The organism is Photorhabdus kleinii, from assembly GCF_025384885.1.
GTDB classification, from domain to species: domain Bacteria; phylum Pseudomonadota; class Gammaproteobacteria; order Enterobacterales; family Enterobacteriaceae; genus Photorhabdus; species Photorhabdus kayaii.
The window spans coordinates 1-57,671 of sequence record NZ_JAJAFY010000022.1; the positions used below are offsets into that span (position 1 = coordinate 1).

Genomic DNA, 57,671 nt, shown 5'->3' on the forward strand with positions numbered 1-57,671 from the left:
GCCACTACCTGAGTTATTCACACTTTAGATCCCAATAAATTGAAAGTAAGTTACGTATGCATATCAGCGGGAGAATAGTATGAATTGCTGCTGGTCTTCATTGATTAGAATTCATGCCGACACAAGGCCGGCATTATTTTATTAATTGGTCATCGAATAGATAAAAACTTAAAAATTTACTTACTTGGCATTTAGCACTTCGTTTAATTTGCCTTCATCAAGCTGACGACAACGTTTCGCGACCACAATCGTTGCAACACCATTACCAATTAGATTCGTTAAAGCTCTGGCTTCTGACATGAAACGATCTATTCCCAGTATTAATGCCAGCCCTGCTAGTGGTAAATGCCCAACAGCAGAAATTGTCGCAGCTAATACAATAAACCCACTACCTGTTACGCCAGCAGCACCTTTAGAAGATAAAAGTAATACAACCAATAGCGTTATTTGATGCACAATATCCATATGAGTATTTGTTGCTTGAGCAATAAATACCGCAGCCATTGTCAGGTAAATGGAGGTACCATCCAGATTAAAGGAATATCCCGTCGGTATCACCAATCCAACAACAGATTTCTGGCATCCCGCTTTCTCCATTTTATCTAACATACGCGGCAATGCTGATTCAGAAGATGATGTTCCCAATACAATTAATAACTCTTCTTTAATGTAATTAATAAACCGGAATATACTAAATCCTGTCGCTTTTGCGATTGTCCCTAAAACAAATATGACAAAAAGAATACAGGTGATATAAAAGCAAACTATTAATTGTCCTAATTGTACCAACGTACCAATACCATATTTACCGATGGTAAATGCCATTGCACCAAAAGCGCCTAAAGGAGCCAATCGCATTATCATATTGATAATACCGAAAATAACATGCGAAAAACCATCAATAATATTAAAGATTGATTTCCCTTTCTCTCCTAAACGATGAAGCGCAAAACCAAATAACACAGCAAATAATAAGACCTGCAAAATATTACCACTGGCAAACGCCCCAATGACACTGGCCGGAATAACATCAAGTAAAAATGCTATTATCCCTTGTTCAGCAGCCTTCTCCGCATATAGGGATACCGCTTTAACATCTAACGTAGAGGGATCAATATTCATCCCAGCACCAGGCTGCATAACATTGACAACAATTAGCCCAATAATCAAAGCAATTGTGCTAACTATTTCAAAATACACCAGTGCAATAGCACCCGTTTTACCAACAGCTTTCATACTTTCCATACCTGCAATGCCGGTTACAACAGTACAGAAAATAACAGGAGCAATAACCATTTTGATTAATTTAACAAATCCATCACCCAATGGCTTCATTTCTGTACCAAGCTCTGGATAGAAATGCCCCAGAAGTATACCGATAGTTATTGCGAGCAAAACTTGAAAATAAAGACTCTTTAGTAAATTTTTCTTCACTTCTTAATTCCCTAATCCATAGTATAAATCAGATTCTATTTATTCTTATTAGAACGATGTAGTTTTTGTTAAATGTACTTTATACCTTTATTTAATAAAACATAAAGTAAATTTTCATCATTTTTTCACAAAAAATTAAAATTAACACACAATTTTTTAAGATACAGATCACATAAACACACAATCAATAACCTCACTAAGATGATTGAACCAATAATCATCTCACAAGTTATTTAAAACTTTCCATTTAAAAATATTATTTACTCGAAGAATGTTTATTTTTCAATCCATTAAGTATTACCATAAAAAAATTAACAAATTTTTGATACATGAACATTTTGAAAACGATGTAATCATAAAAAATTATTAACTATAATTGTACAGCTTGGTTGCTTTTTTATAATTTAAGCAACAATATACACGGCATGATATCAATACCTGAAAGAAAACAATTCTCATCATGAAATTAGACAACCCGTTAAATTACCATATGCAGATACCGGAAAATCCGCTCTCTTCTACCCCTGTGGTATTAATCCATGGGTTATTCGGTGATCTCAATAATCTTGGGGTTTTGGCTCGTGATTTGCAGCAATACTATCCCGTCATTCAAGTCGATGTACGCAATCATGGTCTATCTCCACGGGCAAACAACATGGATTACCACGATATGGCACAAGATGTTATTTCCCTGCTGGATCATCTGCAAATTCAGTCCACCCTTATTATTGGTCATTCAATGGGCGGTAAGATCGCGATGGCAATGACCGCATTAGCACCAGAGCGGATAGAAAAAATTGTTCTTATTGATATAGCCCCCGTTGCCTATCAGGTTCGCCGTCATGACCAAATTTTTACCGCACTGAACAAAGTGACAGAAGCCGGAGTGAAATCCCGTCAAGACGCTGCTAAGATTATGCGAGAAAATATTCAGGAAGAAGGTGTCATTCAGTTTTTACTAAAATCATTCCATCAGGGGGAATGGAAATTCAATTTACCGGCATTAATTAACCAGTATGAAAAGATCATCGGCTGGCAAGAAATCCCTACATGGCCTCGCCCGGCCCTGTTTATTCGTGGTGGCCTTTCCTCTTATATCCAGGAAGAGTACCGGAATGATATCACCAGACAATTTCCACAAGCCAAAGCTTGGATTATCGCTGGTTGCGATCACTGGGTTCACGCAGAAAAACCAGACGCAGTGTTAAAGGCAATTCATCGTTTTCTTAATACCAATACGGAATTAATGTAGGAAACCGATTAATTAGCGATAAAAATATCAAATTCACTGAACTTCGAAATCGCCGCGGCTATCAAGTGATCATCGCCCTCTCCACCGTTGATGACTGCATGGTAGCCCATCAGTTTTATCACATCATGGCCAGAACAACCGTCGATCCGATTGTCATTGCCAAATACTCTGGCAAAATCATTGCTTTCACCTAACTCAATCTGGTTATTATTACCGATGGTGACAACATAATCCTGACCGTTACCCGCATCAATCAGACTACCTTCGCCAAAGACAAATGCCTGGTCATCTCCTCCGCGGGCATAAATGTAGCCACCAAATCCAATGGCATCAATGTCATTATCATCAGCGAAATAATTCCCGGTAAAGAAATAATCTCAATTCAATTAAATTTATATTTTATATATCCAATTTACACAAGAATTAAAACTATTCTCAATCATCATATAGATGATTAATCCATTCAATAAATTAATGTTAAACTAGTAATACAACCAATTAATAAACACAATGGGATTAATAAAAATATAATGAAAAATCACCTTGCTATAATAGTTATCCAATAAAATATTTATACTATTTTCAATTCCAAAAAAAGATTCAAATCAATAAATATAGGACATAATGGGAGGTAAAATATCACCGGCCAATCCGATAATCATTACATCCTATATTTCCACAATACCTTTCATACCAGAAGAATGCCAGACTCACCACTTTTCCACTACGCTTTAAGTTTACACAGGATGGAAAGAATAGCAGCATCGCAGCGCTTCTATGGTGCTACATTATCAGCCTCTCAGCTTACTTATCAATTTTCGGTAATGGCCCCAATTTCACACCTTCTGGATAATATTTCCAGCCATCACGAATACGGATATTTTCATCCCAAGGTAGTTTATATTCACCGTTTGCTAAATCACGCACCCAAGTCAAATAATTAGCTCTCTCTCCTCCAGGTTTACCAACATAACCTCGACAACCAAGATTAAAAATACTGTTCTCTAACGCCCAGTTCTCACGAGCCTTATCCGCCAAACGCGGGAACAGTTCAGCAGTGACAATTTCCCACGGATTACGCTGCCCTTGCTGGATAATGTTACCGTCATAATTACAAATCGTACCTTCACCGAAATAATAAAAAACCTCATCGTAACCTGCCAGATTAACCGATACGGTATACATTAAGTTCTGCCAAGCATTAGTGCGGTTAGTCCAGATCCATTGGTCGTTGACTTGGGTAGAATAACCGGAAATGCGGATAAAAACGTTACAGCCTTTATAGGCAGCTTCACGCGCCAATTCTGGAAACATACCATCGTGACAAATACATACCGCCAGCTTTGAACCTTTAGGCCCCTCACAAACCGGCATACCCAAATTACCCGGCATCCAGGGTTCAATCGGCACCCAAGGCTGCAACTTGCGGTAATGCAATACAATCTCACCGTTGCTGTTAATAATTATCGCAGTGTTATAAGGTGGCTGCGACGGATCTTCATTATGTTCCATTACTGAAAACACACCCCAGATATCGTTGCGAATACAAGCTCGACGAAAACAGTCAACTTCTGGACCGTCCAGCGATAATAACATTTCATCATAAGTCCAGATCTTGGTATTTAATCCCTGAACGGAATATTCAGGAAATACAATAAAATCCAAGTCAGGATAACCGGTTTTAGTTGAATCGATTGTTTTACAGATCTGCTGCACTTGAACCTGAATATCTTCAGGCCCCTTAATAATAGGAACAGGATATTGAATAGCGGCAATTAATAACGCTTCATCCCACGCACTGACACTTCCGGTACTGCCCATAAAGACCTCTGAATGAATAGTAGTTATTAAAATTGAATGACAAGTTTCATCGTTATACAGACAAATAGAACGTTATCTTTACCCGTCGTTAAGCGATTTCACTAATGCATAATAGCGTCTCTTTTGTTCACAAAAATGCGATCTGTAACATTAAATAAGAAAATTAATAACTTTGTAGTAAAGAGTACCGCTATTAATATTAGGGTTAATTTGTCCTGAATAACTTTGCAAAATAGTCGAACACTTTGAAGGAACTCAATCCGGTTTAAGCGATATGAGGAGTTATAAAAAGATCCCAAACGATCTGTTTGGCCTTTACAACATGTTAACCATCAGCAATCAGTCACCATAGACCTTACCCATATTTGATTTTATGCTATATACTCGTGATATATAGCAATAATTAAAGAGGTGTGCCATGATATATTAAAGTAAAGTTTTTATGAGCAACCGAACTCAGAATGTGAGGTTACCCGCAGATATCCGTTTCCCTGATAATGTAAAAGAAGTTACTGTTAGGTCAAGAGGCAAGGAACGAATTATTGCGCCCATACAAAATACATGGGATAGTTTTTTCCTGTCTGATCAATCTGTAACTGACGATTTTTTACCTGAACGTCCTGATCAAGTAACAAGTGAAAGAGAATCTTTCGATGATTAAGTATCTGCTCGATACTAATATCGTGATTTTCGCGATAAAAAAGCGCCCTCAATCCATTCTGCCTAAATTCAATAAGAATACAGACCACATGGCTATTTCTACGATCACGTTGGCAAGACTGATTTTTGGGGTTGAAAAAAGTGGAAATCCTGAGAGAAATTTGGCAGTTATAGAAGATTTTATTTCTCGATTAACTATTCTTCCTTATGACGAACAAGCCGCATTTCACTATGGAAATATTCGTACATCACTAGAAAAAATCGGAAAACAGATCGGAGATAACAATCTGCATATTGCAGGGCATGCAAGAAGCAAGGGGTTGATAGTTGTTACCAATAACACAAAGGAATTCAATAGGGTCGATGGATTAAGAGTGGAAGATTGGACACTAGATTGACAACACTAAGCAAAATCTGCCCCTGTGATTAGCCGGGGCAAGATTTTATGAGAGTTTGTTATTACTTAGTTTTTAACGATTAACTTTCGCAATAGTAATCAAACAACATTTTAAACTTATATTATTTGTGACATTCCTATTTTGACATATAACCAAAATCAACATACTGACAATAAATTAACTCATTAATATGATCATAAAAAAACAATTAAACTTTATAATTAACTCTATTTAATAACAAAACCCTAAATCAAGGACAAATCATCAACCCTGCTTACCAATTCGTTAAGAAAAACCACCAACCTCAATGATAATAACCACAAAAATACTTAATATTATCAATAAATTATATGTCACAACATGATTTAACTAATAAAAAACTTTACATTTTTATACGTATAATGTATGAATATTTAAGATGGAATTGGGCAAATAGTGGGAGGAATCATGATCTTTTAATAAATAAAAGGCAATATCCGCTGCTTTTATTTCCTTCTTATTTATCCCATTCCAAATTGTTGCAATATAGATCTGTAGAACAATATGATTAATTATTGGCATACCATGTTGTTGTGTAATGCTTTAGCTTTTTCAATTGACATTATATGCAATGAATAAGGAAAATCACCATGTTGGCATCAAATTTATTTAATGGTTATATTGGCTCCAACCTATGTTACCACCTTGAGAAAGAAGGTATATTTGAATTATTCGGAAGCAACTCTTCATTCGATAAGTCTATTCTGAAAGAAAAAAATTTTGACAACCAAAAAATAAAAATAATTGAATCCCTTATTTCATTCTCAACAAAATTTGGTTTTTTTGTTGATTCTGATGAAGGGAAAATTAGCCTGACTCCATTAGGCATGGATATGAGGAAAAATGTTGGATTTTTCACTTGGTCTATAGGTGGCTATGGGAATTTCATGCGAAACTTTACAGACCTCAAAGATGAGAAAAATAATTCATTATATAGTCTGATTGATGGAGCTAACGTAGCGTTAGGATCTCGGCAAGCAAATCGTGAATACATGTGGAATACAATAATTAAGGAATTAAAAAGACTAAATATAAGTAAAATAGTAGATTTAGGTTGTGGTGCAGCTGGAGCTTTAATCGACATTTGTAAGATTTTTAACAAAGTAACGGGCTTAGGTATTGATATAAGCCATAAAGCTATTGAAGCGGCTGAAGTTAATATAAGAAATAATTCTATGGATGACAGAATTTGTGTGGTTAATCAGAACGTAATGGAAGCTACCGATGATGCTTCATTAATAGCCACATTCGAAACTGTTGATACAGTAATTTCCTTCATGATGCTGCATGATTTGTTTAACATCAAAGATCCTGTGGACGTTCTTCGAACATTACAAAAGACTTTTCCAAAAGCAAAAAGATTTCTCCTGGCAGATACCTTTATGTCAGATGAAAATACAATCACCAAAGAAACTCCCATATTTATTTATGGTTTTGAATTCGTGCATCACTTTATGAATATAAGGATTTACAAGAAAGAAGAGTACATAGATTTCTTCTCCAAAGCTGGTTTTGAAATTGAAAAAATTCAATATTTGAATGTTCCTAACACTTACCTTTTCACTCTGAAGTGAGGCTTATATGGATTTTTATAATTGCGCGCAAAATCTACCGGTAATGAAACCTGTCGTAGGTCATGAGAACAAGGTTCCCTTCTTTATAACTAAAGAAATGTTCGGGGGTGTACCTTTCGAGCTTGCAGGCGGCGATATATCAAAGTTAGTGAATAAACCTGTCGCCGCATTACACAAACATGAAGTTGATGAAATATATTTCCTAATTTCTCCTGAGCCAAACGAAGCTGTCATTGATGTAACAATAAATGGAGAAACAAAGACATACTCCTCTCCTAGTGTTATTCATGTACCAGCTGGAATAGAACATCAATTCATTACAAGAAAGGCTAGTAAGGGATGTTACTGCTTTGGCATATTATATGGTTCCAAGGAGGTTTGAAATGAATAAAAATATGGATTTCAACACCAGTGATACCCATATATCTCATCGACTACATTTGAACGAAAGTGATAGCAATAACTTACTTAATCTTAATCATGTTTTTTTAAATGAATTTAAAAAGATTAGTATCTATCCATATCCAGGCAATATAGATCTAAAAAACAAAATATCCTATCACTGTAGAGTTTCACCTGATATGGTGGTTTTAGGAAATGGTATAGATGAAATAATTCTTCTCTTAAGTTTAACTTTTTTAAAAAACAAAAAGACTATATTGACCAGTGAGGCCACATTTCCCGGTTATGAGACATCAGCAAAAATTGTCGGGGGAAATGTTATATACGTTCCTTTAAATGATATGAGATGTAGTATTGCTAATTATCAGAAAAATATTGCTAGCGATGTTATTCTTGCTTATTTATGCAACCCTCACAATCCGACTGGAAGTATAGTAAGCGTAAATGAAGTTATCAATTTCATTGAGATAATGAATGATAAAAGAGTTATCCCCATCATTGATGAGGCTTATATTCAATTTTTTGATGAAAATAAGAACTCTATTCTAAAATATATAGCTAATGGTGGAAGGGCTATTGTGTTGCGGACTTTTTCCAAAGCATATGGCCTTGCTGGATTACGGGTGGGTTTTGCGGTAGGCCCTAAAGATTTAATTCATGCTGTCTCCTTAACTGCTCTCGCCTTGCCATTTAGAATAAACCGTTTCGCTCAAAGGATGGCTTCTGAAGTTCTTGCCAGTGATATTTTATCCATCAATGTAAGAACAGTGAGAAAGTTAATATCCACTATTGAATTATCATTTAGTAAGTCTGAGGTGACATATATACCATCCTCTACTAACTTTGTATGTTTTAAACCCCCTATGGGAAATACTGATTTTCTTATAAAGGCAGAAAAATTTGGAGTTATGGTTCGTGATTGTGGTCTTTTTGGACTCCCAGGTTGGATACGAGCGTCAGTAAGCAATAAAAAAGATGTCGATTGCCTTTTATTTTTATTAGATATTACTTCTTGTGAAGAAAACCAATCTGGTGATGTGAATGAATAACAGAATTAACTTCAAATCATATCAGCAAGTTTTAATTACTGCCTTCCCTTTTATTTTGCTTATGCTTTCACAAAGCTTAAATAGCATTATTGATATGTTCATTGTAGGTAGGATCGGCATGAATGCCATCGCCGCTGTTGGTCTTTGCGGATTTATTTTCTCGATAATGACCAGTTGTGTAACTGGTATAACCATAAGCGTTCAAACTGTAGTTGGTAAGAGCATTGGTGCTGGAAAAATAAATCAAGGTATTAATGCGCTTCATAGTGCAATATTTGTTGCTATAGTTTTAGGTATATTAATCATAGGCTTAGGTTTTTTTATCCCAAAATTCATAACACTGTTTATTCATGATGAAGTTTTAGCTTCTAACTGTATAACTTACCTTCAAGCTCTAGTGTTAGGTGCTCCAGCTATAGGGATTGTCAGGGCTTTTCGAGGTTACTATGGCGGGATCGGTGAGAATAAAATGAGTGTATTAATAATCTTCTCTACTTATTTTTTTAATTTCTTAATAGGTTTTACACTCGTTTCCTTAGGGTATGGAATCAGAGGTGCTGGATTGGGAACATGTTGTGCTTTTTATATAGGTGCCTGCTTGTTTTATTTCAGTGGATATTTTATAGATTCTAAATATCGTTTTTTTAAAGTTACTAAAATTTTTGAACAGATCGGTGAGATATCAAAACTTTCTTTCTATGCAGGTATACAGCAACTCTTCTTTTCGGGTGGGTTTGCAGTCATGTTCATTATTGCTAGCCAAATGAATTCTTCCGCTTTGGCAGTGATAACAGTTCTCAATAATCTTATTCTGCTAAGCATCACACCGTTAATCGGAATGGGAATGGCTTCTGCGGTTTATGTGAGTCGATCTCTTGGAGCAAATAAATATAAGGATGCTAAATCGTGGGGTAATATTGCGGTAAAGTTAGGCTTTGGAATATTCACTATTCAACTCTTCATTTTGATAAATCCACATTACATTATGGGTTTATTCATAAAAGATAATTTTATAGTAAATAATTATATAGGATTGTTTAAAATAACGGTATTGTTTGTTTTTTCTGAGGTTTTTGCTCAAATATTAAAATTCTCTATGTTTGGAGCAGGTTTCAACCGGCAGTTGACAATGGTTACTGTGCCATTGCAGTGGTTTTTTTTCATACCGTTAGCTATTTATCTTTGTCTTTTCAAAAATCATGGCATTGAAATACTATGGTTTTCGTTTCTCGTGTATCGTTTAATTGAATCAATATTCATGCTGATTATTTGGTTAAAAGAAAGTTGGGTTCCTGCTAAGTTTCCTAAATCCGCTGACTGCTAAGGTGTGTATAAGATGAATTTGCTTATTATTGATTTTGAATCCTCTAATTCTAACCCTGTAAGTGAATGGTATAAAGATCACAATTGCTATTTAATTACCTCTATCGAATCATTAAGGCTAATGAGCAATGAAGTGATTTCATCGTTTAAGAAAGTTGTTGGTATTGAAAGTTTACATCCAGATAATGATGACCTTATTTTTTATCATGCAGAAAAGTTGAGAAAAGAAACGGTCTTTGATTACGTTATAGGGGTCAGAGAGTTTGACTTATTATCCGCTGCTTACATAAGAGATAAATGGGGTCTGTCAGGTGCAAGTGTCGAGGCAATAGAAGCATATAGAGACAAAGGTGTGATGAAAAAGATTTTGGAAAGAAATAATGTTTCCATCCCTAAGTTTTCATTGATAAAAAATGCTCTAGATGTTATCAAATTCATTGAGGAGCATGATTATCCCGTCATACTCAAACCACGAACTTCTAAACGTGCACGAGGCATTTCAATACTGAAAAATGACAATGATCTCCATAATTCTTTATATATTGGATTAAAGAAAAATTCCGAAGAGCTAATTAATATGATGGTCGAGGAATTTGTTGATAGCCCAATGTATCATGTTGATGGAGTTGTCTTAAATAATCAGATAAGATTTATTTGGCCTTCATTATATGTGTCAAATTGCATGGACTTTCAGGATGGAAACTATATTTCAAGTTGTTTGTTATTACCTGAGGATAAACTGTTTGATAGAATAATAAAATATGTAAGAAAATGTATTGGGGCACTTCCTTCACCTGTGAATTTTGCTTTTCATGCAGAAGTTTTCCTATGTTCTGACGGAAGTTTTAAATTATGCGAAATCGCTGCTCGTGCAGGCGGTGGGCCAGTAATGACTGCGATAGAAAATATATTTGGCATCAACCCACAAGAGATTGCATTTAATGCTTACATTGGTAATGTGTCAAATGAACAGCTTGACTCTATCAATATTAGGCCAAGCTCAATTTGCGGATGGATAATTATACCAAATAAATTAACCAACTCTTATATTTATAATATTCCTGAATCTTGCCCTTTCCCTCAAGTTACAAGCTATAAAACTTTTGCTAAGGATGGAGATTATTTTTCTGACGAGCGCCAAGTTATAGCTGAAATCACTATAACTTCATCAACTTCGAATGAAGTTAAAAACCTTATCGCCGAGATTATGGAATGGTTCTATAGCCAAATTAATTTTAAAGCAGTTAATTAAGTTGACCTGAGGTTTGTTTAAGAAGGGAACTAAGAGCCTATCCCAATAGGCGTAATTGTAAAGTGCGGTCAAAAGCTAATGCTTTTGTCTGAGCACTGCCCAAGTTCGCTCTTTATGGCAAAGAAGGGCAAATAAAATAGTCCTATTAGGATAGGCAGTAAGTGCCTGAGGCTTAATCAAAGTTTCTGCTCAAGAAAACAAAATCGTAGAAATCCTCAGGCATGTATAATCTAGAAGAACTTTACTGCAACATCGATGACTTTTGCCAACAATTTACCGAAAAAGCCGAGCTTGAATTTACATGATTCTGAAATTGCCGCCCTTAAGCAAATCTGCCGTTAATTAAGCAAATTTCCCCTTACCAATCGTGACATCAGTCCACGCCGTTGCGATAGCCGTTTTCGCCTGACTGTCCAGACTCTCAATAAAACCATTATCACCCACTGCCGGAGCAAAACTGCTCATTGCCTGGATCAAGGAATCCACAGCATTATCTGACAGTGCCGTAAATTCGCGATCCCCTGATGCGTTCTTATCACTCATCCGAGTCACCAATTTAGCGCGATTGCCATTAAAGTAATCATTAAAGATGACAGAACCCACCGATTCAAATCTCCCTTGAGCCGTGTTGTCCTGAGTATGGCGATTCACTGACAGCACCAGATCATACCCGCTACGCTGGAACCACAAATTTTGCCAGTCAACACCGTTAAACAAGATCATATCTTCTGCGTTAATATCGCTCACTCGGTTATCAATCACTTCTTCGCTGACCACAAAGCTATCCACACCTGCACCGCCCCGGAAATGGTTCTGATACCCGCCTAACACCAGCAGATCCTGACCTTCACCGCCATCAAACTGGCTGAACTTCGAAATCGCTGCGGCTATCAGATGATCATCACCTTCTCCACCGTTGATTACCGCATGGTAGCCCATCAGCTTAATCGCATCATTGCCGGAATAACCATCAATCCGGTTGTCATTACCAAATACTCTGGCAAAGTCGTCGCCTCCTCCCAGTTCGGCCTGATTATTATTGCCGATGATCACCGTATAATCCTGACCTTCCCCAGTATCCACCCGATTATAGTTGCCGGAGGTGACAACGTAATCCTGCCCGTTACCCGCATCAATAAAACCGCCTTCACCAAAGACAAATGTCTGGTCATTGCCTTCCCCCATAAAGACATGGTTAATACGCCCGGCCACCACTGCGGTATCATCCCCCTTACCGCCAAACATCCAGTTTTCACGCCCCATCAGGACGCCTAAGTCATTACCTTCACCACCTGAAAAAATATTGGAGGTACCTAGCGAGTAATAGACATCACTACCACGACCACCCCAGAAGTTGTTGTTATCTCCCAGATAAGCGCCAAGATCTTTATCGTCACCGCCCCAGTTGAAGTTATAGTTCCCCAACGATACGTGGATATCGCCATCCCCTTGCAGATGACCGCTGCTACGCAGGAAATCAAACGTTTTTTCTTCCATATTAAGCAGATCTGTCGTCAGGTTTTCTTTCAGGTTAGCCACTAACGATTTCATCTCTCGTTGCTTCTTTTCGCTAAACATCGTTGCAAACAGATTAGGTAAGTTCAGCGCATTAAAACCAAATGCAGGCTTTGATTTATTATTGGTCTGAGCATTTTCTCCATTGATACTCACCGAAGATCCTGATTCCTGACTCTCATCAGGCGCTTTCTCTTTCAGGCCATGACTCTCCACAAATGACCTGACACCTTCCTCGCCCATATCAATGCCCGCCTCCAGGCTATCAAGTAACTTTTCTGGATTGGTGAAAACTTGTAGTTGACTACCACTAAATTCCCCAATCACTTCCAGCATCTCTTGCAGAATTGCCTCACCATCAATCGCTTTGCCTGTACAGGAAATAATTTTCCCCTCTGCGGTGTAGTTCACGCCAAAAATATCCGCTAAGGTGGTATCTGCATTTACACTCGCTAATCGGCCAATCAGTTTATTCTTAAGCTGACGCGGTAAGCCCTGTGGATTATAGGTAAAGGTGGTCTTCGCCATGCCGGTTGCCGAATATTGCTGCGTCATCAAGCCAAACAGCGAACCCAAGTTAGTATCCAGAATCGACTGGATATGGTCTCCGAACATCAGGTTCCAGTTACCGGTTGTCACCTGGATATCGGCGCCACGCCCACCTACAGCAAAGTTGAAAGCCAGTTTTTGATTGGCCTGACGGAATTGTTCTATACGACTTATTTTGCCCATACCAGTGCCCTTGCCATGTTCGCCTAGCCACTGATTAAACTTCTTGTTCAATGTCAATTCAGCATCATACTTCAAACCACGGCTGCTACGCTCATGTTGAGAATCCAGATCAGTCAATGTGTTGTAGTCCACGCTGCTGGTTTGGTCCAAACCGGACATATCCTCTACAAACTTCTTCGCACCGGCGATGGTCCACTGCTGGTCTTGTGCCGCTAACCAATCCTGATCCTCACTGGAACCCGCGACACCTTGCAGTACATCGGTAATACGCGCCACACCATCAAACGGATTAACCAACGGCGGCGTTGGGATGGATTTATCCATCATCACAATCAGGTCATTACTGCGGCCTTGGTTGAAGCTGACATTACGATTACCGATAAACATTTGCGCCCCTTCAAGCGCTTGATAACCTGCAATATCGAAGCTCTGTTTACTGTCGCCATTACCGATGTGCACCATCACATTGTTATCACCGAAGGCCAGTGATTTAAAACCACCGGTACCCACTTTGATACCAACGTTCGAGGTTCCCCAATTGAGTGCGGTAAACTCCCCATCTCCCACATTCACCTGGATATTACCGGAGTAACTGAGCTGATTATTCGCTTTCTCATTGGAATCAATTTGAATCGTATTTTTACGTTTGTTTGGTTTAACAAATTGTTCAACGTTACCCGCGATCGCTCCTTTAATAACAGTATCAGCTTCGGTATGTCCTACCCTAGAGAAGTTAATATCACTTTCGGCAATACCACGGCGAACTAGCTCGGTATGCGTGATCAACTCATTTTGGTTATTCCAACTCAATACGATTTTATTATCAGGCAAATTGTTAACCCATTGGTTATGTTGATCACGGGTAAATTTGCGTCCACTGGCATCAACAGCCACTTCACTACTGCGAGCGGAAACATCGCTGCGAATGCCTTGTTTATCCAACACTGTGATAAAGCGACGAGCAAAGCCATCCCGTTTGTCATCACTTATCAAAGAACAGCCCACAATACTGATGTGATCAGGTTTGTGAGTTATGCTGTTACCCTGATTAACGTTCTGATAAAACCGCGTTAATCTGGTCGCCAGTTCATCAGCAGCGTAACCACTCAGACGAATGTTATTCTGCTCCAACGTATCACGACCATGACCGACAATCTGCCAACGTAACTTACCGGATAATCTGGCAAGATCACCATAAACCACACGATATTTGCCCTTAGAATTAAGTTGAACCACTACGCTAGAATCTGAGTGTTTACCCGCCAGATTAGCCGCGGCTTTGGCAACGACCGGATCATCCTCCATTTGGATAATAATCTGACCATCAAAGCGAGTTTCACGACCATCAGCTTGTGGCGTCACCTTCTCTATTTGCCAGTCACCGAGTAGCCTGCTCGTTTTCTTATCTTGATGAGTATCGTCGATGATAGTAGGTTCTGACTTCTTATTCTTACTCGATAACTCATCTAACTCCTCCACTGTAGGGCGGCTTTGTGGTTTCACCCTGGCATGTTTCTGATAGAATTCCCCAGTTTCTTGGAAAGCGTTATCCAGCGCCCGACTTACCCACACTTTGCCTTCTTCACCGGCAATATCCAACAGATCCCGATAATTGGCAGTGTAGCTATTTAGTAACTGCTTACGTTGTTCATCACCGGTTACCTGTAGTGCCCGATAAACCGCCAGACTTTCGTTGACAGAATGACCACCATCAAATACCAGAAACGCCAGCGTGTTGAGATAGCTCTGTCTGGCCGAGAAAGTAGGCTGTTCACTAGCAATATAGTTATTGAGGTGAACCATGATATTGGTCGAGCCAGAAGCCCCCGTTACCACAGAATGACCTTGCGCTAACGCATTATACTCAAATCTCGTTTCCCATCCGGGGACCAAAATTCGACCCGTAGCAACCTTTCTGCCATACAAAAAGTCATCATGCTTGTTATTAGCAGGCTGGTAGGGTAACGCAGTACCATAATCGTTAGTCTGCTTTTCGGTTATTTCAACTTCATACGTGACATCAGCCCCGCTAGTCAGTTGACTACTGGTCGAACGGGCTTTGGTGATAACATCTTCATAGAAACGATCCCCTTTAACCTTCCACTCTGCACGATCCATCCCCATTCCTGGGGTAATTGCCATTTTTACTGCCAGAAATGGCACCTTAATCACAGCAAAACCATCATCAACCTGAGTCATCATGACGTTGAAATTGGCAAAAGTCGGTTCATCCAGAAACGTCGTCAATTCAGGCACCCGACTAAACCAGGGACGAAAGTCCTTGTTAATGGCCCTAGCGAACCCCGTCATCTTTTTAGCAATAATCTTCTCACGCTCGGCTACATCAGGATAAAAACCTGCTATCCACTGTTCAAATTTCTCTACCAGAAATTGTCCTGTCTGCCTGGAAATGGTCATGGCATCCTGTGGCGCTGTTTTCACCAATTCATGGGCCAATTCAGAATCAAAATGGCGGCCAAACAGGTTGTCAATATATTGCCCCGTCGTCTTTTCTTTGCCGGCATCAGCCAGTAACTGCTGAGCTAACGTGTGTAATTCAGGATGTGTCTGCAACTGGGTAGCCGCATCCTCAAATAGCTTAATGGTTTCCTGTCGGGTTACTTGTCCGCTAAACCAAAGGTTTTTGGCCCGTTCAATTAGTGGCATACCTTCAGGAATAGCTTCTTGTTGCAATCGGCTAATGAAAACGATCAGGCTTTCACCTTCAGTTTTAGGCGCTTCCCGTTCCGCCGCAGAGTTAATCTGAGTCAATGGCTTGATTTGTAAATCAGTAAGACGATTAATCTCGCTTTGTGCGATATCACCTTTCAGACCTACCACACGCCCGAATCCATCAAAGGATACATATTGATCAAACAGTGCAACATGGTCAGGCGCTAAGCTAACCCCTAAAATCCCGGCTGATTCAGCTCTTTTTGCCTGAAGGTAAGCAACCAATTCCCCCATCTCAAAACGCAGGCTTTTGACTAATCGACCACGCTTGGTAAATTCATTGGGATCATGCTGTTGCCAATGAGCAAGCGCTTGCTCAAGCTGCAACACATGCTGCTCATTAGGTTGTTCGACCGTATTGTTGAAAGCCTCACGTACTGCCACCAGCGCCTTACTGGGCCGATCGGTATTTATCTGACCAAGATATCTTTTTGTCGAATCAATAAACCGTTTGTCACCTTGATTCAGCAAGAAAGGCTCAAACTCTCTCAGGATGGAAGAATGAGATTTAAGGCTATCTCCACCAGCCGTTTGCCCCAATCCTTGCAAATTGATACCCGAAATTACAGGTGCTTTTTTGGTTAACTTTCCAGGTTGATTCGAAATAGGTTCCACAACCCTATCGGATGACGTTCCGGTAAGCAGGGAAATGATCGAAGCACCAACATTTTCTGCGCGAATACTCCTGTTGATCTGTAGCCGATTAATCGCCTGTTGCGCACTACTCAATGCCGCCAAATCTGTGGCTGTTAGCGTTAGATCTTCACTGTTCCAGCCATTAGCTTCCGTTTTGGATTCAGGATTGATATGACTTTTCGGTTTCGCTACGTCGATTGGTGTATACGCTTTTCCAGACAAGCCACTGCCGGTCGCCCCGCTACGATCGGGTTTTGCATCACCAGCCTGTTTCGCACCTTTCGCATCAGCCTGTACCTGAGCGACTTTATTTTTCGCCACCGAACTATCATGTTCACCGCGTTGTTTCGCTTCTTCATACACGGCATAGGCATCACTTTCCGCTTTTGCTGCCCGCAGGCGTTGTAAATCTGCTTCTTTCTGTCTTGATTTCGCTTTTGTACGCGCATCCTCAATATTGTCGTCTGCGTTCTTTATATTCTGATAACCTTGCTCTAAACCTGCTTCTGATTTGCCAATTGCATTTTTTACTTGTTGTTGGTTATCAATAAGGCGCGGCTGTAAACCCGCTAATTTTTTCTGTGAAATAAATTTGGTGTCATCTAATTTCTCCTGAGTACGGTCCAAATATCCCGCAGCAAACCGGTCACGCCACTCATCACCCGATTGACCAGCGTAATTCCCATAGCCATTAAGCGCATCCAGACGTTGAGTCATGGAGAACAGTTCCTTCATTACTGCTCGCTCTTCTCCACTTATTGCATCACGCTGTACTTGTCCATTGGTCTTCAGCGCATTTTGATCCGTTGATTCCAATTGGAATTGTGATTTTGAAATTGTTTTAAGTTGGTCATCCCTTTCTTGTTCCAGAATACGGCGATTCTCCTCCGCTTTCTCTTTATCACTTAACGCATTTTGCGCAGCGCTGCCCTGTTCTGCATGTTTAATAACAGCATCAGCTTGCGATGATGATTCACTCTGAGTCGAATCAACCTTGTCTCCAATATGCAAGGCATTCTGGATAGCCTCAGTATCAGGAGTCTCCACCTGAGTTACCGTGCCACTTAATTTATCACGCAGATCCGAATCAACTTCATCAATGGCATTCATCTGGAAACCATCAATGGCAGAAACTTCGGTTAAATTAATCGCCCCTCGGCCTTTATGGGTTCCAGAAGTATTCGCCTCATTACCGTGAATCAGATAGTTAATTGCGTGGCTACCTTCCACATTTAACACAGTTTGTTTAATACTTTTAAACAGTAAGGGGAGGTTATTACTTTGCGTGTTGCTTTCTGCAATAGAAAGCGTGTAGAAATCACCATTACCCACCTTAATCGCCACATTATTACGTGCATAAGAGGCGTTAATCCCCAGGCCATCACCAACATGAATATTGGCATTGCTTTTACCTTTCATGATCGCAACATTAAGACCCTGCCCGACTTTAGTATTAACGTTATATTCACCCCACACTGCGTTAACGGAAACACCATCACCCACGTTGGTATTGACATTAAAATCGCCATGCGTCGCGGTGACACTTAAACCATTCCCCACCGTGGTCGTGATATTGGCTTTGCCTTTTGCCGCAGTAACCTGCATACCGTCACCCACTTTGGTGACAATATTTCCTTCACTCCACAAGGTATTAAAGCTGTCACCATTACCGACCTGAGTCACAATGTTGGCATCCGCTTTGGCAAGCACGACATTGCGCCCATCACCGACCTTGGTAATCACATTAGCTTTGCCCCAAGCGCCGGTATAATCATCACCTTGCCCCACATGGGTGATGATATTGGCATCACCCTGAACAACCGTGACTTGCTGATTATTACCCACTTTGGTAATAATGTTTGCTTTACCTTTCGCGAAGTTATAACGGTCACCATCACCAACCTGCGTTAGAATATTAGCATCCCCCCAAACAGCATTAACGCCGATACCACCCCCCACTTTGGTAATGATATTGGCTTTCCCTTTGGCGAACCCCACCGTCACGCCATGACCAACATGGGTCATGATGTTACCCACATCGGAAATAAGTAAACCGACTGTTGTCCCGTCCCCTACCTTCGTTAGAATATTGCCCTTACCGAATAGCACGGCAACAGTAGTTGATGATCCCTTATGAGTGATGACATTCGCCTCCGCCGCCGCAACCACCCCCATAAAATCATCGCCCACTTTGGTGACAATATTCGCCTCTCCTAACGCTAAAACGCCGGTTAAGCCATTGCCGGAATGAGTCATGATATTGGCTTGACCAAACATTGCCGCCAATGTTGTACCATCACCAACCCTGGTCATTACATTCAGCTCGCCGGCAAACAAGCCAATACTGGTGCCATTACCTACATGCGAATAGATATTGGCCTCACCAATCATCAAACCGAGCGCCAAATCATTGCCCGCTTTCGTCAGGATATTGCCCTGCCCGATCATCGCGGCAAAGGTTGAGCCATTACCAATATGGGTCATCACATTGGCCTCACCGATCATTGCTGCCAGCGTCATGCCGTTACCCACTTTGGTGGCGATATTGCCTTTAGCCAACATCAAGGCAACACTCATTTCATCACCAATGTGAGTAAACACATTGCCGGCGGCTATCATCAATGCCAACGCTTTACCATCCCCCACTTTGGTAAAAACATTCCCCAATCCCCCCATCAATCCCCATACATCACCGTTGCCAACATGAGTAAAGATATTGCCCACACCAATCATGGCCGCAATCGCCGTTCCATTACCCACTTTGGTAAAGACATTGCCTGCGGCTCCCATAACTCCCAGAGTCTGATTGCCACCGACATGAGTCAGCACATTACCTATGCCGAGCATGATACCCGTGGTGTCACCATTTTCGATTTTGGTCAAGATATTAGCGCCACCTAACATCACCCCCGTCGTACTTCCATTGCCAATGTGAGTAAACACATTGGCACCACCGCCCATCAGCGCAATAGCTTTACCTCTGCCCTTTTTCGTCAGAATATTGGCACCACCTAATGCAACCGCCGTGGTGCCTGATATTTTATCATCGCCGAGATGCGTGATAATGTTCGCGCCACCAAGCATACCGGCAACCAAATCACCGGCACCAAGCTTGGTCAGCACATTGGCGCCACCCACCAGTACCGAGGAGACCTTCCCCTTACCTGTTTGGGTCATCACATTAAAACCGCCGGCACCTAACCAATTAGCGTTGCCATTACCTATTTGGTCATGAGTGTTGTAACCCCCAAACATGATAACTCGGCTATCGCCATTACCTTGATGAATCGAAATATTACCCATTGCCAAAAGATAAGCCAGATATCGCCCATCACCGATTCGAACCAATACGTTCGCTGCACCGCCAGCGTAAACATCCATTTCTCCACGCTGGCTTTGATGAACCAATACGTTTGCCAGACCTGCACCACGGAACGTCAGATCGCCCTGTTCCCCCTTTTTCACGATGACATTAGCAGCACCCGCGCCTTCAAAATTGACATTACCACGTGTGACACTGGAGGTAATGACGTTGCCACCCCCCATGCCCTTGAAATCAATATCACCGGAGCTGTCACCTATGCCCGCAGATGATTTCACCAACTCCTGATAACTATATTCCTCAGTGTGTGCTAAGTGCTCAGAAACACGGCATACTGAATTCACTTTGTATTGCAGATTAGTTAGCGAATATCCGCCCATACCCATTGAGCGATAACCATTTTTGAATGAAAAATCTTCAGCAGCCAGATTACCGGTATGATCACCTGCTTTGTACCACGCACTGGCATAATATTGCAGCGCGCCGGTTTCAGGATTATTCGCCAATTCAACCATCACCACTTTGGTATATGACTCAACATACTTGGCATAAATATAAGTGTTCGGTTGACAGTTCGATTTCACCGCTGAAACATCTAATATCAAACCACCAGAATGGATTGCATACCCATGCATCTTGGCATCAATTAACGTGATATCTCCTGCTCGGGCATTGGTTCCACCGGCATAAGTCACCCACTGGTTCTCCTGCAAATCTTCTTCAACAGTATGTTGAATAATAACAGGGTGATGATGTTCGAAGACTAAATTAGAGAGACGGTAACCACCATTGATGCCTATATCAGTAAATCCATTGCTTGAAGAGATATTCTCCGTAGCAAGATTCTTAAGGTGATTTCCCTGTTTATACCAAGAAGTGGCGTAATAATTGAGCTTACCGGTTTCAGGATCATTTCGGAGTTGGACTTTGCTAATCTTAGTGTACATTTCATCGGCAAATGCAAAGAGGTAAGTGTTAGGCTCGATAGTTGATTTAATACCTGTTACTTGTTGGGATTGCTGAATCCAACTTCCTCCCATCGTCGCCGTTATTAATACAATCTCTTCAGCTTTAGCATATTCCAGAGTGCCATCACGAGAACCGCTATCTGCGTCGATTCTTGATATTTCATTGTAAGCACCGGCACCATCGAAAGTAATATCACCATGTGCGACATCAGAATAGATCCGGTTATAACCCCCTGCACCTTCAAATTCGATATTACCGTGCGTCTGTCCATATTGATCTTGACTTTGGCGCAAACGCTCAATACGGTTTGATGCCCCGGCGCCATGCAAAATAATATTGCCTTCTCTACCTTTACGTATAATGTGGTTATCAGCCCCGGCACCTGTGAAATTAATATTGCCACTTTCAACCAACGAACTGATACTATTCGCTGCTCCCCCACCGTCAAATTTCACATCACCGTGGCTTGTCTCATAGTGATCATACCAGGTACGGTCAATTTTATTACCGGCACCAGCGCCGGCAAAATTTAAATTACCTTGATTCGTTTCATGCCATAATTCGTTATAACCACCAACACCGTTAAAAGTCACATTACCGGATTGTCCTTTGCGATTCAGGCCATTATAAGCCGCTGCTCCTGAGAAATTGAGATCACCGTGGTCACCCTGATGATCCATAAAAACACCCCCTGCCGCACCAGTAAATGAAATATTACCATTACCACTTTTATCAATACCCGAATAACCCGCAGCGCCATGTACGGCCAGATTACCTTCCTTATCCACTACTTTTAAATATCCGGCGCTACCATCGACTACCTTGTTGCCAGAATCGGCATAAACTGTTGCTCCAATTGACCCGAGGATAATACGATCATCTCCCCCTTTGGCATAAATAACCCCTCCGACACCAATAGCAACAATATTATTGCCATCATCATCGTCGTAGTATTTTCCAGTAAAGAAATATTCTGTACTGCGGTTTGATGATTTTCCCATAAACAATCCCTTAATTTAAACTGAGGTTAAATAGAAAACCACTGCATCTGACAGATACAGAAGCGGTTTTGAGAATCTAGTTTTCCGCGGACAGAGCAAATCCACCGTTCTTCCCACGGTAAAAAAATATAATGACAGCCATCACTCAGGCATTATTTATAAAATTATGTCTAATTAGATAGATTATTCTAACTCTATTGAGTTATTACTCCATTGATTGTTTTCTTTCTAATCAACGAAATAATGAAAAAAAACGCCTTTGTTATAACTGATATCAGAAGTGATTTGTTCGAAATTTTTAAACATATTTCTTCCTCAACAAGAAATTTACTGACAAAGATTATAAAATATATAGTGAAGCAAAAACCCTAAGCTCAGAGACATAATGGACTTATATATCTACAAATACGGTTAAATGAATAAGCAGAATAAAATAATATAGAGCAAAAACTCAAAATCAATATTAATATATAAGAAAGTCTGTTTACCCCCCATATATTGCCCTATATCCCTACATTGATATTAACAATACAAATAAAATAGTGAAAAATAATATCAACTTACAGGTTAACTTTTTGTTTTTATTAGTATAATTAAAAAATTTTCATAAATAAAATTACTAAGGTTAAATTATTAACATTATTGCATCAGAAATGCAGGAAAATTTAACTTATTAGTCGAATCCGCCGCAATTAAGCGGCATACCCCTTTATTTACTTACCTGTTTTAATTACCTCTTTGTCGATAAAGTTAAAATCATTATATGAAATTCTACCAATTAGGATATCCTCTGATTCTTGATACCTATCAAGAGAAAGTAACTCAAAGATAAAATTCGTCAATAATGCATTCTGAATCACAACTTGGCTTTTTACTCAAGTCCTTTGAATATGAACTAATAAGGTTAGGAAAAAATTTATGTTAGCGTCGTTCATTAAGTATTTACTACTTAATCCCAAGAGAGTCACTATTGTCAACTACCCTTTTAAAAGGGTAATGAGCACAAACAATGTAAAAAGCTAAGAGCATATACCCTATGGATTTCAAGATGCATCGCGGCGGCAAGGGAGCGAATCCCCGGGAGCATAGAGAACGATGTGACCGGGGTGAGTGAGTGCAGCCAACAAAGAGGTAACTTGAAAGATAACGGGTATATACTTAACACAACAGGCGTAATCTATTTAGTCCAATCTTTATGTCACATCAAAAATATGACCAAAAACCATCATTTTTTTCATGCCGCTGTTCAGATTTTCTCTTTATTACAAAGACGAGTAAATCAAATAGTTTAACAGAACAGCTCTTAAGCATTAGGACAAATAATTATTGAACAACTGACAACAATGAGGATGCTGATAATTTCAACTATAATCTGCAATTATTGACCATTAATAATACCTATTTTTCAGCTAAAAATAGCTGATATCAGGCACAGCAGCGAGCACAGCAACAACCTCTACTTGATTTTTCAATAAATCATTTAAATAATCTTCATCTAAAATAGTATATATAGTTATATTCCTCTCTATTTAAAGTTTCATTATTAAATAGTAAAAATTCAATTAATAAACATACGCTTTTTGACGAGAAAAGCATTATATTCTATTATATGGCTGTCCACTTAAGACATAATCGAAAAAGCAACCATTCAGATAATGATTTAAATAGGAATTTAGGAGTTACTATGTCAAACATACGAAATAAATCCACTCTTATTACACCACAATTAACCCTGATGTGGGACAAAAGCAATGAACCTTGGGGTGCCAGAGATCATCAGTCAAGATTTATTTATGCTAACCCTGCTTTCTATCAACTACTCAACCTTCCTGAAGATTTCGATATTATCGGGCTTACCATGGGTGAATTACCCTCGCCTATCGCCGAATATGCAGAAGAAGTCCACCGTCAGGATCAAAAAGCCATCCAAACTATGCAACGCATCACTTCACTGGAAACACATCGGTTTGGAGAAAATAACGTCAAACAAAGCTATATTTGTGATAAATTTCCCCTTTATGATGAGAATAATGATTGCATTGGGATCTTCTTTCATATGTATCAACCTCAAAACTTTTCTGTTTCTTACTATTATGACAGAACATCGCCATCAAACCTGGAATTTACGCCACCAAATAATCTATTGACGCAAACCGAGTGGGAGGTGCTTTTTCTAACCCTGCGATCACAGGATGAAGAGAGCATCGGTGAAGAATTAACGATGAGCACAGAAGATGTTGTTAATCATATTCAGTCAATTTACCAGAAATTTAATTTACCACCACAGATAGAATTAGCAGATTTCTGTAAGAAGAATAACTATCATCTTTATATTCCTGAACGTTTTATTACTATTGGTAGTAAGGAATTGTAAATTTATAAAACATTAATTACACGGCAGGATCTCATTATGAGAAAATTTAATAGGATAAATATTTCATCTCAAGTCATTAATACCATGCAGCAAAGTAATGAACCTTGGGGGATCAAAGATAAAAAGTCGTGCTGGATTTTTGGCAACGAGGCATGTAAATCTCTTCAAAATTTTCAAAAATCATTTGATTATGAAGGACGGTATGACAATGAACTTCCTTGGGATGGTGCTGAATTTGCAAAAGAATTTGTTATTCACGATCAAAGTGTAATGGAGAAAGACATAAGAATATGTTCACTTGAAACACATATGTTTGGAAAAGATAAATTTCTATCATCTTATTTCTGTGAAAAATATCCATTCTATAATGATGAAAACGAATGTATCGGCATCATTGCCCATGCATGGAAAGCTCAGGATTTCTCATTTACCCGTCTATTTTATGGAAAACTACCATCATCTATTCTGTTCTCTCCACCAACTGATATATTTACGCAACGGGAATGGGATGTTATTTTCCTCATGTTACATAAGTATACCAGTAAGCAAATCGGTAGGATGTTAAATATCTCCTATCGTACGGTTGAAACCCATTTCTCACGAATATATAAACGAATTGGTGTTCATTCTAGCCGTCAATTAGAAGAATATTGCCGCACGAATGACTATGACCTCTACGTGCCAGAGAGATTTGTGAACCGGGAAAGCAGAATATTTCCTTAGGCCCCAAATCACAATAAGATTTTTATTATGAAGAAGAACTATGCAATATCACCTCAGATTAGGTAATGAACTGTAGGGAGGTAAAAGATAGTTCTTCATGCTTTATTTACGGCAATCCAGCAACAAAATAATTCACTCATAATATTAATAAATTATTTGATTGCAAGAAGCCTTACTACATAATTCATTGTTTTAAATATAATAAATAGGCAACCAAAACAATAAGTCAAATAACAAGCAACAATTCATTCTGCCATAACATATAACACTAGAAAATTCTTATGAAAAACATCAATTTTATCGCTATATCCCAGAAAGCGCTAGGGAATCTCAAAGTAGAACGTTTATTTAAGCTGAAAATTTTCAAGGAGTCTTTATGAAGAACTATACGATATCACCTCAAATTATCAACACGATGGCAATCAGCAATGAGCCGTGGGGAATAAAAGATAGTTCTTCAAATTTCATTTATGGTAACTCAGCAACAAAGAAATATATTCATAACTTTAAAGCATCATTTAATTATGATGGACTTTATGATCATGAACTCCCTTGGGACGGCGCTGAATTTGCTAAGGAATTTATTATTCAAGATAGTATGGTCATGGCAAAAGAACAGAGAATATGTTCAGTTGAAACACATATATTCGGACAAGATCAAATGTTATCATCTTACTTTTGTGAAAAATTGCCTTTTTATCATGAAGATGGAAATTGTATCGGCGTCATGTATCATTGTTGGGAAGCTAAAAGCTACTCATTAGCCAGCCTACATCAATATTATAAAAAACTACCGGCATCCATTATGCTTCAACCACCAAGCGATATTTTTACGCCGCGTGAATGGGATATCATCTTTTTCTTTTTACAAAAATACACCAGACAACAAATTAGACAGATATTAAATATTGCTTATCGTACCATTGAAACCTATATGGCCCAGATATATAACAAGATAGGGATTCATTCCAGCCAACAACTGGAAGAATATTGTTTAGCGAATAATTTTCATCATTATGTACCAGAAAAATTCTTATTGTCATAGCAATTTTATTATTAAACCATTTTGTTCCTGACAATAGTATTCAATCTGGACGTACCAGAATAAATAACGGTAGCCTTGATCTATTAATAAGGCTACCGCTGAAACAGCATTATTAACGCTATTATGGCAAAACGAATTAAAATAATTTTTCTCTCTTTTTCTTATTTAAAAATTTATTTACTTCGACATCGAGATAATAGCACCAGAAATTTACAAACAAGGGAGAATGTGAAAGGGTTGAGAGGGATGGTGAGCATGTGCATTTGCGGGTAACCTATCCGACAAATGATAAGTATATCAACAACCAATATTACCGGACTTAAAAACAACATATAATCTAATAAAGCCATTAGCGATATAAATCAAGCCTCCCATTAGTGAATTATTTAAAACACTATCCCTCTCACTTCATCGCTATTCGAAAGCATCCGGTCCTCTACGAAAGGTTTTCGTTATTGCATCCCAAAACGCGATCAATTCATCTTCGGTATATGGCGTTGCAGGTAACTGGTAATTCATTAACATAATAACAACACAGATTTTTTTATCATCCAATACCATATCATTTGCAATAAAATCAAATTGATAACGCGGATTATTATCAAGAGATTGCATACCTACTGCTAATAACTCTTCCCCATGAATCCCATTTATTTCTCTTTCCCTCTTTCTTATTACCTTGCCATAGTTAATAAACCAATCCCTTTCAATCGCACTAATACGTTCAAGTAAAGTGCCTTCCCCTTTAAAGTCATTAATAATTTCAAGACTGAATGTGAAATTATCATCCTGATTTCCTTGATAGACAAACTTTATATTTTCTTTTTCATTATTATAGTCGGCAACAAAGCCATCAGGGATACAGATTCCTACCTCTATCGGAATATCACTATCCTTTCTGCCACTGATTCTGGCAATTAGCCTTTGCATTTTGTCCAGAGTTTGAGAAAACATTTTATATTGGCTTTCATTCAATCCAGATTTTATATAAAGGTTTCTTGAATAACTATATTTATCATCTGATATCTCCATAAATTTCATTTCTATAATAAAAGCAACCTCATTATCATATAAATGGGCTTCTAATATTCTGGAAAAGCCGGGTTCACTGACACTATTATTTCTATCAAAAATCACACCATATAATTTTCCCTGGAGATGATAAACTTTCTTTAAAAAGGGCAGATCTTTCGGATCGGCAGTTTTAGTCGTCCTTAATTTTTGCTCTCTTATCTCTATGCGCTGTTCAAATGCGGATAGATGCATACGCTTGGTTTCTATTTTTGCATCATCAATAAATATCTCATTGTTGATGATGTTTTCAAATGCCAAGGGAATATCAATCAGATAACGCCCGATACAACGAGTCTGCATATTGGCTAATATCTCAGTTTTCATTCTCTTTTCCTTCTCTTTTCCTTTTTAGGTTAAAACGGGATAATAATGGGCAGAGAAATATCACTGCCACAGAATATAAGTGCCTATCTTTTTTCGCATCACGGTTGAGAGCTTCATGAAAAAACGGCGTACTGAGCAGCATGCCGTTGGCGTAGCGATTGACTAGTTCAGCGGCGATAATGAATTCACGTTGTAAACTTACTTCCATTATTCTCCCTATATCAGTACGTAAATCCTTCGGTAAACTGGAACTAGCTACTTTCAAAGGAGCACCTACCGCAAAAGCCGCTGCATAACATCATGCATAAACAGGATGAGCGATTTCTGATTTTTTCTATCTTCTTAACGGGTGCTTATAAAGATCAACTCTTTTTTTCAAAAAAATACGATTTTTTAATGTCCCCCATTGTCACCACCGATATAACAGCATGTTGAACAAAATATTTAAACTTCATGACAATAACATGACATTTATTGACATCAAGATAACCCCATAGCAACATGCCCTCTTCACTGAGAAAAGCATAATCATGGCTCTCACCCATATAGCCAAATGTTTTAATCGGAATATCTGTAGTGATATTTATCCTGACAGCTATTCTGTTAACAAAGACAGTTAACGATTACGCTATTTCCTCATTTACCTCCATGGGTGGTTATCATACTTAAGGGTGTAAGAATTGTTTACACGCGTAGACAATGCTGAGAAATAGGATTTCTCCGCCAGCGTCAAGTGTAGGACTTGATAAAAAATAAGGCACCGAAGTGATTAACATTCGGTGCCTATATTCAGCAAGATTGTCCGGCTATTATAAAAACCGTTAACCGGACAAATTGATTTTTAACTATTTTTATTTAAGTACAGCCTTTCATCCCACAATATCACTGGCATTACAGCGCCTCCGCCTCACAATTCATTGCCAACGCCCTGCTTAAGGTCTTAGCCAAAATAGTTTTATTTTCACTATCTTCCATCAAACTAAAATGATCCCCCGGAACCGAGGTTAACTGTAGCGAAGAGTCAGGAACTATCTGTTCCCAACCTAACGACGGTTCCATCGTTACGGACTGTAGCGCAACATCGGTAACAAATGGAATCTGTGGATAAGATTCCATTGCATAGAATTGATGTAGCGTTATCGCCAAGGATTTCGGTTCATAATCTTTGACCATTTGGACATAATTTCCCATCTGTACCCAACGTTTGGCAATTAAGTCAGGACGCAGATTTGATGGGTATAATTCTAGCTTCTGCGCTGCTGCAATAAATTGCACTAAACTCAGTTCGTCCATTTTCTGATGCAATGCGGCAATCTCTTGAGGATGCTCATCCACTGACTGCCTTGCCAATTCAGCAAGGAACTGAAGTTTAGGTTGATCGACTCGTGTCTTGAAACAGTGCGGAGCAGGTGTATCAATTAGCCCCAAGAAATTAACTGTCTCTCCGGCATGCAAAAGTTGCTGAGCAATGGCATAAGCCAGTATACCGCCAGAAGAGTAGCCGTATATCCGATACGGGCCTTCTGGTCGCACTGCTTTCATAAAGGTGATCATTCTGGTCGCCAGAGCTTCAATGGTCGACGCCTGTTCCTCATTGATAGACGGCCAAGGTAGCGCATAAATCGGGTAATCCGCCTGAATATGCTGAGCCAGCCCAAAAACATAGGAATAGTCATCCATGCCACTCGGCACGAAGAAGAGCGGCGGTTCGGTTCCATCCGGTCGCACCGGTATGGCGCTGTTTTGCAATTGAGACAGTGGATCTGAGGTGATCTCTGACACCAGTTCCGCTAGCACCGGGAATTGGAACAGATTATTCAATGAGCAAATCAACCCTCGTTCTGCGGCCAGATTGATCATCCGCATAGCGAGCAGCGAGTGTCCACCCAAGGTAAAGAAGTTGTCATGCCGGCCAATTCGCTCAACCCCCAGTAATTCACGCCAGACAGCCGCCAAGGCGATCTCTGTTTCGCCTTGTGGCGCTTCATAGATCTGACGGGCAAACGCGTTCTGATCAGGCACCGGCAATGCCCGGTGATCCAACTTGCCGTTCGGAGTCAACGGAAAGGCGTCCAGACGCACAAAGGCTGACGGCACCATATAGTCAGGCAATAAAGCTCTTAAATGACGATGTAATTGGCTAGCCAGCCCGTCATCCGCCTCAGATGCGACATAAGCCACCAGACGTTTATCCTGACCATCTCCCAGTGCTAATACAATCGCCTCACGCACATCAGGATACTCCATCAACCACGCTTCGATTTCACCCGGTTCAATGCGGAAACCCCGGATTTTAATCTGTTGATCATTACGACCAACGAAGACCAGATTGCCATCTGGCAGATAGCGGGCTAAATCCCCGGTTCGGTACATACGAGCACCCGGTTGATCGCTGAACGGATCCGTCAGGAAACGTTCAGTCGTCAAATCAGAGCGGTTGAGATAGCCACGCGCGACACCGGCACCACCAATGTATAATTCCCCCACTGCCCCAAATGGCACTGGCTGGCCGTGATTATCCAAGAGATAAATAGCTGTATTCGCTGTCGGACGCCCAATAGGGATCAGCATATCAGTATAGTCTGGCGGGCAACGCCAGCAGGTTGCACAGACGGTGATTTCTGTCGGGCCATAAGCATTAAACAGCGTTGCCCGACCACGTAATGCTTGCAACAACGCCGCACTGGGTGCTTCTCCGCCCAGTATCAAGGTGGGCTTTATCGTTATCGCCGGTAAATCGGCCCCATCCCGTAACAGAGCCGGGGTCAAACAGGCGTGTGTTACCTGCCGCTCTTCCAGATAACGCCACAGGCGCAGCGGGTCTTGACGAACGCTATCAACCGGAATGTCTAGGGTAGCTCCCCCACACAGTGCCGCCATGATTTCCCAGACACTGGCATCGAAACCAAATGAAGCAAATTGTAACATCCGGCTATTCGAGCGAATGTCAAATTGGGTGATTTTCTCCCAAATTAAATTGACCAAGCCATGATGTTCAACCATCACCCCTTTTGGTGTACCAGTGGAACCAGAAGTGTAAATCACATACGCCAGATGTCGTGAGGTTAGCGCCGGGACGTGCGGATTATTATCCGGCTGATCAGGCAGAACAGTCGGATCAAGTACCGTTAACGCCGTAAGCGCCTGTTCACCTAGCGCAGTACGGCCCACATTATCTGCCAGTACCACTGACAGTGCCGCATCCGTGAGCATATAAGCTAGCCGGTCACCCGGGTAGGCTGGATCTAAGGGAACATAAGCCCCACCCGCTTTGAGTACCGCCAGTAGCGCCACCACTCTTGACGGTGAACGCGTGACACAAATCGCCACCCGTTGATCGGGTTCCACTCCGAGTTCAATTAACTGATGAGCCAGTCGGTTAGCATATGCATTCAATTCTGCATAGCTGAGAGTCTGCTCTTCATAGACCAGTGCCATAGCCTCAGGATTTTTCGCCACTTGCTGTTCAAACAGATGATGAATACACAACGGGTCGGAATATGTCGTTTGCGGGCCATTGCCGACTTTCAGTAGCAGTTTCCTTTCTACTGCCGGTAAAATTTCCAACCGCTGAACCGGGGTTTCCGAGGCGTGCTCCAGTGCACCCACCAGACTTTCCAGCGCCTGTTGCATATAACCACACACCCGCTCGGCATCAAACGGCTGGACGATTTGCGCTGTCAGCCCCAGCGCATCACCAAAATCTTCTACTGACAGCGTAAACGGATAGTTAGTCCGCTCCTGTGCACCGAGAAATTCAACACCGCTCATGATCTCATTCGATTCCACCGAAGCTATATTGTGTCGGTAGTTCAGCAAGGTACTAAACAGAGGCGTTCCTCCCTGCACCCCGCTACAACGTTGAGCCAGTGCCAACGAGGCATATTCGTGTTCCAATAATCCCGCCAGCCGGTGATGTGCTACCTGTACGCTGTCTCGTACCGGGGTATCATCCATATCCAACCGTAGCGGCAAGGTATTGATAAACAGCCCCATGCCATTTTCAGCCCCTTCACCCGCCGCCATGCGCCCAAATAAGACGGTGCCAAATACCACCTGCTGCTGTCCGCTGGTACGTGATAACACCTGTGCCCAAGCCAAATGGCACAGCGCCGCCAGACTGACACCCAATCGCCGCGCCTGACCACGTAAACTGTTATTTAACTCAGGGGTCAGCATCCGGTGCGATTCGGTCATCTGCGAGCCATCATGGCGAACTTCCGCCAGCCCAAACGGTAACGTCGGTTCATCAACCTCAGCTAACATCTCGGTAAAGAAACGGGTATGTTCTTCCTGACTTATCCCTAGTCGGGACTGCGCCACCAGATTACGGAATGGTGCCGGGGCTGGCAGGTTGCCGTCCTGCCCGTCAAGGTACGCCTGAACTTCGTGGCTCATCACATCCAGCGCGGTATGGTCGCCAATCAAATGATGCATCAGTTGCAAAACAATCCAACGACTATCACTATCCTGTGCCACCACAAAGCGCAACAGCGGCGCCTGCCCCAAATCGAGACGATATTGACGTGGGTTAAACCGTTGCGCTAATTGTTCGCTGATCGGCCCGTCAGCCGGATCTAATGGCAATTCCATCACCGACAACGACACCTGACGGCAAACAACCTGCGCCGGAACGGATAACCCTTGCCAGATAAAGGCGGTCCGTAGGATGTCATGACGGTCAATCACCTGCTGAACCGCCGCCAGATAACGATCCAGCAGAGGCCGGTCAGCAAAAGCCATTTGACCTGCCAACAGATAGGGATCGCCTTCGTTTGCCAGCAAATGGTGGAACAGGATCCCGTCCTGTAACGGCGACAACGCATAGATATCCTGAATATTGGCTATCCCACCCGGTACCTGTTCGACGATGTGATCAATTTCAGATTGAGTGAGATCGATCAGCGGTAACATTTCTGGCGTTAACACCGTGGTGGCCGGTGTAATCATGTTGGCCGGCACTTTTTCGGTCTGATTCAGCCTCAATGTTTGCGCCAGTTCAGACAGTATCGGGGATTGGAACAGATCACGTACTGCCAGCGTTAAACCCAAATTACGCAAACGTTCAACCATCCGTACCGCAAGCAACGAATGGCCCCCCAAGGCAAAGAAGCTGTCGTACCGGCTGATCTGTTCAACGCCCAGTAATTCACGCCAGATAGCAGCCAATGCGGTTTCGGTTTCTCCTTGCGGTGCAGCGTAGATCTGGCGGGCAAAAGCATCCTCCCCCGGTGCGGGTAACGCCCGGCGATCCAGCTTGCCGTTAGGCGTCAACGGAAAAGCATCCAACCGCACAAAGGCCGCCGGTACCATGTAATCAGGTAACAACCCACTCAGATGTTCACGCAGACGGTTAACCAACCCGTCATCCGCTTCCGCCGCTACATAAGCCACCAGCCGTTTATCCTGTTCGTCGCCTAAGGCCAGTACCAGCGCTTCACGCACCCCGGAGTATTCTGTCAGCCGGGCTTCGATTTCTCCCGGTTCAATGCGGAAACCGCGGATTTTAATCTGCTGGTCGTTACGACCAACAAATACCAGATTGCCATCCGGCAAATAGCGAACTAAGTCCCCGGTTCGATACATCCGGGCATCAGCAATATGACTAAATGGATCTGCAAGGAAACGTTCGTCGGTCAGTTCAGGACGATTGAGATAGCCACGCGCCACACCGACACCACCAATATAGAGTTCACCCACTGCCCCTATCGGCACGGGCTGACCGAGGGCATCTAGCAGATAGAGACGGGTGTTGGCTGTCGGGCGCCCGATGGGAACTAACACATCGGTATAGTTTAGTGGGCAACGCCAACTGGTTGCACAAACGGTGATTTCCGTTGGACCATAAGCATTGAATACCGTGGCCTTATTGCGCAACGCTTTAAGCAACGCCACACTGGGCGCTTCACCGCCCAATATCAAGGTAGGTTTTACCGTTATCACCGGCAAATCAGCCCCATCCCGCAGCAAAGCCGGAGTCAAACAGGCGTGCGTTACTGACTGCTCTTGCAGATAATGCCAAAGGCGGTATGGGTCCTGGCGAACAGACTCATCAGGAATAACCAGAGCGGCACCACCGCATAGCGCCATCATCATTTCCCAGACACCCGCATCAAAACCAAATGAAGCAAACTGCAACATCCGGCTAGCGGGGAAAATGTCAAATCGAGCGATTTTATCCTGAATAAGGTTGACTAACCCACGATGCTCCACCATCACCCCTTTTGGCGTACCGGTCGAACCAGAGGTGTAAATCACATAAGCCAGATGACGGGAGGTCAATGTAGATAGTTGTGGGTTGTTATCCGATTGATCAGGCAATAAATGCGGATCAATCACTGTCTGCCCCACAAGCATTTGCTCATCTAAGGCTGAACGTCCAACACTATCTGCCAATAAAATAATCGGTTCAGCATCAGTCAAAATATGGGCCAGACGTTCGCCCGGATAGGCCGGGTCTAACGGCACGTAAGCGCCTCCCGCTTTTAACACCGCCAACAGCGCCACTATCCGCGCCGGTGAACTTGCTACGCAAATCGCCACCCGCTGATCCGGCACTACACCCAGCACAATAAGTTGGTGAGCCAAGCGGTTAGCATCAGCATTCAATTCCACATAACTAAAGGATTGGTTTTCATGTATCAGCACCGTGGCATCCGGGGCCTTTTCCACCTGCTGTTCAAACAGTTGATGAATGCACAACCGCTCAGGATATGCTGTTTCAGTGGCGTTCCAGGTTTTTAACAATAATGTGCGTTCAGTTGTCGGCAGAATTTCTAACTGCTGTACCGGCATATCGGGCGCCTGCTCAAGCGCCTCCACCAGACTTGCCAACGCCTGTTGCATATAGCCACATATCCGTTCTGGATCGAATGGTTGCACCACTTGAGCCGTCAGCCCTAGATCAGAGCCACTATCCTCTACCGACAACACAAATGGATAGTTGGTCCGCTCCTGTGCGCCAAGGAATTCGATGCCACTCACGATTTCATCTGGTGTGACCGGCTGGGTATTATGTCGGTAGTTCAACAGCGCATTAAAAAGTGGCGTTCCCCTGTCTACGCCACTGCAACGTTGCGCCAGCGCCAGTGAAGCGTGCTCATGTTCCAACAATCCCGCCAGTCGGCTATGTGCTGCGCGTACACTGTCCTGCACCGGGGTATCATCGATATCCAATCGCAACGGCAAGGTGTTAATAAATAGCCCCATGCCACTATCAGATCCTTCACCCGCCTGCATGCGTCCAAACAGCACCGTACCGAACACCACTTGCGTTTGCCCACTGGTACGCGATAGCACCTGTGCCCAAGCCAGATGGCATAGCGCCGCCACACTGACGCCCAACCGCCGCGCCTGACCACGTAAGCGCTCGTTCAGTCCCGCTGTCAGCATCCGATGAGATTCCGTCACCTGTGAACCGTCATGATGTGCTTCCGCCAACCCAAATGGCAGTGTCGGTTCACCCACTTCAGCCAGCATGTCGGTAAAGAAACGAGTATGCTCTGTCTGGCTGATACCCAAACGAGCCTGTGCCACTAAATGACGGAACGGGACCGGCGCAGGCAGGCTGTCTATTTGCCCGGTGTCTATTCGCCCGGAGAGAAAGACCTGAACTTCGCTGTTCATTACCTCTAACGTGGTATGGTCGCCAATGAGGTGATGCAACAATTGCAGCAAAATCCAACGACCATCGCGCTCCTGTGCCACAACGAAACGTAATAACGGTGCCTGATTCAGGTCAATACGATGCCGGCGCGGGTCAAAACGTTGAGCCAGTTGGTTACTGATCGGCCCATCAGCCGGGTCGAGCGTCAATTCCGTTACAGACAAAGGCACCTGACGGCAAATTACCTGAGCCGGCACAGACAACCCTTCCCAGATAAAGGCGGTACGCAAGATATCATGGCGGTCAATCACCTGTTGAACCGCAGCCAGATAGCGGTCAAGTAAGGGGCGATCAGCAAAAGCCTGTTGAGTAATCAGTAGATAGGGATCACCCTCATTTGCCAATAGATGGTGGAATAAAATGCCATCCTGTAACGGTGACAGCGCATAGATATCCTGAATATTGGCAATTCCACCCGGTACTTGTTCAACAATACGATCAATTTCAGCTTGAGTCAGATCAATCAGTGGCAACATTGCTGGCGTCAGCACAGTCGTACCCGCTGTAATACCGTTATCAGGCACGCTAATTTCACGATGCGGCGCTAAAGATTGGGCCAATACACTTAATGTCGGATGCTGGAATAACGTTTGTACCGACAGGCCCAACCCTATACGCCGTAAACGTTCGATCATCTTGACTGCCAACAGCGAGTGACCGCCCAAGGCAAAAAAACTGTCATGTCGGCCGACCTGTTCAACATTCAGTAATTCGCGCCAGATAGTGGCTAATGCTATCTCAATTTCCCCTTGTGGCGCTTGGTAAGCTTGGCGAGCAAAGGCATCCTCCCCCGGTGCTGGCAGCGACCGGCGATCCAGCTTACCGTTAGGGGTCAGCGGAAAGGCATCCAAACGCACAAAAGCCGCCGGTATCATATAGTCAGGCAAAATATCACTCAGGTACTCACGCAATCTGGCCGCCAGTCCGTCATCCGCTGGCACCACCACATAAGCCACCAGTCGTTTATCCTGCCCGTCACCCAACGTCAATACCAGCGCTTCACTTACCTCAGGGTGTTCAATCAATCGTGCTTCAATTTCTCCCGGCTCAATGCGGAAACCACGGATTTTAACCTGCTGGTCATTACGACCAACAAATACCAGATTGCCGTCCGGCAAGTAGCGGGCCAAATCCCCGGTACGGTACATTCGGGCATCCGCTTCATCACTAAACGGATCATTCAGGAAACGTTCAGCCGTCAATTCAGGGCGATTGAGATAGCCACGCGCTACCCCAACGCCACCAATATACAATTCTCCCACTGTGCCCAATGGGACTGGCTGGCCGTGTTCATCCAGCAGATAAAGGCGTTTGTTGGCGGTCGGGCTGCCGATGGGGATTAATCCTCCGGTATAATTTGACGGGCAATCCCAAGTGGTCGCACACACGGTGGTTTCCGTCGGCCCATAAGCGTTAAACACATCGGCCCGGCTGCACAATGCCTGAAATAACGCGGTACTCGGCGCTTCTCCTGCAAATATTAAGGTTGGTTTTATCGCTATCGCCGGTAAATCGGCGCCGTCGTGAAACATAGCCGGCGTCAAACAGGCATGGGTCACTGCCTGTTCTTCCAGGTAACGCCAAAGGCGCTGTGGATCTTGCCGCACAGTTTCTGTAGGAATAACCAGCATAGCCCCACAACTTAGTGTCATCATGATTTCCCAGACACTGGCATCGAACCCAAATGAGGCAAACTGCAACATTCGGCTGGTGGCACAAAAATCAAACTGGTTAATTTGTGTCAGTGTCAAATTAACCACGCTACGATGTTCAATCATCACGCCTTTTGGTCTGCCGGTTGAACCAGAAGTGTAAATCACATAAGCCAGATGCTGTGGGGCCAATCCAGAGACTTGCGGGTTATTATCTGGCTGCTCCGGCAAGGTATTCGGATCGAGCACCGTCAGCGTCGCCAGAATGTCTTCACTTAGTGCTGCCTGCCCGGCATTATCCGCCAGTAAAATAACCGGTGTCGCATCAGTGAGCATATAAGACAGACGTTCACCGGGATAGGCTGGATCTAACGGCACATAAGCTCCGCCCGCTTTCAGAACCGCCAACAACCCGATTATTCTCGCAAGTGAGCGTGTCACACAAATCGCTACCCGTTGATCCGGCGTTACGCCTAAAGCGATAAGCTGATGGGCTAGCCGGTTGGCGCGGACATTCAGTTCCGCATAGCTGAGCGTCTGGTTTTCATAGATTACCGCTATGGCGTCCGGGGTCTTCTCTACCTGTTGTTCAAACAACTGATGCACACATAGCTGAGTAGGATATGGTTCTTCGGTCGCATTCAAATTCTCTAGCAATAACTCCCGTTCAGCAGATGACAAAATATCGATAGCCGTGACCGGTTGCTGAGATTGGTTCACCATTGCCCGCAATATGGCCTGTAAATAACCAACCTGTCTTTCGATGGTTTCATGGTCGAACAGGGCGGAAGAGTAGTTCAGTTCTCCAACAATTTCGCCTGCCTTTTCCGTTAATTCCAGTTGCAGATCGAATTTCGCTATATCGTATCCTAGCTCGAATGATGCTACCGCCAATTCCGGTAATTGCCATTCCTCTGTTTCATTCTCCTGCCAGGCAAACATTACCTGGAACAGTGGCGTATGCTCCGGTCTGCGTGGCGGTTGAACAATTTCTACCACCTGCTCGAAAGGCAAGTCCTGATGATCCTGTGCTCCCAATGTCACCTGCTGCACACGCTGCAATAGGGTGACCACATCCGGCATATCGGATAAATCGATGCGCAACGCTAATGTGTTAACAAAGAAGCCAAGCAGTGGCTCAATTTCCCGCCGATTGCGGTTGACGCTCGGTATACCAATGACAACATCATCCTGCCCCGACAAGCGCGATAACAGCGCAGCCCAAGCGGTCAGCAAGGTCATAAACAGTGTAGTGCCGTGTTGCTGCCCCAGATTTTTTAGCGCCTGTACCAACGTGGCATCAATGTGCACCTCTACCCGACCGCCAGTAAATGATTGCTGGGAGGGACGTGGCCGATCTGTCGGCAGCTCAAGTAACACCGGCGCATCTGCCAGTGTACGGTGCCAGTAATCACTCTGTGCCTGTAACCCTTCACCAGAAAACACCTGCTGTTGCCATGCAGCATAATCAGGATATTGAATGGTCAATGGCGGTAACGGATCAGGCTGTTGGTTCAGACAAGCGGTATAAAGTGCATACAGTTCTGATTTAAGTATTCCTAAAGACCAACCATCGGAGATGATATGGTGCTGAGTCAGTAGAAATAGATAATCTTCTTCGGCCTGCTGGATCAACGCACAACGGATTAAGGGGCCACGGGCAAGATTAAACGGTTTTTTACCTTCTTGATCACACAAAAATTCAAGCTGTGTCTGCACATCAAGTGCTTTACGGAGATCATAATTTTTTATTGGCAGACCAAATTCCGCCGGTAACAGTTCTACCTGCGGCTGACCATCAACGGTGATAAAAACAGAACGGAGCACCTCGTGGCGAGCAAACAGACGATTCAGGGCCTGCTGCCAGGCAGAAAGATTTAGCCGTCCACGTAAACGCAGGGCTGTCGGAATATGGTAGGTATCACTAACCCCCTCAAATTGCGCCAGAAACCACAGACGCTGTTGACCAAACGATAAGGGTAAGACACTATCACGGGATATTGGCCTAATTTCAGGCAATTTATCACTGCCCATATTACGTTGTGCGCAGATCTTCTCGGTAAATGCACTCAGTGAGGGAGACATAAACAACGCGGCCAACGGCAAGTCGACACCGAAAACAGCTATCCGGTTCATCATCCGTACCGCCAACAGGGAATGTCCGCCCAAGGCAAAGAAATTGTCATATCGGCCGATCTGCTCAACGCCTAGTAATTCACACCAGATAGCCGCTACTGCGATTTCCATTTCCCCCTGTGGCGCGACATAAATTTGACGAGCAAAAGCATCCTCCCCCGGTGCCGGTAATGCCTGATGATCCAATTTACCGTTTGGCGTCAGCAGGAAGGCATCTAAACGTACAAAGGCTGCCGGCACCATATAATCAGGCAACATCGCGCTCAAATGAGTATGCAAACTGGCCGCCAGTCCACTATCCGCTTCGGCTACAACATAGGCAGCTAAACGTTTATCCTGCCCATCTCCCAAGGCCACGACCCGCGCTTCACGCACCATAGAGTGTTCTGCCAACCGAGCTTCAATTTCTCCCGGCTCAATGCGGAAACCACGGATTTTAATCTGCAGGTCGTTACGGCCAACAAACACCAGATTGCCGTCCGGTAAGTAACGCACCAAATCCCCGGTCCGGTACATCCTGGCATCGGCAGCATCACTAAATGGATCAGCTAGAAAACGTTCGTCGGTCAGATCTGGCTGATTGAGATAGCCACGGGCGACACCATCCCCACCAATATAGAGTTCCCCCACCGCGCCTAATGGAACTGGCTGGCCGTGGTTATCCAATAGATAAATACGCGTATTTGCTGTCGGGCGCCCAATGGGAACCAACACATCAGTATAGTGTGATGGACAACGCCAACTGGTGGCACAGACGGTAATTTCTGTCGGGCCATAGGCATTAAATAGAGTTGCTTGATGACTTAGTGCCCGCAGTAACACGGGGCCAGGGGCTTCACCGCCCAATATCAATGTCGGTTTTATTGTTATCGTTGGCAAATCGGCCCCTTCTCGCAACAAAGCAGGGGTCAAGCAGGCATGCGTCACCGATTGTTCTTCCAAATAATGCCAGAGGCGACGCGGGTCTTGACGAACAGTTTCGGCAGGAATAACCAAGCTGGCTCCACTGCCTAACGCCATCATGATTTCCCAGACACCCGCATCAAAACCAAATGAAGCAAACTGCAACATCCGGCTAGCGGGGCGAATGTCGAATCGGGTGATTTTATCCAGAATAAGATTGACCAGCCCACGATGTTCAATCATCACCCCTTTGGGCGTCCCGGTTGATCCAGAAGTGTAAATCACGTAGGCCAGATGGCGAGAGGTCAATGAAAGAACCTGCGGATTGCTGTCCGGCTGGTCAGGTAAGATATTCGGGTCTAGTACCGTCAGCCCCGCAAGCGTTTGCTCACCCAATGCAGCCCGCCCGGTACTATCCACCAGCACTATTGTCTTCGACCCCATGACCTTCAACCCCCTAGCCGGGGCTACATCGGTCAAGATATGCGACAATCGTTCTCCCGGATAAGCCGGGTCCAACGGCACATAGGCCCCGCCCGCTTTCAGCACCGCCAGCACCGCTATCACCCGCATCGGTGAATTTGCCATGCAAATCGCCACCGGTTGATCTGGCACGACACCCAAGGCAATCAGTTGATGAGCAAGCCGGTTAGCACTGGCATCCAGTTGTCCATAGCTGAGCGTTTGATTTTCATACACCAGTGCAGTAGCTTCTGGGGTTTTCTCCGCTTGCTGTTCAATTAACTGATGAATACAGAGTTGCTCAGGATACGGTGTTTCAGTCGCGTTCCACGTTTCCAGCAATAACGTGCGTTCCAATGCAGGCAAAACGTTTAGCGCCCGTACCGGCGTTTCCGGCGCCTGTTCAAGGGCACCCGCCAGACTTTCCAGCGCCTGTTGCATGTAACCGCATACTCGTTCTGAATCAAACGGTTGTACTACCTGAGCAGTCAGCCCCAGTGTATCGCCACTATCCTCCACCGACAGCACAAACGGGTAGTTGGTCCGCTCCTGTTCGCCGAGAAATTCAATACCTGGCACCATCTCATGCGGGACCATCGGTTGCTCATTATGCCGGTAATTCAACAGGGCACTAAAAAGCGGTGTGCCGCCCTGTACCCCACTGCAACGTTGAGCCAGCGCCAATGAAGCATGCTCATAATCCAGTAATCCGGCTAACCGGGTATGCGCCCCCCTGACGCTATTGTGTACCGGGGTATCATTGATATCCAGCCGCAACGGTAAGGTATTGATAAACAGCCCCATGCCGCTGTCGGCCCCTTCCCCGGCGGCCATACGCCCAAATAGCACGGTGCCGAACACGACTTTCTCTTGTCCGCTGGTACGCGACAGCACCTGTGCCCAAGCCAGATGGCACAGGGTTGCCAGACTGACACCTATACGTCTCGCTTGCGCACGCAGGCGGTCATTCAGCGTGGGAGACAGCATCCGGTGCGCCTGTATGACCTGAGAACCATCACGATGCACCTCAGTCAACCCAAACGGTAACGTCGGTTCATCCACTTCTGCCAACATGTCGGTAAAGAATCGGTGATGTTCTGTCTGGTCAACCCCTTGCCGAGCCTGAAACACCAGATTACGAAACGGTACCGGTGTCGGCAGGTTATCGCCCTGTCCGTCAAGATAGGCCCGAACTTCGAGGTTCATGACTTCCAGCGTGGTATGGTCGCCAATCAGGTGATGTTGTAATTGCAGTACGTACCAGCGGCCATCCTCTTCCTGTGCTATCACAAAGCGTAACAACGGGGCCTGACTTAGATCGAGACGGTATTGCCGTGGATCAAAACGTTGCGCCAATTGGTCACTGACCGGCCCGTCAGCCGGGTTCAGCGTCAGTTCAGTTACTGACAATGGGACCTGACGCCAAACCACCTGCGCCGGAACGGATAATCCTTGCCAGATAAAAGCGGTACGCAAAATATCATGACGGTCAACCACCTGTTGTACCGCAAATAAATAGCGGTCTAGCAAACCACGGTCAGCAAAGATCATTGGATAGGCCAGCAAGTAAGGATCACCTTCTTTCGCCAGTAGATGGTGAAACAAGATACCGTCCTGCAACGGTGACAGCGCATAAATATCCTGAATATTGACCACTCCACCCGGTACCTGCTCGACGATGTAATCAATATCAGACTGAGTCAAATTAATTAACGGCAACATCGCTGGCGTCAATTCAATGGTCGCCGGGGTAATGACATTTAGCGGCACTGTCACAATCTGATGCTGCCCCAATGTTTGGGCCAACTCCGCCAGTATTGGCAATTGAAACAGGTCGCGGGCAGCCAATGTCAACCCTAAATGGCGTAGCTGTTCAATCATGCGCACGCCAAGCAGTGAATGGCCGCCCAAGGCAAAGAAGCTGTCATACCGACTTATCTGCTCAATACCCAGTAACTCACGCCAGATAGTAGCCAATGCAATTTCCCGCTCCCCTTGCGGTGCGGCGTAAACCTGACGAGCAAAGGCGTCTTCCCCCGGTGCCGGTAACGCCCGACGATCCAGTTTGCCATTAGGAGTTAACGGGAATTCATCCAACCGCACAAAGGCCACCGGCACCATATAATCAGGCAACCGCGCACTTAGGTGTTCACGCAAGTGGGTAGGCAATTCGTTATCCGACTCTGCCAACACATAAGCAACTAACTGCTTGTCCTGCCCCTCACCTAACGCCAATACCACCGCTTCACGTACTGCAGAATACTCCACCAATCGGGCTTCAATTTCTCCCGGTTCAATTCGGAACCCGCGGATTTTCACCTGCTGATCGTTGCGGCCCAAAAATTCCAGATTGCCATCCGGCAGGTAGCGAGCTAAATCGCCGGTCCGGTACATCCGCGCATCCGGTGCATCACTAAATGGATCAACCAAAAAGCGTTCAGCGGTCAATTCAGGGCGATTCAGATAACCACAGGCCACCCCGTCGCCGCCAACATAAATCTCGCCCGTTTTCCCCAATGGCACGGGCTGGCCCTGCTCATCCAGTAAGTAAACCCGCGTATTGGCAATGGGTCGACCAATAGGAATGTTGGTTGTTCCTGGGGATAACGTTTCAATCCGGTATGTGGTGGTAAAGGTGGCGCCCTCGGTCGGCCCATAGGCATTCAATAACTGCTGAGGCGGGTTCTTGCGTAAAACCTGGGAAATCACATGGGAGTCAAGAATATCGCCGCCGATAATCAGGTTTTTCAACTGCGGCAAAACTGGGGACAACTCCGCCGCCAGCCGGTTAAACAGGCCGACGCTTAACCATAAAATATTAATTTGATAACGGTCTAATGCCTGTACAAATTCCGGCGGCGTCAACAAAGTGGTGTGGTCGATAACCACCAATGCCCCGCCATTGAGTAAAGGTGCCCACACTTCAAAAGTACTGGCATCGAAAGCCGGGTTAGCCGCGAAAGCAACCCGATCATTGGGTTCAATTTCAACATAGCCATTATTAATAACGAGTCGGACCACAGCGCGGTGAGGCACGATCACCCCTTTTGGGGCGCCAGTCGAGCCGGAGGTGTACATGATATATGCTGGCGCAGTACTGGAATAAAGTAAGTCAGGATTGAAACTCTCTTCCACCTTGTTCGCGCCTGTCTCATCAGAGAGACGAATTAGCGGAACATCCAGATCTGCCGGGATATCCGTTTGTGTGCTGGTGAGCAACAATTTGGCTAAGCAATCGTTTAGCAGCCAATTTTTTCTTTCGTCCGGTACACCGGGATCGATAGGGACATAAACCGCCCCCGCTTTGAGAATAGCCAATTGAGCCACAACTAATTCGATGGATCGCTCTAACAGGATTGCCACATGGTCATTCGGGCAAACCCCTTGTTTAATCAGTTGATGAGTCAGTCGGTTAGCGCGAGTATTCAACTCCGTATAACTTAGGGTCTTATCATTTGCGATTAGCGCCGTCGCTGTCGGGTTTTTTTCCACTTGTCGTTCAAACAACTGATGGATACCTAACTGGTCAGGATAGGCGGTTTCAGTGGCATTCCAGGTTTTCAACAGCAGTGTACGTTCAGCCTCTGACAACAAATTAAGTTTCCGAACAGAGATGTCATCACCAACCTTGTCTGACGGTACTTGCACTAATCCAGCGTCAAAGATAATTTCCTTTTTAGCTATGCTATCTTTCATCTACTTACTACCTCAACGAATCTGTTAGTTATTTGAAAACTGTCATTCTCAACAGTCATCACAAATGTTTTGCCCTTATTTCTTCCCTCCAAGAAATAAAAACGGGCACACACCAGGCATCAATTAAAATCCTCAGACAGCACATTCTCTTGGACGCCGGAGGTAATATCCCGGTTAATAGCTGCATAATTATCAATTCTTCGACAATTATTTTCCTGATAACGGAATAAACGATTCACCAAGTGAACCGGCAAAAGATATTCCATTTTTGTTCCTGTTTTTTTAATAATCGCCTTTGATTTTGTGCAATTTTTTATTGGCCTACACTGAATTTCACAACTAAATAAAAATGGATTTATTGAATATATTTACTGGCATGAATGCTAAATCCCTGCTGTATTTTGTCTATTTTGAATTAATATCACATGTAAATTATTTCACAAATAATTAAGTAATTAGCAAAACAAACTAAACCTCCTGTTCCCCAATTAACACCGAATTTACTTTGATAACTCTTTGAAAAATGGACCTATTCGCATTCCAATAGGAAACAGACTTCACCACAAAAAACATTATTTATCACTTGGTTACATTGATTAATGTATATTTATACACATAAAAATTATCAACTAGTCTGATTACATATTATTTTATAATAATCAAATTATACAACTAATGTAAACGTTAATTACATTTAACACCGATATGAAACAATTTCAAACTAAAACTAACTTCCACATATATTGTTTTGTCATAATGAAATAATACGAACAACGTATGCATTAATTACATTTAATATCATTAGTAAATAATTTTAAATTAAAAATAGATTATTTGCTTATTGTTCTAAAATAAAAAAATCACACCATTAATTACTTATTAAAATGTATTTTACTTATTATATAATAGAAAAATAGTAGATCAGGAATGATAACGACTAGCTAAATCAGCTCAGACTGATATGGTTTCCCCAAAAATCATGTTATCCGTAAAACTAATGTCGCCATTAATGCCAAATTTATTTCCAAAAATATTGCCAATATATCCAAATCCCGGGTACTGACGGTATTTCTCACAATATCTATCGCCAGTTTGAAAGGGTTTGACGTCAACCAGAAGAGAGGAAAGTACACATTGACGGGCACGACATGGACAGCATATACGCCCAGACGTTCAAAATGACTAAACGAATAACCGCATCCAGTCAGATGCGGTTGTGTTGTTGCGTTATGAAAGTGTTATGAAAGGATGAAATCAGACTCTGTCAGCGGCTCTCCAACGATCTTCACCCCAAAACCATCTTGAGATAATTCTCCCCCCATATTAATAACGAAATCATTTACCTTGTTAACGCTATCATAGCTGATCACTGCTTCCCCAATAGCGCCAGTGAATTCCTCGACAAACTTAATAGTGCCTTTTCCTGCTTCACCCAGATCGAACAATGACACATCAATCTTGTCCTCACCGGAAACAAAGTCATGGATCCAATCACGCTCAAGAAAAGGTGATTCCTTGGCGTTCAAGTAGACAAATGTATCTTTGCCTTCCCCACCCCAAAGATGATCTGCTCCCAGCCCACCGTAGATAATGTCATCACCGGTACCACCCTTCAAAGTATTATTGGCATCATTCCCTATCAGAATGTCATTACCACTGCCACCAATCGCATTTTCAATCGTGACACCACGGGCGATTGAGACGTTGCCTTTCAAACCACCCACATCCGAGAAAGAGGCTTCATTCAAGTTAATGCGTTGATCTTGAGTAAAACCAGAGAAATCAAAGGTATCATTGCCACCCGCATCCCAAGCAGTAAACACGAGTTTGCTCTTTGCACCTTTTGCAGTAAAGAAATCGCGATCTGTGTTGGAATTAAAACCATATACCGTATCATCGGTACGAGTAGTATTATTTACGCCATACACCGACTGAATGGCAGAAATATCGTTAAGTAATGGCGCGGCAGAATAAATACCTTTAAAATCTTGCCCTGTATTTTTTTCACTGAAATAACCCATGACGGTATAAGCACTACTATCTTCAAAATAGGTAGCGCTTTTCTTGTAAGTCGGCATTACCTTATCAGATGCATCATAATCAGCCGGATGATCCAACCCCAGTGTATGGCCGATCTCATGAGTAAATGTATGGCGGCCATAACCATGCACTCCAATATCATTTTTTAAGAAAGTACGGCTTTCCGCGTTATACCAAGTTCCTACTTGTTTCAAACCTAGATTCGGCATCTCAGCAAACGCATAATCATCTGTTAAACTAAAATCAAAGAAACCAAAAGTGATATTCGCTTCCTTGATATCATAGGTTTCGGTGAATTTAATATTCGCGACATCAGCCCAAGATTGAATTGACAGCTTTGCAGCAGCTTTTTGTTCTTCATTAAATGCTGAAAATCCAGAAATAATCCACGGCATATCATCTGGTTCACTCTCCAGGAAGTTATACGTTAATTGGAAAGTTTCAGATTTGTCATCACTCTGATGCCCCCAACGGTAATCACTGCGGATTAATTCTTTCGCCGCATCTTTACTGGGCTCATGCCGAACGACAATATTAGGATCTTTACCTGGAATATAAGCATGTAGCCAGGTCAATACCTCGTTTACCTTTGCTGAACCACTAACTTCTTCCAAATATGAAACTTTCCTCTTTACAGACATATATTTCTCCATAAGTTCAAAGCTTAGATATATACCCGTTATCCTTCAAGTTGCCTCTTTGTTGGCGGCACTCGCTCACCCCGGTCATATAGTTACCTATGCTCCCGGGGATTCACTCCCTTGCCGTCGTGATTCATCTTGAAATCCATAGGGTATAAAACCTTTCTATTTAATTAAACACCTGTCAATAAAACCTATAAACAATGGGCTATCCCGGCCACGCAATTAAAAACTCCTGCCCATAAAAGTAACACTAAAGTTAATTACGTAAAAAAAAATTAACATATTTTTTTAATATAAACGTGATAAAAATAGCATAAAACAAATAAACAATTGTTTTATATAACATAGCTATTTAAGACAAAAAATATTGCTAATTTCTCATCAGTATTTTATTTCAATACTATTACCTATTTAACTATCCATATAGTGAAATTAAAAATTTTTATAAAATCATTATGAATAATTTTATAAAGTAACTATTCAAATAGAACACAAAAACAAATAAATTTAAAATGAAAAATTTATTCCAGAGTGACTGAATGCGCTTGAAAATAGAGAAAAAATAAAAATAAAAATCAACAAGTTAATATTAATAACAAATAACAAATAACAAGCCAGTGAAATAAATAAAAAAATATATATTACCAGATAATGAATACTTTATCCGTTCTATAAATTTATTTCTGTGATAATTAAATTAAATTTATTTAAAAAATAGAAATATTAATTATGAATGATTTCATTGACTTAAAAAACAAGAGTTAATATATAATGGAGACACTGAATTATTTATAGGTTATTAGGATTTTAGTTTATTCGCCTCACAATTATCTTTGTCATTTAACTTATTATTCTTTATCTTTATAAAAAATATCTTTATTTTATATTGCCATTTTGGTTTTCATTTTATTATCTGCAATCACCGATTTAACATTGGCTCACTATATATATGAAATAAAACTGGATTACAATTATCATTTTCTTATTTTTAATTTATTGTATCTATTTGAGTTAAAAGAATATTTATAAAGTAATAATTAAAATTAAATTATTTTTCAAACAACCATCAATAAAAATAATTAAAATTTTTGTACCTAATATTTATTCACAAAAAAATACGGCAGTCAAAACTACCACGATATGGTGAATTATTACAAAAAAATTGAGAAATTAAACCATGCATTTATTAAAGTCCAAGCCCTATATTTTACCAGGCTCAGACTCTTTAATTTTTACTTGATTCAGTAATGGTTGTGGTAATAAATAGGAGACTTCAATTCTACCGACAACTATATTATCACCCGATAAACAGTCACTTATTCATAACCGGAATGCTTCCACGTAACCAACTGCCTAATTTACGCTGGTAAAATGGCTGCGTATGCTGAATCAAATAATGGCTGATGCCACTCTCTTTTTCATCAACCAAACAGAAGTCAATCGGCTCTTCTTCCGATGTGTATTCACAAGCAATAGTGCCCGCTTCATGGATCAGTTGTTCAATTTCGTCTGCGGTGCCATTTATTTCCAGTCCAATTAATAAATTGGGGTTTTCATCCACATTTTTATCATGAACTTGTATGATAAAAGCACGGCGAACAGGTTTACGTTGGCTAAATAAACTGACCAAAGCTTCAATGAGCTGCGAAGGATATTCTTCCGGTTGGCTAAGCGTTATTTTACTACCACTTGGAACATCAATCTCAACCGAAATTAATTCACTTAATGAACCCATACAAATCTCCAATCAGTTTTTTAGATAAAATAAATTTATTTCGCCTTCGCCAACAGCAAATTAGCAATCGAACGAACCCCATAACCTGTTGCACCAGCGGACCAATGTTCTACCGCAGATTTACGATAAGTTGCCGAGCAATCAATGTGAATCCAACCTTTTTGGTATTCTTCCACAAAATGAGACAGGAAAGCCGCCGCAGTACTGGCACCCGCAGCATGTGGTGGTGCAGCAACGTTGTTCAAATCAGCAAAATTCGATGGCAGTTGGCTACGATGGAATTCAGCCAATGGTAAACGCCAGAATAGTTCATTCTCAGATGCAGCCGCCGCCAACAGATCAGCCGCCAGTTTGTCATCAAAGCTGAGTACAGAGTGGTAGTCATTACCCACAGCCGTTTTCGCCGCACCGGTCAAGGTTGCCGCATCAATGATTAACTTCGCTTTTTCTCTGCTGGCATCAATTAAACCATCAGCCAACACCAGACGACCTTCCGCATCCGTATTCATCACTTCAACAGATTTGCCATTGCGGTAACGAATAATATCACCCAGTTTAAAGGCGTTACCACTGACCATGTTATCCGCTATGCAGAGGAACAGTTTAACCCGTTGTTTCAAGCCACGACTGATTGCCAGCGCCAATGCACCTGTCAGAGTTGCTGCTCCCCCCATATCCGATTTCATGGAATCCATAAAGGAAGATTGTTTCAGGCTGTAGCCGCCAGTATCAAATGTGACGCCTTTACCTACCAGGCAGGCAAATACCGGCGCTTGTGGGTTGTCAGTTGGGTTGTAATCCAACGCCAATAAGATCGGATCACGAGAAGAACCACGGCCAACGGTGTGAATACCCATATAGCCCTGTTCACGTAAATCTTCGCCTTTAATAATGCGATAACTTACTGACTCACCAGCCATACCACACATCAGATCAATCGCACGCTTCGCCAATTGTTCCGGCCCAAGCTCTTCCGCTGACATATTGATGGTGTCACGCACCCAATCAATAATTTTAATTCTGCTTTCCAGCTCCTGTTTTTCAGCCGCGGGCAATTGAGGCCATTCGATAGAGCGATTACCTTTTGGCGCACGGAACCCTTGCCAGAAAGCCCAACTTTTCTCCAAGTCCCAACCTTCGCCAACCAGAGCCACATGACGAATTCCCTGCCCGTCAATTTTACGCCCGGCACGTTGAACCACCCCTAATTTACCTTTACCAACCAGGTGAATCATCACCCCTTGCTCACTGGAACTAATCAGCGCTTTTTCACCCCAGCAAGCTGCTGCTGGTTCATAAGACAGTGTTATTGGCATGATTTGTTTGGTCATTCTTTTCTCACCTCTTATTATTACCGCTTAATGGCAGTAAGGAGCTTACTCAAGCTTCTACCTACATAATTCTTCGCCTGCCCGATATTCATCCTACAAAAAAACCGGCCAAAGCCAGTTTTTCAGAAGTTCAGCCTAACTTAAAACGATGACAGATAAATAACAAATTAATGCTATTTGTTATTCAAACTCATCCAACCAAACGAGAAGGATCGCTTCTAAAATCTTTTCATTGGATTTCTCAGGCACATCATCAAAATCGTCCAGTTCGCAAATCCACTGATGCATATCAGTAAAGCGAACCGTTTTTGGATCCACCTCTGGAAATTTGTCATATAGCGCTTCACCGATCTCACGGCTATTGGACCATTTCAGGCTCATTTATTTTTCTCCTGCCAATCAGTGCTCACGGGCATGGTTAATGGTGTATTTTGGAATTTCTACCACCAAATCTTCGTCAGAAACTTTAGCCTGACAACTCAGACGACTTTCCGGTTCCAGCCCCCAAGCTTTATCCAGCATGTCATCTTCCAGTTCAGAGCTCTCTTCCAGTGAATCGAAACCTTCACGAACGATACAATGGCAAGTTGTGCAAGCACAGGATTTTTCACAAGCATGCTCAATTTCAATCCCATTGCGCAATGCAACATTCAGAATGGATTCCCCCTCTTTGGCTTCCAGAACTGCGCCATCAGGGCAAAGATCGTTATGAGGTAAAAATACAATTTTCGGCATAATTAAATCTCGTCCACAGAATGGCCCGCCAACGCCCGACGAATAGATGAATCCATCCGGCGTGCAGCGAATTCCTGCGTTTGCTTATCCAGTTGTTTAATTGCGTTTTCAATAATTTCAGGATCATTGCCCTGAACGCTTTTTATAAGTATTTCTACGGCAGCATCAATTGCCGCCTGTTCTTGTTCACTCAGTAGATCGGCATCTTTTTCTAACGCACCGGTGACACTTTCCAGTACCCGTGCCGCTTCAACTTTTTGTTCTGCCAGTTGGCGCGCATTGATATCTTCCTGAGCATTCGCCATAGAGTCTTTTATCATGCGAGCAATTTCTTCATCAGATAAGCCATAGGAAGGCTTTACCTGAATAGAAGCTTCGACGCCAGTGGATTTCTCCAACGCACTGACACTCAACAAGCCATCAGCATCGACCTGGAAAGTAACCCGGATATGGGCCCCACCAGCCGGTAATGGCGGAATACCACGTAGAGTAAAACGGGCCAGTGAACGGCAATCACTTACCAATTCTCTTTCCCCTTGCACTACATGAATACTCATTGCACTCTGGCCGTCTTTGAAGGTGGTGAATTCCTGCGCTTTGGCAACCGGAATGGTCGTGTTACGTGGGATAACTTTTTCAACCAAACCTCCCATCGTTTCCAGCCCAAGTGAAAGCGGAATCACATCCAACAACAACATGTCGCTATCTGGCTTGTTACCCACCAGAATATCCGCCTGAATCGAAGCTCCCACAGCCACCACTTTATCTGGATCAATGGAAGTCAGCGGTTCGCGGCCAAAAAATTCACCAACCCTATGACGAACCAGCGGTACACGGGTTGAACCACCCACCATAACCACCTGTAAAACTTCATCCGCAGAGACTTCTGCATCTTTCAATGCCCGGCGACTTGCCAGTAAAGTCCGTTTTATCAATGGTGTTATCAGGGCTTCAAATTCGCAACGGGTGATTTTACCCTGCCAACCGGCAATGTTTATCTCTGCAATATCAGCATCACTCAAGGCGATTTTTACCTGAGTAGCCATATCCAATAGCTGACGTTGCAGACTATGGTCATCTCGATTATCAATCCCTGCCTGTTCACGTATCCAGTCAGCCAGTATCAAATCGAAATCATCACCACCCAGTGCGGTGTCACCACCGGTTGCCAGCACTTCAAAGACACCACGGCTTAGCCGAAGAATAGAAATGTCAAATGTACCGCCGCCTAAATCATAAACCGCAATCACACCTTCTTGACCAGAATCCAGTCCATAAGCAATCGCAGCCGCAGTCGGTTCATTAAGTAAGCGCAAAACATGTAACCCGGCTAAACGCGCCGCATCTTTTGTTCCCTGACGCTGTGCATCATCAAAGTAGGCAGGAACCGTGATCACAACACCGTCAAGCTTACCATCCAGTGTTTCTTCTGCACGCTGCGCCAGCGATTTAAGAATTTCAGAAGAAACCTGAATAGGATCGACCAAACCTGTTGAGGTGTTGATTAACGGCAACCCGTTTTCACTCGCTTGAAATTGATAAGGAAGATTTGGATAACGTTGCTGAATGTCAGCCAGAGAGCGTCCCATCATACGTTTTACTGAGCTGATGGTATTCGCAGGATCACACGCAGCCTGTTGACGGGCCCGCCAACCAATTTCAGGACCCTTTTCATGGTAGCGAACAACCGAAGGAAGCAGGTCACGATCTTCACTATCCATCAATGTTTCCGCTTGCCCACTGCGAACAGTGGCAACTAATGAATGTGTCGTGCCTAAATCAATACCGACAGCTAAACGACGTTGATGTGGTGCAGCGGATAAACCCGGCTCGCTAATTTGTAATAAAGCCATATACGCCTTCCTTAAAAGTCGTCCAATAAACGTTCTTCTAGTTGCTCAACATGCTGTTGCAATTTATCCAAAAAACGTAATTTACGCACCGTATCGGCTGCTTGCTCCCACTGCTGTTCATCCAATTGCTGCACCATTAACTGATTACGGGTTTTAATCATCCCATTCAGGCGAGCGGCAAAATCAGCCAATGCCACTTCTGCATTGGTTTCACTGGCAATACATTCCAATTCTTCCCGCAACATAAGCTGTTCCATCAGGAAAGCATTGTCATTCATAGTGTGCTGTTCATTGGCTAAATCAAAACCATGCAGAGAGAGCATATATTCAGCGCGTTTCAGTGGATGTTTAAGCGTTTGATAACCATCATTGATAGTCACTGCCTGCTGCAATGCCAGCATTTTTTCACGCTCTGGCTGACTAGCAAAGCGATCCGGATGAAACTGACGCTGCAATTCTTGATAACAGCTTGCCAGTTGTTCACGATCAACAGCATAACGAGCCGGCAGCCCAAATAAAGTGAAATAGTCCATAATCTAAACTTACTCTGGATTTGGCCGAAAAACGGAATTAAACGTTAAAACTCTCTCCACAACCACATTCGCTGGAAACATTTGGGTTGTTGAATTTAAAGCCTTCATTAAGGCCCTCTTTAACAAAATCCAGTTCCGTACCGTCGAGATAGACCATGCTCTTGCCATCTACGATAACTTTGACACCCTTATCTTCAAACACAGTGTCATCTTCGTTAATCATATCGGCAAATTCAAGCAGATAGGCCATACCTGAGCAGCCTGATGTTCTGACGCCCAGACGCAAACCAACACCTTTTCCACGGTGACTCAGGAATGACGAAACGCGTTGTGCGGCACTTTCTGTAAGGGAAATTGACATACAACAACCTCACTTATTAAAACCAGCAAAGGCGGATACCGGATGGTATGTAACAGCCCGTATCCACCAAATTTTTTTCTATTTTCTTATTATCAAGGGCAATTATTTGCCCTGGCATTTACTTTTGTAATCCGCAATCGCTGCTTTAATCGCATCTTCTGCCAGAATAGAACAGTGGATTTTCACCGGCGGCAGTTCTAATTCATCGGCAATTTCAGTATTTTTAATCGCTTCTGCCTGCTCCAGAGATTTGCCCTTCATCCATTCAGTGACTAAAGAGCTGGAAGCAATCGCAGAACCGCAACCGTAAGTTTTGAAACGCGCATCTTCAATAATGCCTTCATTATTGACTTTAATTTGCAGTTTCATCACATCACCACACGCAGGGGCACCGACCATGCCGCTGCCAACCATTGGATCTTCACTATCGAAAGAACCGACGTTACGTGGATTTTCATAGTGATCAATTACTTTTTCGCTGTAAGCCATGTTATTACTCCTGAAACCATCTGATTAATGATGAGACCATTCGATACTATTTAGATCCACACCTTGTCTAAACATTTCCCACAGTGGAGAAAGTTCACGCAGGCGGCCAATAGATTTGTGAATCAATTCAATGGTGTAGTCGATCTCTTCTTCTGTCGTAAAGCGCCCTAAAGAGAAACGGATAGAGCTGTGAGCCAGTTCGTCATTCATCCCCAACGCACGCAATACGTAGGAAGGCTCCAAGCTGGCAGAAGTACATGCAGAACCCGAAGAAACCGCCAGATCTTTTAATGACATCATCAGTGATTCACCTTCAACATAGTTGAAGCTGACATTCAGAATATGCGGTGCGCCGTGCTCTAAATCTCCGTTAAGGAAGACCTCTTCGATATCTTTGATACCCTGCCACAGACGCAACCGCAGACCACGCAGACGCTGAGATTCACTCTCCATTTCCTGTTTGGCAATACGGTAAGCTTCACCCATACCCACAATCTGATGAACAGGCAAAGTACCAGAACGCATCCCACGTTCATGACCGCCACCATGTTGTTGTGCTTCAATGCGAATGCGGGGTTTACGGCGAACGTACAGTGCGCCAATCCCCATCGGCCCATAAATCTTATGGGCCGAGAAAGACATCAAATCAACTTTCAGTTTGGTTAAGTCAATTGGCAGTTTGCCTACGCTCTGAGTAGCATCAACATGGAAAATAATTCCGCGGCTGCGACACATTTCACCGATAGCGGTAATATCCTGTACCACGCCAATTTCATTGTTAACATGCATGATAGAAATCAGAATGGTGTCATCACGCACCGCGGCTTCCAGATCGTTTAAATCAATCAACCCGTTGCTCTGAGGTGCCAAATAAGTGACTTCAAATCCTTCACGTTCCAATTGACGGCAAGTATCCAGCACCGCTTTATGTTCGGTTTTGCTGGTGATGATGTGTTTGCCCTTTTTCTGGTAAAAATTAGCCGCCCCTTTAATGGCAAGATTGTCAGATTCCGTTGCGCCAGAAGTAAAAACAATTTCTCGCGGATCCGCACCGACTAAATCAGCAATCTGATTACGGGCAATATCAACCGCTTCTTCAGCCTGCCAGCCAAAACGGTGTGAACGAGAAGCGGGGTTACCAAATATCCCGTCCCTAGTCAGATAGTTCATCATCTTTTCAGCAACACGCGGATCAACCGGTGTCGTTGCTGAGTAGTCTAAATAAATTGGTAATTTCATTACTCACATGCTCCCTACTTCTAATACTTCAATTCATCACAAGTTCTGCTTATGGGCGCAGATTGACATTAATTGTTTCTTGTGCTCTGCCGTTAGGTGCACGGCGTTTATCGTTATCCTGGCGATCAGCAACGTCCAATACTTCTTGGTTATTGACCAATTCTTCTAAACTGATACTGCTCAGGAAACCGGTAATACGATCACTTAAATCGCGCCATAAAGCATGAGTCAGGCAACGATCACCGCCCTGACATCCTTCTCTACCCTGACAACGGGTAGCATCTACCGATTCATCAACAGCAAAAATCACTTCGGAAACAACAATTTCACTGGAATCTTTGCCCAATAAATAACCGCCACCCGGACCACGGACACTTGAAACCAGACCATTTTTGCGCAGGCGAGAAAATAACTGTTCAAGATAGGAGAGGGAAATACCCTGACGTTCAGAAATGTCGGCCAATGGTACCGGACCTTCTTGTGAGTGTAACGCCACATCAAGCATAGCAGTTACTGCATAACGCCCTTTAGATGTCAATCTCATAAATGAATTACCCCGTGGTGAAATATGAAGAAATTGTGTCATTCCTGAGTGTTTTAGTCAACTATTTAACCTAGTAATTTACTCAACTATTTCTTCGCCCATTTTTCAACGGAGGACAAGATGCCACGCAAAATATTCAGTTCCTGCGCTTCAGGCCGGGCACGGGTAAAAAGCCGCCTTAATCTATTCATTATTTGGCCTGGGTGTGCTTTTCGGATAAAACCAGAATCATTTAACACAGATTCGAGATGATGATAAAAGCGTTCCATATCATCAGATAATGGATATTCCACTTCATCGGTTTTTTGCTCATTTTTATCCTGACGCGCCAAATAGGCCATACGGATTTCATAACTGACAAGTTGAACCGCCATTGCCAGATTTAATGAACCGTACTCCGGGTTAGTTGGAATATTCAGATGATAATGGCACTTCTGCAATTCTTCATTGGTCAACCCTACCCGCTCACGGCCAAAAACTATGGCAACCGACGCATGTACAGCCTCCTGAACACTACGCTCACCACATTCACGAGGCTCGACCACCGGCCATGATAACGTTCTGGAACGGGCGCTGGTACCAATCACCAAGCCGCAACCCGCCAGCGCTTTATCCAAACTATCGACAATCGTCGCATGACCAATAACATCACTAGCACCCGCAGAAAGTGCAATCGCATGAGAGTCTGGCAGAACCAAAGGATTAACCAGATAAAGATTGGTTAATCCCATTGTTTTCATTGCCCGGGCGGTTGACCCCATATTTCCAGTGTGGGAAGTTTCAACCAGGATAATGCGGATATTTTCTAACATGACAACTTCTGAATAGTCTGGATAATTATAAGAGTCAAATATCTTAACACAGCATTAGTCATTTTTCCGAATTACTGCTATACTACGCGCCGATTAATTACCCGTTCTTTAACATCCTGGTGGAAGATATCCCATGCATCCGATGCTGACTATCGCTATACGCGCAGCGCGTAAAGCCGGCAACTTAATTGCCAAAAATTATGAAACTCCCGATGCGGTTGAAGCTAGCCAAAAAGGCAGTAACGACTTTGTTACCAACGTTGACAAAGCCGCAGAAGCGCTCATTATCGACATTATTCGCAAATCTTATCCCAAACACTCGATTATTACTGAAGAGAGTGGCGAGCTGCTAGGCGAAGATGCTGATATTCAATGGGTAATCGATCCACTGGATGGCACGACTAACTTTATCAAACGCCTCCCTCACTTCGCCGTTTCTATTGCAGTACGCATTAAAGGCCGTACTGAAGTTGCGGTTGTTTATGACCCAATGCGCAATGAGCTTTTCACCTCAACCCGTGGTCAAGGGGCGCAGTTGAATGGCTACCGTCTGCGTGGTACCAATGCCCGTGATCTGGATGGCACTATTCTGGCAACAGGTTTCCCATTCAAAGCAAAACATCATTCCACTGTTTTTATTAATACTTTGGGTAAATTATTTGTTCGTTGTGCTGACTTCCGTCGTACAGGCTCCGCTGCACTGGATTTGGCTTATGTTGCGGCTGGTCGGGTGGATGGTTACTTTGAAATTGGCCTAAAACCGTGGGATTTTATGGGTGGCGAACTGTTAGTTCGTGAATCTGGCGGTATCGTAACTGATTTCGTTGGCGGTCATAATTATATTCATTCCGGCAACATTGTTGCAGGTAATCCACGCGTTGTTAAAGATATTCTGGCTGAAATGCGTAACGAATTATCAGAAGCATTGAAACGTTAATTCCAGTTAATTTCAAATAAGAATTGCAAGACGGTAATCAGGTAGACTGCAAAAATGCGGTCTACCCCGCTCCTGCAATATCATTTAGCAACAAAAACCATTGTTACCCCGCTAACCAGTAAACAGCTTCATAAGGCTGTAGCTGCATATCTTTTGCAGGTAAATGGTTTTCAGGATAGTTCCCCATCAATTTAACCCATGAACAATCGGATAAAGAAGCGTCCAGCGACCATTCCTGCACTTCAACACTG

At 43.1% G+C, this 57,671-nt stretch carries 31 protein-coding genes and 2 pseudogenes (1 of these 33 running past the window's edge); 12 read left to right on the forward strand and 21 right to left on the reverse strand.

Annotation, left to right across the window (positions count from 1 at the left end; all coding sequences use genetic code 11):
* Positions 1-180: 180 nt before the first annotated feature.
* Positions 181-1,434 carry a dicarboxylate/amino acid:cation symporter gene (locus tag LG003_RS11970; protein WP_112876308.1) on the reverse strand — a complete coding sequence of 418 codons (1,254 nt, stop codon included), beginning with the start codon at positions 1,432-1,434 and terminating at the stop codon, positions 181-183.
* A gap of 490 nt (positions 1,435-1,924) precedes the next feature.
* Here LG003_RS11970 and ybfF point away from each other — a divergent pair, with 490 nt between their 5' ends.
* Entirely contained in the window at positions 1,925-2,686 is a 762-nt protein-coding gene (gene ybfF / locus LG003_RS11975) for an esterase (RefSeq protein ID WP_370446036.1), read from the forward strand.
* A 26-nt stretch (positions 2,687-2,712) separates the two neighbouring features.
* Here ybfF and LG003_RS23455 read toward each other — a convergent pair.
* Both LG003_RS23455 and LG003_RS11980 read right to left on the reverse strand, forming a co-directional pair.
* Positions 2,713-3,033: pseudogene (locus tag LG003_RS23455) on the reverse strand (hypothetical protein); the annotation flags it as partial.
* A gap of 457 nt (positions 3,034-3,490) precedes the next feature.
* Positions 3,491-4,507 carry a formamidase gene (locus tag LG003_RS11980; protein ID WP_112876311.1) on the reverse strand — a complete coding sequence of 339 codons (1,017 nt, stop codon included), beginning with the start codon at positions 4,505-4,507 and terminating at the stop codon, positions 3,491-3,493.
* A 442-nt stretch (positions 4,508-4,949) separates the two neighbouring features.
* Here LG003_RS11980 and vapB point away from each other — a divergent pair, with 442 nt between their 5' ends.
* The 7 genes from vapB (at position 4,950) to LG003_RS12015 (ending at position 11,204) form a co-directional block, all read left to right on the forward strand.
* Positions 4,950-5,168, forward strand: coding sequence for a type II toxin-antitoxin system VapB family antitoxin (vapB, locus tag LG003_RS11985; protein WP_112876312.1), 219 nt, complete (start codon positions 4,950-4,952; stop codon positions 5,166-5,168).
* Positions 5,161-5,565 (forward strand): type II toxin-antitoxin system tRNA(fMet)-specific endonuclease VapC, encoded by a 405-nt coding sequence (gene vapC, locus LG003_RS11990; RefSeq protein ID WP_112876313.1) that lies wholly within the window; start codon positions 5,161-5,163, stop codon positions 5,563-5,565. The genes vapB and vapC overlap by 8 nt, the downstream gene beginning before the upstream one ends.
* A 629-nt stretch (positions 5,566-6,194) precedes the next feature.
* Positions 6,195-7,178 (forward strand): class I SAM-dependent methyltransferase, encoded by a 984-nt coding sequence (locus LG003_RS11995; RefSeq protein WP_112876314.1) that lies wholly within the window; start codon positions 6,195-6,197, stop codon positions 7,176-7,178.
* Between the two features lie 7 nt (positions 7,179-7,185).
* Positions 7,186-7,560 (forward strand): cupin domain-containing protein, encoded by a 375-nt coding sequence (locus tag LG003_RS12000; RefSeq protein WP_112876315.1) that lies wholly within the window; start codon positions 7,186-7,188, stop codon positions 7,558-7,560.
* A 1-nt stretch (position 7,561) separates the two neighbouring features.
* Positions 7,562-8,629, forward strand: coding sequence for a pyridoxal phosphate-dependent aminotransferase (locus LG003_RS12005; protein ID WP_158537748.1), 1,068 nt, complete (start codon positions 7,562-7,564; stop codon positions 8,627-8,629).
* Entirely contained in the window at positions 8,622-9,953 is a 1,332-nt protein-coding gene (locus LG003_RS12010) for an MATE family efflux transporter (RefSeq protein ID WP_112876317.1), read from the forward strand. Before LG003_RS12005 ends, LG003_RS12010 begins: the two co-directional genes overlap by 8 nt.
* 12 nt (positions 9,954-9,965) lie before the next feature.
* Positions 9,966-11,204, forward strand: a complete 1,239-nt coding sequence (locus tag LG003_RS12015) for an ATP-grasp domain-containing protein (RefSeq protein ID WP_262980813.1) — start codon at positions 9,966-9,968, stop codon at positions 11,202-11,204.
* 342 nt (positions 11,205-11,546) lie between these two features.
* Here LG003_RS12015 and rtxA read toward each other — a convergent pair whose 3' ends face one another.
* Positions 11,547-22,112 carry an MARTX multifunctional-autoprocessing repeats-in-toxin holotoxin RtxA gene (rtxA, locus tag LG003_RS12020; protein WP_262980814.1) on the reverse strand — a complete coding sequence of 3,522 codons (10,566 nt, stop codon included), beginning with the start codon at positions 22,110-22,112 and terminating at the stop codon, positions 11,547-11,549.
* Between the two features lie 1,684 nt (positions 22,113-23,796).
* On the opposite strand from rtxA, the gene LG003_RS12025 reads away from it, so the two are divergent.
* The 3 genes from LG003_RS12025 (at position 23,797) to LG003_RS12035 (ending at position 26,254) form a co-directional block, all read left to right on the forward strand.
* Positions 23,797-24,486, forward strand: coding sequence for a PAS domain-containing protein (locus LG003_RS12025; protein ID WP_112876320.1), 690 nt, complete (start codon positions 23,797-23,799; stop codon positions 24,484-24,486).
* A gap of 36 nt (positions 24,487-24,522) precedes the next feature.
* Entirely contained in the window at positions 24,523-25,209 is a 687-nt protein-coding gene (locus LG003_RS12030; protein ID WP_262980815.1) for a helix-turn-helix transcriptional regulator, read from the forward strand.
* A gap of 376 nt (positions 25,210-25,585) precedes the next feature.
* Entirely contained in the window at positions 25,586-26,254 is a 669-nt protein-coding gene (locus LG003_RS12035) for a helix-turn-helix transcriptional regulator (protein ID WP_262980816.1), read from the forward strand.
* Between the two features lie 414 nt (positions 26,255-26,668).
* Here the strand turns inward: LG003_RS12035 and LG003_RS12040 are convergent, their stop codons facing one another.
* The 16 genes and pseudogenes from LG003_RS12040 to trmJ all read right to left on the reverse strand — a co-directional run bounded on the left by LG003_RS12040 (position 26,669) and on the right by trmJ (position 56,483).
* A complete protein-coding gene (locus tag LG003_RS12040) occupies positions 26,669-27,652 on the reverse strand; it encodes a T6SS immunity protein Tli4 family protein (RefSeq protein WP_112876323.1) in 984 nt (327 codons plus the stop codon).
* Positions 27,642-27,860 carry a hypothetical protein gene (locus LG003_RS12045; RefSeq protein ID WP_262980817.1) on the reverse strand — a complete coding sequence of 73 codons (219 nt, stop codon included), beginning with the start codon at positions 27,858-27,860 and terminating at the stop codon, positions 27,642-27,644. Before LG003_RS12045 ends, LG003_RS12040 begins: the two co-directional genes overlap by 11 nt.
* 683 nt (positions 27,861-28,543) lie before the next feature.
* On the reverse strand, positions 28,544-44,167 hold the full coding sequence (locus LG003_RS12050; RefSeq protein WP_262980818.1) for a non-ribosomal peptide synthetase: 15,624 nt from the start codon (positions 44,165-44,167) through the stop codon (positions 28,544-28,546).
* Between the two features lie 119 nt (positions 44,168-44,286).
* Entirely contained in the window at positions 44,287-44,433 is a 147-nt protein-coding gene (locus LG003_RS12055) for a hypothetical protein (RefSeq protein ID WP_158537749.1), read from the reverse strand.
* Between the two features lie 972 nt (positions 44,434-45,405).
* A complete protein-coding gene (prtA, locus tag LG003_RS12060) occupies positions 45,406-46,848 on the reverse strand; it encodes a serralysin (protein ID WP_262980819.1) in 1,443 nt (480 codons plus the stop codon).
* 1,315 nt (positions 46,849-48,163) lie between these two features.
* Positions 48,164-48,556 (reverse strand): annotated as a pseudogene (locus tag LG003_RS12065) (enhanced serine sensitivity protein SseB C-terminal domain-containing protein); the annotation flags it as partial.
* A 65-nt stretch (positions 48,557-48,621) separates the two neighbouring features.
* On the reverse strand, positions 48,622-49,917 hold the full coding sequence (gene pepB, locus LG003_RS12070; protein WP_112876328.1) for an aminopeptidase PepB: 1,296 nt from the start codon (positions 49,915-49,917) through the stop codon (positions 48,622-48,624).
* Between the two features lie 180 nt (positions 49,918-50,097).
* Entirely contained in the window at positions 50,098-50,298 is a 201-nt protein-coding gene (gene iscX, locus LG003_RS12075; RefSeq protein ID WP_112876329.1) for a Fe-S cluster assembly protein IscX, read from the reverse strand.
* Positions 50,299-50,316: 18 nt separating this feature from the next.
* Positions 50,317-50,652: an ISC system 2Fe-2S type ferredoxin gene (fdx, locus tag LG003_RS12080; protein WP_011147473.1), complete on the reverse strand. Its 336-nt coding sequence runs from the start codon at positions 50,650-50,652 to the stop codon at positions 50,317-50,319.
* Between the two features lie 2 nt (positions 50,653-50,654).
* A complete protein-coding gene (gene hscA, locus LG003_RS12085) occupies positions 50,655-52,505 on the reverse strand; it encodes a Fe-S protein assembly chaperone HscA (protein WP_112876330.1) in 1,851 nt (616 codons plus the stop codon).
* Positions 52,506-52,516: 11 nt separating this feature from the next.
* Positions 52,517-53,038, reverse strand: coding sequence for a co-chaperone HscB (hscB, locus tag LG003_RS12090; protein ID WP_112876331.1), 522 nt, complete (start codon positions 53,036-53,038; stop codon positions 52,517-52,519).
* 37 nt (positions 53,039-53,075) lie between these two features.
* Positions 53,076-53,399, reverse strand: coding sequence for an iron-sulfur cluster assembly protein IscA (gene iscA, locus LG003_RS12095; protein WP_011147476.1), 324 nt, complete (start codon positions 53,397-53,399; stop codon positions 53,076-53,078).
* 102 nt (positions 53,400-53,501) lie between these two features.
* Positions 53,502-53,888 carry a Fe-S cluster assembly scaffold IscU gene (iscU, locus tag LG003_RS12100; RefSeq protein WP_112876332.1) on the reverse strand — a complete coding sequence of 129 codons (387 nt, stop codon included), beginning with the start codon at positions 53,886-53,888 and terminating at the stop codon, positions 53,502-53,504.
* Positions 53,889-53,912: 24 nt separating this feature from the next.
* Positions 53,913-55,127 carry an IscS subfamily cysteine desulfurase gene (locus tag LG003_RS12105; RefSeq protein WP_262980820.1) on the reverse strand — a complete coding sequence of 405 codons (1,215 nt, stop codon included), beginning with the start codon at positions 55,125-55,127 and terminating at the stop codon, positions 53,913-53,915.
* A 49-nt stretch (positions 55,128-55,176) separates the two neighbouring features.
* Positions 55,177-55,671, reverse strand: a complete 495-nt coding sequence (iscR, locus tag LG003_RS12110) for a Fe-S cluster assembly transcriptional regulator IscR (protein ID WP_112876334.1) — start codon at positions 55,669-55,671, stop codon at positions 55,177-55,179.
* A gap of 86 nt (positions 55,672-55,757) precedes the next feature.
* Positions 55,758-56,483: a tRNA (cytosine(32)/uridine(32)-2'-O)-methyltransferase TrmJ gene (gene trmJ, locus LG003_RS12115; protein WP_112876335.1), complete on the reverse strand. Its 726-nt coding sequence runs from the start codon at positions 56,481-56,483 to the stop codon at positions 55,758-55,760.
* A 133-nt stretch (positions 56,484-56,616) separates the two neighbouring features.
* Here trmJ and suhB point away from each other — a divergent pair, with 133 nt between their 5' ends.
* A complete protein-coding gene (gene suhB / locus LG003_RS12120) occupies positions 56,617-57,420 on the forward strand; it encodes an inositol-1-monophosphatase (protein ID WP_112876336.1) in 804 nt (267 codons plus the stop codon).
* Between the two features lie 103 nt (positions 57,421-57,523).
* Here suhB and treC read toward each other — a convergent pair whose 3' ends face one another.
* Positions 57,524-57,671 carry the final stretch of an alpha,alpha-phosphotrehalase gene (treC, locus tag LG003_RS12125; RefSeq protein ID WP_262980821.1) on the reverse strand. Its footprint extends 1,514 nt past the window's final position, so 148 of the gene's 1,662 nt are visible here — the last part of the coding sequence; its start codon lies off the right edge, out of view; the stop codon is at positions 57,524-57,526.

Coding starts and splice junctions, on each gene's coding strand:
- ybfF (WP_370446036.1), top strand. CDS start 1,925: ATGCAGATACCGGAAAATCCGCTCTCTTCTACCCCTGTGGTATTAATC.
- LG003_RS11980 (WP_112876311.1), bottom strand. CDS start 4,507: ATGGGCAGTACCGGAAGTGTCAGTGCGTGGGATGAAGCGTTATTAATT.
- vapB (WP_112876312.1), top strand. CDS start 4,950: ATGAGCAACCGAACTCAGAATGTGAGGTTACCCGCAGATATCCGTTTC.
- vapC (WP_112876313.1), top strand. CDS start 5,161: ATGATTAAGTATCTGCTCGATACTAATATCGTGATTTTCGCGATAAAA.
- LG003_RS11995 (WP_112876314.1), top strand. CDS start 6,195: ATGTTGGCATCAAATTTATTTAATGGTTATATTGGCTCCAACCTATGT.
- LG003_RS12000 (WP_112876315.1), top strand. CDS start 7,186: ATGGATTTTTATAATTGCGCGCAAAATCTACCGGTAATGAAACCTGTC.
- LG003_RS12005 (WP_158537748.1), top strand. CDS start 7,562: ATGAATAAAAATATGGATTTCAACACCAGTGATACCCATATATCTCAT.
- LG003_RS12010 (WP_112876317.1), top strand. CDS start 8,622: ATGAATAACAGAATTAACTTCAAATCATATCAGCAAGTTTTAATTACT.
- LG003_RS12015 (WP_262980813.1), top strand. CDS start 9,966: ATGAATTTGCTTATTATTGATTTTGAATCCTCTAATTCTAACCCTGTA.
- rtxA (WP_262980814.1), bottom strand. CDS start 22,112: ATGGGAAAATCATCAAACCGCAGTACAGAATATTTCTTTACTGGAAAA.
- LG003_RS12025 (WP_112876320.1), top strand. CDS start 23,797: ATGTCAAACATACGAAATAAATCCACTCTTATTACACCACAATTAACC.
- LG003_RS12030 (WP_262980815.1), top strand. CDS start 24,523: ATGAGAAAATTTAATAGGATAAATATTTCATCTCAAGTCATTAATACC.
- LG003_RS12035 (WP_262980816.1), top strand. CDS start 25,586: ATGAAGAACTATACGATATCACCTCAAATTATCAACACGATGGCAATC.
- LG003_RS12040 (WP_112876323.1), bottom strand. CDS start 27,652: ATGAAAACTGAGATATTAGCCAATATGCAGACTCGTTGTATCGGGCGT.
- LG003_RS12045 (WP_262980817.1), bottom strand. CDS start 27,860: ATGGAAGTAAGTTTACAACGTGAATTCATTATCGCCGCTGAACTAGTC.
- LG003_RS12050 (WP_262980818.1), bottom strand. CDS start 44,167: ATGAAAGATAGCATAGCTAAAAAGGAAATTATCTTTGACGCTGGATTA.
- LG003_RS12055 (WP_158537749.1), bottom strand. CDS start 44,433: ATGGAATATCTTTTGCCGGTTCACTTGGTGAATCGTTTATTCCGTTAT.
- prtA (WP_262980819.1), bottom strand. CDS start 46,848: ATGTCTGTAAAGAGGAAAGTTTCATATTTGGAAGAAGTTAGTGGTTCA.
- pepB (WP_112876328.1), bottom strand. CDS start 49,917: ATGACCAAACAAATCATGCCAATAACACTGTCTTATGAACCAGCAGCA.
- iscX (WP_112876329.1), bottom strand. CDS start 50,298: ATGAGCCTGAAATGGTCCAATAGCCGTGAGATCGGTGAAGCGCTATAT.
- fdx (WP_011147473.1), bottom strand. CDS start 50,652: ATGCCGAAAATTGTATTTTTACCTCATAACGATCTTTGCCCTGATGGC.
- hscA (WP_112876330.1), bottom strand. CDS start 52,505: ATGGCTTTATTACAAATTAGCGAGCCGGGTTTATCCGCTGCACCACAT.
- hscB (WP_112876331.1), bottom strand. CDS start 53,038: ATGGACTATTTCACTTTATTTGGGCTGCCGGCTCGTTATGCTGTTGAT.
- iscA (WP_011147476.1), bottom strand. CDS start 53,399: ATGTCAATTTCCCTTACAGAAAGTGCCGCACAACGCGTTTCGTCATTC.
- iscU (WP_112876332.1), bottom strand. CDS start 53,888: ATGGCTTACAGCGAAAAAGTAATTGATCACTATGAAAATCCACGTAAC.
- LG003_RS12105 (WP_262980820.1), bottom strand. CDS start 55,127: ATGAAATTACCAATTTATTTAGACTACTCAGCAACGACACCGGTTGAT.
- iscR (WP_112876334.1), bottom strand. CDS start 55,671: ATGAGATTGACATCTAAAGGGCGTTATGCAGTAACTGCTATGCTTGAT.
- trmJ (WP_112876335.1), bottom strand. CDS start 56,483: ATGTTAGAAAATATCCGCATTATCCTGGTTGAAACTTCCCACACTGGA.
- suhB (WP_112876336.1), top strand. CDS start 56,617: ATGCATCCGATGCTGACTATCGCTATACGCGCAGCGCGTAAAGCCGGC.